The sequence below is a fragment of the Pseudomonas sp. 10C3 genome, assembly GCF_036346185.1.
In the GTDB taxonomy this organism is placed as follows: domain Bacteria; phylum Pseudomonadota; class Gammaproteobacteria; order Pseudomonadales; family Pseudomonadaceae; genus Aquipseudomonas.
Genome location: NZ_JASJVE010000034.1, coordinates 1 through 48,759 on the forward strand (window position 1 = coordinate 1; position 48,759 = coordinate 48,759).

40 protein-coding genes and 1 pseudogene are annotated in these 48,759 nt (G+C 55.3%); 16 read left to right on the forward strand and 25 right to left on the reverse strand.

The features are described from left to right. Positions 1–392 precede the first annotated feature (392 nt). Positions 393–734, reverse strand: a complete 342-nt coding sequence (locus QN399_RS23650) for a c-type cytochrome (RefSeq protein WP_322178907.1) — start codon at positions 732–734, stop codon at positions 393–395. Between the two features lie 308 nt (positions 735–1,042). On the opposite strand from QN399_RS23650, the gene QN399_RS23655 reads away from it, so the two are divergent. The 4 genes from QN399_RS23655 (at position 1,043) to QN399_RS23670 (ending at position 7,504) form a co-directional block, all read left to right on the forward strand. Beyond that, positions 1,043–1,648 (forward strand): Hsp20/alpha crystallin family protein, encoded by a 606-nt coding sequence (locus tag QN399_RS23655; protein ID WP_322178908.1) that lies wholly within the window; start codon positions 1,043–1,045, stop codon positions 1,646–1,648. 118 nt (positions 1,649–1,766) lie between these two features. After that, on the forward strand, positions 1,767–2,726 hold the full coding sequence (locus QN399_RS23660; RefSeq protein ID WP_322178909.1) for a universal stress protein: 960 nt from the start codon (positions 1,767–1,769) through the stop codon (positions 2,724–2,726). A 113-nt stretch (positions 2,727–2,839) separates the two neighbouring features. Continuing rightward, positions 2,840–6,436: a magnesium-translocating P-type ATPase gene (mgtA, locus tag QN399_RS23665; protein ID WP_330201775.1), complete on the forward strand. Its 3,597-nt coding sequence runs from the start codon at positions 2,840–2,842 to the stop codon at positions 6,434–6,436. A gap of 159 nt (positions 6,437–6,595) precedes the next feature. After that, entirely contained in the window at positions 6,596–7,504 is a 909-nt protein-coding gene (locus QN399_RS23670) for a universal stress protein (protein ID WP_322178911.1), read from the forward strand. 19 nt (positions 7,505–7,523) lie between these two features. On the opposite strand, the gene fnr is transcribed toward QN399_RS23670, so the two are convergent. After that, positions 7,524–8,267 (reverse strand): fumarate/nitrate reduction transcriptional regulator Fnr, encoded by a 744-nt coding sequence (gene fnr, locus QN399_RS23675; protein ID WP_322178912.1) that lies wholly within the window; start codon positions 8,265–8,267, stop codon positions 7,524–7,526. A 544-nt stretch (positions 8,268–8,811) separates the two neighbouring features. On the opposite strand from fnr, the gene QN399_RS23680 reads away from it, so the two are divergent. Next, complete coding sequence (locus tag QN399_RS23680; protein WP_322178913.1) at positions 8,812–9,726, forward strand: universal stress protein; 915 nt, start codon at positions 8,812–8,814, stop codon at positions 9,724–9,726. A 202-nt stretch (positions 9,727–9,928) separates the two neighbouring features. Continuing rightward, complete coding sequence (locus QN399_RS23685) at positions 9,929–10,183, forward strand: Lpp/OprI family alanine-zipper lipoprotein (protein ID WP_322178914.1); 255 nt, start codon at positions 9,929–9,931, stop codon at positions 10,181–10,183. Between the two features lie 120 nt (positions 10,184–10,303). On the opposite strand, the gene QN399_RS23690 is transcribed toward QN399_RS23685, so the two are convergent. Further along, positions 10,304–11,500 (reverse strand): MFS transporter, encoded by a 1,197-nt coding sequence (locus QN399_RS23690; protein ID WP_330201776.1) that lies wholly within the window; start codon positions 11,498–11,500, stop codon positions 10,304–10,306. Between the two features lie 84 nt (positions 11,501–11,584). After that, positions 11,585–12,130, reverse strand: coding sequence for a cytochrome b (locus tag QN399_RS23695; RefSeq protein WP_330201777.1), 546 nt, complete (start codon positions 12,128–12,130; stop codon positions 11,585–11,587). 176 nt (positions 12,131–12,306) lie between these two features. Between QN399_RS23695 and QN399_RS23700 the strand changes: the two genes are divergently transcribed. The 5 genes from QN399_RS23700 (at position 12,307) to arsJ (ending at position 16,858) form a co-directional block, all read left to right on the forward strand. Beyond that, positions 12,307–12,663: a metalloregulator ArsR/SmtB family transcription factor gene (locus tag QN399_RS23700; protein WP_322178917.1), complete on the forward strand. Its 357-nt coding sequence runs from the start codon at positions 12,307–12,309 to the stop codon at positions 12,661–12,663. Positions 12,664–12,741: 78 nt separating this feature from the next. Next, positions 12,742–13,815 (forward strand): ACR3 family arsenite efflux transporter, encoded by a 1,074-nt coding sequence (arsB, locus tag QN399_RS23705; protein ID WP_322178918.1) that lies wholly within the window; start codon positions 12,742–12,744, stop codon positions 13,813–13,815. Then, positions 13,808–14,524 carry an arsenical resistance protein ArsH gene (arsH, locus tag QN399_RS23710; RefSeq protein ID WP_330201778.1) on the forward strand — a complete coding sequence of 239 codons (717 nt, stop codon included), beginning with the start codon at positions 13,808–13,810 and terminating at the stop codon, positions 14,522–14,524. The genes arsB and arsH overlap by 8 nt, the downstream gene beginning before the upstream one ends. Positions 14,525–14,614: 90 nt before the next feature. Beyond that, the gene (locus QN399_RS23715) at positions 14,615–15,619 is read left to right on the forward strand and encodes an ArsJ-associated glyceraldehyde-3-phosphate dehydrogenase (protein WP_330201779.1); all 1,005 of its coding nucleotides are present in this window, start codon (positions 14,615–14,617) and stop codon (positions 15,617–15,619) included. A gap of 12 nt (positions 15,620–15,631) precedes the next feature. Next, positions 15,632–16,858 (forward strand): organoarsenical effux MFS transporter ArsJ, encoded by a 1,227-nt coding sequence (gene arsJ, locus QN399_RS23720; protein ID WP_330201780.1) that lies wholly within the window; start codon positions 15,632–15,634, stop codon positions 16,856–16,858. A 21-nt stretch (positions 16,859–16,879) separates the two neighbouring features. Here arsJ and QN399_RS23725 read toward each other — a convergent pair whose 3' ends face one another. The 6 genes from QN399_RS23725 to QN399_RS23750 all read right to left on the reverse strand — a co-directional run bounded on the left by QN399_RS23725 (position 16,880) and on the right by QN399_RS23750 (position 24,095). After that, a complete protein-coding gene (locus QN399_RS23725; protein ID WP_330201781.1) occupies positions 16,880–19,363 on the reverse strand; it encodes an arsenate reductase (azurin) large subunit in 2,484 nt (827 codons plus the stop codon). 13 nt (positions 19,364–19,376) lie between these two features. Then, on the reverse strand, positions 19,377–19,874 hold the full coding sequence (locus QN399_RS23730; protein ID WP_330201782.1) for an arsenate reductase (azurin) small subunit: 498 nt from the start codon (positions 19,872–19,874) through the stop codon (positions 19,377–19,379). A gap of 309 nt (positions 19,875–20,183) precedes the next feature. Further along, positions 20,184–21,545 (reverse strand): hypothetical protein, encoded by a 1,362-nt coding sequence (locus tag QN399_RS23735; RefSeq protein ID WP_330201783.1) that lies wholly within the window; start codon positions 21,543–21,545, stop codon positions 20,184–20,186. A gap of 131 nt (positions 21,546–21,676) precedes the next feature. Beyond that, positions 21,677–21,913 carry a thioredoxin family protein gene (locus QN399_RS23740; RefSeq protein ID WP_330201784.1) on the reverse strand — a complete coding sequence of 79 codons (237 nt, stop codon included), beginning with the start codon at positions 21,911–21,913 and terminating at the stop codon, positions 21,677–21,679. A 20-nt stretch (positions 21,914–21,933) separates the two neighbouring features. Further along, entirely contained in the window at positions 21,934–22,971 is a 1,038-nt protein-coding gene (locus QN399_RS23745; RefSeq protein ID WP_322178926.1) for a permease, read from the reverse strand. A gap of 32 nt (positions 22,972–23,003) precedes the next feature. Continuing rightward, positions 23,004–24,095, reverse strand: coding sequence for an ArsO family NAD(P)H-dependent flavin-containing monooxygenase (locus QN399_RS23750; protein WP_323566336.1), 1,092 nt, complete (start codon positions 24,093–24,095; stop codon positions 23,004–23,006). Between the two features lie 258 nt (positions 24,096–24,353). Here QN399_RS23750 and QN399_RS23755 point away from each other — a divergent pair, with 258 nt between their 5' ends. After that, the gene (locus QN399_RS23755; protein WP_330201785.1) at positions 24,354–25,034 is read left to right on the forward strand and encodes a class I SAM-dependent methyltransferase; all 681 of its coding nucleotides are present in this window, start codon (positions 24,354–24,356) and stop codon (positions 25,032–25,034) included. A gap of 439 nt (positions 25,035–25,473) precedes the next feature. Here QN399_RS23755 and QN399_RS23760 read toward each other — a convergent pair whose 3' ends face one another. The 4 genes from QN399_RS23760 to QN399_RS23775 all read right to left on the reverse strand — a co-directional run bounded on the left by QN399_RS23760 (position 25,474) and on the right by QN399_RS23775 (position 29,946). Next, on the reverse strand, positions 25,474–26,175 hold the full coding sequence (locus QN399_RS23760) for a VIT family protein (protein ID WP_330201786.1): 702 nt from the start codon (positions 26,173–26,175) through the stop codon (positions 25,474–25,476). Positions 26,176–26,254: 79 nt separating this feature from the next. After that, complete coding sequence (locus tag QN399_RS23765) at positions 26,255–27,235, reverse strand: FAD:protein FMN transferase (RefSeq protein ID WP_330201793.1); 981 nt, start codon at positions 27,233–27,235, stop codon at positions 26,255–26,257. Then, positions 27,225–29,450 (reverse strand): PepSY domain-containing protein, encoded by a 2,226-nt coding sequence (locus QN399_RS23770; RefSeq protein ID WP_330201787.1) that lies wholly within the window; start codon positions 29,448–29,450, stop codon positions 27,225–27,227. The genes QN399_RS23765 and QN399_RS23770 overlap by 11 nt, the downstream gene beginning before the upstream one ends. A gap of 25 nt (positions 29,451–29,475) precedes the next feature. Further along, on the reverse strand, positions 29,476–29,946 hold the full coding sequence (locus QN399_RS23775) for a DUF2271 domain-containing protein (RefSeq protein WP_322216654.1): 471 nt from the start codon (positions 29,944–29,946) through the stop codon (positions 29,476–29,478). 275 nt (positions 29,947–30,221) lie between these two features. Here QN399_RS23775 and QN399_RS23780 point away from each other — a divergent pair, with 275 nt between their 5' ends. From QN399_RS23780 to QN399_RS23790, 3 genes are all read left to right on the forward strand, one after another. Then, positions 30,222–30,881 (forward strand): response regulator transcription factor, encoded by a 660-nt coding sequence (locus QN399_RS23780; protein WP_322178933.1) that lies wholly within the window; start codon positions 30,222–30,224, stop codon positions 30,879–30,881. After that, positions 30,878–32,212, forward strand: a complete 1,335-nt coding sequence (locus QN399_RS23785; protein WP_322178934.1) for a HAMP domain-containing sensor histidine kinase — start codon at positions 30,878–30,880, stop codon at positions 32,210–32,212. Before QN399_RS23780 ends, QN399_RS23785 begins: the two co-directional genes overlap by 4 nt. A gap of 526 nt (positions 32,213–32,738) precedes the next feature. Then, positions 32,739–34,364 carry a sensor domain-containing diguanylate cyclase gene (locus tag QN399_RS23790; protein ID WP_330201788.1) on the forward strand — a complete coding sequence of 542 codons (1,626 nt, stop codon included), beginning with the start codon at positions 32,739–32,741 and terminating at the stop codon, positions 34,362–34,364. Between the two features lie 27 nt (positions 34,365–34,391). Here QN399_RS23790 and QN399_RS23795 read toward each other — a convergent pair whose 3' ends face one another. The 6 genes from QN399_RS23795 to QN399_RS23820 form a co-directional block, all read right to left on the reverse strand. Continuing rightward, on the reverse strand, positions 34,392–35,516 hold the full coding sequence (locus tag QN399_RS23795; protein ID WP_330201789.1) for an HDOD domain-containing protein: 1,125 nt from the start codon (positions 35,514–35,516) through the stop codon (positions 34,392–34,394). A gap of 123 nt (positions 35,517–35,639) precedes the next feature. Beyond that, on the reverse strand, positions 35,640–36,065 hold the full coding sequence (locus QN399_RS23800; protein ID WP_322178937.1) for a potassium channel family protein: 426 nt from the start codon (positions 36,063–36,065) through the stop codon (positions 35,640–35,642). A gap of 314 nt (positions 36,066–36,379) precedes the next feature. Continuing rightward, positions 36,380–38,083: a class I poly(R)-hydroxyalkanoic acid synthase gene (phaC, locus tag QN399_RS23805; protein ID WP_330201790.1), complete on the reverse strand. Its 1,704-nt coding sequence runs from the start codon at positions 38,081–38,083 to the stop codon at positions 36,380–36,382. An 88-nt stretch (positions 38,084–38,171) separates the two neighbouring features. Beyond that, on the reverse strand, positions 38,172–39,335 hold the full coding sequence (locus QN399_RS23810) for an acetyl-CoA C-acetyltransferase (protein ID WP_330201794.1): 1,164 nt from the start codon (positions 39,333–39,335) through the stop codon (positions 38,172–38,174). 62 nt (positions 39,336–39,397) lie between these two features. Next, positions 39,398–40,144, reverse strand: coding sequence for an acetoacetyl-CoA reductase (gene phbB / locus QN399_RS23815; protein WP_322178938.1), 747 nt, complete (start codon positions 40,142–40,144; stop codon positions 39,398–39,400). 418 nt (positions 40,145–40,562) lie between these two features. Beyond that, entirely contained in the window at positions 40,563–42,971 is a 2,409-nt protein-coding gene (locus QN399_RS23820; RefSeq protein WP_330201791.1) for a DUF3141 domain-containing protein, read from the reverse strand. A 263-nt stretch (positions 42,972–43,234) separates the two neighbouring features. Here QN399_RS23820 and QN399_RS23825 point away from each other — a divergent pair, with 263 nt between their 5' ends. Then, the gene (locus QN399_RS23825; RefSeq protein WP_322178940.1) at positions 43,235–43,795 is read left to right on the forward strand and encodes a phasin family protein; all 561 of its coding nucleotides are present in this window, start codon (positions 43,235–43,237) and stop codon (positions 43,793–43,795) included. 41 nt (positions 43,796–43,836) lie between these two features. Here the strand turns inward: QN399_RS23825 and phaR are convergent, their stop codons facing one another. From phaR to QN399_RS23850, 5 genes and pseudogenes are all read right to left on the reverse strand, one after another. Continuing rightward, a complete protein-coding gene (gene phaR / locus QN399_RS23830; RefSeq protein WP_322178941.1) occupies positions 43,837–44,370 on the reverse strand; it encodes a polyhydroxyalkanoate synthesis repressor PhaR in 534 nt (177 codons plus the stop codon). A 171-nt stretch (positions 44,371–44,541) separates the two neighbouring features. Then, entirely contained in the window at positions 44,542–45,678 is a 1,137-nt protein-coding gene (locus tag QN399_RS23835; RefSeq protein ID WP_330201792.1) for an AraC family transcriptional regulator, read from the reverse strand. A 589-nt stretch (positions 45,679–46,267) separates the two neighbouring features. After that, positions 46,268–47,941, reverse strand: a complete 1,674-nt coding sequence (locus QN399_RS23840; RefSeq protein WP_219059958.1) for a cation acetate symporter — start codon at positions 47,939–47,941, stop codon at positions 46,268–46,270. Further along, a complete protein-coding gene (locus tag QN399_RS23845; RefSeq protein WP_322178944.1) occupies positions 47,941–48,267 on the reverse strand; it encodes a DUF485 domain-containing protein in 327 nt (108 codons plus the stop codon). Before QN399_RS23845 ends, QN399_RS23840 begins: the two co-directional genes overlap by 1 nt. Before the next feature lie 153 nt (positions 48,268–48,420). Further along, positions 48,421–48,759, reverse strand: a pseudogene (locus tag QN399_RS23850) (acyl-CoA synthetase); the annotation flags it as partial.

Consider the following 48,759-nt stretch of genomic DNA (forward strand, 5'->3'; position numbering starts at 1 on the left):
GTCACGAACAGAACTTTTCTTCTGTGGGTCAGGGTAATACTTGGCTGTGAAGTCGGCAGTTGCAGCAGTGGAACGCTGGTCGAAGCGAAGGCCTGTGGAGCGACCTGCTCGCTGGCTGGCGGGTTAAAACGCGCTCCCTTCTGGGGGATGACGGCAACGCCCATAATCTTTTCCTTTCACTATCAAGTCGAGGGAGCATTGATGCACTTTTGTTAATGATGCAAACGCTTGATGGTAAACAGGGCGATCAAAGGGTCTCTGTGTTCGAAAACCGTAACCGTGTGTTTTTTCAATCAAGCAGGATAAAAGAGCGTGCATTGGTTATATCGGTGGTCGGAGAAACGCACCGTTATTCCTATAAATAATTAACAAATAATCTCATCCCTAACACCTCAACGAATGCTCAATACGTAATCGATCAACTGTTCGGCTTCTTCCTGACTAACAGGTGTGCGCGCATTGGCAGAGGGCATTTTTATAGATCCCCAATGGTAGGGAGCAGAGGCGGTGTCCGTGCCGGTTTGGACGACACGAACAAGCATGGGCTTGGCATTTTTAAGCCCATGAAAACGGCGGGAAATATCGCGAAAAGATGGCCCTATCGCTTCAGTCTTCACGCTATGGCAAGCAGTGCATCCCTTGGCGTCTGCCAGCGCCGCCCCTTCAGTAGCATAGGCGGTACCGACCTGGGCGAAAATGATAATCGACGCTATGCACCATGGCTTATTGATCATGATAAATTCCTCTCTCGCGCACTCGCGCTGTGCACTACTCCCGCCTACCACTGTCATGAAAGGAGTACCCAATTGTTGGCAGATTTGCATGGGCCTGTTCTGCGGGTGTTGATCTAGATCAATTAGCGCCCTTTGAATATTGAGACCCGTGAATCGGGGCATGTAGGTGCGCCGTCTCTGACGCGGGGTCAAGATTTTGTCCCCGTGTGGAGGTCATCCAAATTGTCCATGAGCGCCATCTTTGACTTCGATCAAGCGCCGTTGGCGAGTAAGGGCAACAGTACTGACTGTGGCGCGATTGAGCGCCGTTGTTCAGTGTCGAAAAATGTCTTTTCCTATCAGCGCAACAACCGTCAGAAGAGGATTTTGTCATGGCTCATTCCCTAAAAAAAATGCCTGCCCAGGCCAATGAACCGAACCGGGACGTTGCGATCAGTACGAATGCATCGCATCCGTTTGAACAGCTTCGTCGTCAATTCGACCACCTGTTCCAGGACTTCAATAATCTGCCTTCGTTGCTGTCTTCGAGGCGCAGTGGATTTGACCTTGATCCGCTCTTCTCGGGCGATTTCGTCGGGCTGCAATCGCCCGCTGTCGACATTGTTGAAAACGAAAAAGATTTTGAAATCACCGCAGAAGTACCTGGCGTGGACGAAAAAAATCTGACCGTGAAAGTCGTCAACGGCAATTTGCAGATCAAAGGCGAAAAAAGAGAGAACAAGGAAGACAAATCCGGGAGCTACCACCTGACCGAGCGCCGTTACGGTTATTTTGAACGGACCTTCAGCCTGCCCAAAGGGGTGGACGCAGATAAAATTCAGGCACGTTTCAGTAAGGGCGTGTTGACCGTCAATCTGCCGAAGAAACCCGAAGCGATGAAGCCTGAGAAAAACATCAACATTGAGCTGGACTGACGTTTTTGGCGCTTGTCCATGATCTAGCCGGCGGGCGATACCTGTGCTTTTGCGGCATTGAGTATCGTCCAGCCGGTGATCCTCGACGTTAACAGGGCTCCGCCCATTGAGGTGTGAAATGGCACAGCGTCAACGTCTACTGTTGATTGCGCCTTGTAAAATGACTCACAGCCCGGCGTTTGAAAGGGCTGCGGCCTTGGCCGAGGCAATGGATGCATCACTCTCCATCGTCGCTTTTGCCTATTTCGAGACGATGGAAACGTTTAATTTGTTAGACACGCAGGGACGTGAAGCAGCCCGCGAGAGCCGTCTCAAACTATTCCATAACTGGTTGGACAGCGAAACGGCGCAGCTAAGGCACCAAGGGCTGGAGACGTCTTTCGAGGTTGTCTGGGCTCCGCGCTCGGCGCTTGATATATGCCGATACATCAGCGTTTCCAACGTCGATTTCGTACTCAAGGATTTGTATGCCGAGTCAGCGGTCAGGCCCTTGAGTCTTTCAGACCTGGATTGGCAGTTGTTGCGCGGAAGTCCAGCGCCGGTTCTTCTTGTGACGGATGCCAGGCACCCCCATCCTCGGAAAATTCTGGCAGCTGTCGATATTCTTCATGAAGATCCTCATGTTCAACAGTTGAACGACTCGATCATTGAAACTGCGGGACGTCTAGCGCAAGCATGCCACGCATGTTTGCACCTGTTATCCGTGTATGACCGGTCGGTCCAGCCTTTAGCGGACATTGATGAGCCACATGTAGCGACGCCCCCCAGTTACGAGGAAGAGGAAGCGCTGTTCAACGCGCTTGCCGATAAATACGCAATCGACGAGGAACATCGGCATTTCATCGCAGGGGCGGCTGCCAATGTGATCAACACTTATGTCGCTCGGTGCAACTACGACATCTTGGTCATGGGAACGGCGAACCATCGCCCCCTCGACATGCTATTAGGGCGTACGGCTGACATAGTTCTCGATCATCCGCCTTGTAACGTTCTTGTATTAAAGCCTTTTGCCGTGGGGCGACCGAACGACCAGGACGTGTCGGCAACAACGCCCAATACGTTGTCGATGAAAAAATAAGGGCTGCTAAATGAGGCCTCGCAGGCGTTGGCCTGACTTGATTTAAATCAAGCGACAGCGATGGCATTCACTGAGAATTCAGCCAGTTTTCCCAAACTGGCCGGGAGTTCCTTATGTCGTTCGAATCGCCTATCCCGAACGACCCGCTTCAATCTTCGCTCGACATCGACCCGCGAGTGACCTCATCCCTGCTGTGGGTGTCCTGGCTGGTGGGCACTGCGATGCTCGCCGCTGTGATCGCTGTCGCCTTGCACCTGAGCGATGTCGAGGCATTTGGCACGTTGTTGGAGCGGGCAGAACCTCTATGGTTGATTGTGGCCATCGTGTTGCAAGCGCTGACGTACCTGGCTCAAGGGCAGGTCTTCCGGGGCGTGTTAAAAGCAGGGCACGCACAGCTGTCTTTGTGGGATTCAAGCAAGCTCAGTCTGATGAAGTTGTTTGTCGATCAGGCGCTACCCTCTTCGGGTATCAGCGGAGCTTTTGCGGTCATCGCTTTCCTCATTAAAAAAGGGGTCGCCCGGCCATTGGCACTGGCTTGTCTGGTCCTTGACCTTTCCGCCTATTTTTTTGCGTATGTGCTGACCGTCGGGGTCGCACTGTTCATCGTCATGCTGCAAGGACATGCCACGACGTCCCTCATTGCGACCTGCCTGGTATTCGCTGCGGTGAGTCTGGCAGCCGCGATTATTGTACCGCGCCTTTCTGGCCATTCAGAGCTGCAGCGGCGCTTCTCTGTGAAACACCATGCACTGGTAGGTAAAGGACTGGCCTTGTTGACGGGGGCCGACACCCAACTGGTGCGCAACCGTTCTTTGTTGTGGCGCACCACGTTTTTAGAGTTGGTCATCATCCTGCTCGACTGTTTGACGCTGTGGGTGCTGGTGCGTTCGTTGGGGGTGTCCGCACAGCTGCCTGGGTTGTTCGCCGGGTTCATGCTGGCCAGCGTACTTCGCAGTGTTGGAATTGTGCCGGGCGGGCTAGGGGCGTTCGAAGCGGCCGCAGTGGTCACGTTGCATTGGATTGGCATCGAGATTCCGGTTGCGCTGTCTGCCACCTTGTTGTTCCGCGGGCTGACCTTCTGGTTGCCCATGCTGCCGGGCATGTGGCTGGCGCGCAGTGGGCTGGGAACCCCCTCCATCAAGGGGGATGTGCCCATAAGCGAGGTCTGGTGGCAGACGCCTGCTGAAGAGCTGATCCGCTCATTTGGAAGTTCTGTTGAAGGACTGAGCAGTGAGCAGGCAAAAGCGCGTCTGCGACCTGCCGCGCCGGTGGGGCGGAGTCGACCGCATGGTCTGCTCAGGCTGACGATAGAGCAGATGCGTAGCCCGCTGGTCATCATTCTGATCGTGGGTGCTTTGGTGGCGCTGTTAGTCGGGGACTGGATCAACGCGGCCATTGTGTTGTTGATCGTGCTGATCAGCGCCTTGCTGAGTGCCTGGTATGAAAATCGCGCGAGCACGGCAGTCGAGCAGTTACGTCGGAAAATCGCTACGCTCGCCGTCGTTCGTCGTGCAGGCAAGATTCTGCAAGTTCCTGCGTCTGACGTCGTCCCCGGTGATATTTTTTTGCTCAGCGCGGGCAGTCTGATTGCCGCTGACGGCCGAGTGTTGAGTGCGCGCGATTGCTTCATCAGTCAGAGTCTGCTCACCGGCGAGACGTACCCTGTAGAAAAACTGCCGGGAGACGTTCCTGCGGAGGCGTCTCTGATTCAACGCAGCAACTGCGTATTCATGGGCACCTCCGTTCGCAGTGGAACTGCCGAGGTACTTGCCACCCGTTACGGCGATGAGAGCGAGTTCGGTCAGATTGCCAAATCGCTGTCGTTGCGGCCACCGGAAACCGAATTCGAACGTGGTCTGCGGCATTTTGGCGGACTGCTGCTGCGCGTCATGCTGGTCATCACGTTCCTTGTTTTCGGTATCAATATTCTGTTGCATCGACCGACTCTCGACACACTGCTATTTGCCATCGCCTTGTCCGTCGGTTTATCGCCAGAGCTGCTACCTGCCATCCTGAGCCTCACCTTGGCCAAAGGTGCGCAGCGTATGGCCGCCCGTGGCGTCATCGTGCGCCATCTCAGCGCTATCGAAAATCTGGGGGCGATGGACATCTTGTGTACTGACAAGACCGGAACCTTGACGCGCGGTGTGGTTGCGCTGAATGCCGCAGTGAATGTCGAGGGTGAGGAGGAGGTCAATGTTCTGCAATTAGCCCTGTTCAACGCGCATTTCCAGACAGGGATGAGTAACGCGATGGACGATGCCATCACAACCAAGGCGCAGGCCAGTGCTGTCGACGTCGGCCACGTCAGCAAGCTCGATGAGATTCCATACGATTTTGGGCGCAAGCGTCTGAGTGTGGTGGTTGCCGGCAGCGTGGAAGCCCCCATCCTGCTAGTGACCAAAGGAGCGGTCGAAAACGTCCTGGAGGTCTGTACTCATCTTTGTTGCGGTAACGGTACGCAGGTTCTGGATGAAACGGCGTTGGCGGCGATCCGTAAACGGTTTGCTGCGTGGAGTGAGCAAGGATTTCGCGTGCTTGGAATAGCCACTCGTTCGCTGCCTGCACAGGCTCGATACAGCCGTAACGAGGAAGTGGACCTGACCTTCCGCGGCTTTCTGTTGTTTTTCGATCCTCCCGAACCGGGAGTAAAGGCCACGATGGCCGCGCTGGCAAAGCTGGGTGTTCAGGTCAAGATCATCAGTGGTGACAGTCATCTGGTTGCCCGCTATGTCGCCTCTGCCGTAGGGCTCAATGCGCAACGGATCATCACCGGTTCTGAGTTGGCGCTGTTGAAAGACGAGGTGCTGATGCACCTGGCGCCGACAGTTACGCTATTTGCCGAGGTCGATCCCAATCAAAAAGAGCGAATTATTCGTGCCCTGCAGAAGACCGGTCATGTGGTAGGTTTTCTCGGTGATGGAATAAACGACGCACCTGCACTGCAGGCGGCCGACATTGGGATTTCTGTGCAGAACGCTGCTGATGTTGCAAAGCAGGCCGCTGATTTTGTCTTGCTTGAGCATGACCTGAATGTGTTGCGCGAAGGCATTGATGAAGGTCGCCACACGTTTGCCAATACACTGAAGTACATTTTCATCGTGTCCAGTGCGAACTTCGGAAACATGATCAGCATGGCGCTGGCTTCATTGTTCCTGCCCTTTCTACCTCTGCTCGCGAAGCAAATTTTGCTGAACAATTTTCTGTCTGACATTCCAGCGTTGGGCATCGCCAGCGATAACGTCGATCGAGAGTGGGAACAGACGCCTCATCGCTGGAACCTCGCTGAAGTCCGCAACTTCATGGTGGTATTCGGACTCGTCAGCTCACTCTTCGATGTCTTCACCTTTGGTGCGTTGTATTGGCTGGTAGGTATTGCGCCAGATCTGTTTCGCAGCGGCTGGTTTGTCGAATCATTACTGACTCAGTTGTTGACCATTTTCATCGTTCGCACGTACAAACCTTTCCATAAAAGTCATCCGGGTCGAATGCTTCTGGTCAGCGCATCCGTGATCGGGGCTCTGACCGTTTTACTGCCCTACAGCCCCGCTGCCGCGTGGTTTGGACTTGTCCCTTTACCGCTTGGCCTGCTCGCCGTGGTTCTGTCCATCAGCCTGCTTTACGTGGCAGCCGCCGAATGGGTAAAGCGGGGGTTCTATCGAAAGCGACCTATCAAACCGAGGCCACTTCGTCGCCGTGGCGACTCTTGAAGTTGTCCGTTTGTGGCGCGGGCAGAGGCTATTTTCGGTCGGTCAGCGCAGGTGGCATGGTTCAATGTTTCGGGTCCTGATGACGACTTCTGATTTAAGTCAATGCCGCTCATGTCATGACGTTCAACATTGAACCCTGCCCGAATTGCGGAGAACGCTATGGCAAATTTCCAGCATCTACTGTTGATCGCTTCCCCGCAAATGCATCGTACTTCTGCATTTGAGCGCGCGGTGGCATTGGCAAAGGTCAGTAACGCCGCACTCCATATCGTTGCGTTTGATTATATGGAAACGCTCGCAATCGTTGGGGTTTTCAACCAAGGGGCCATGGCGGAACTGCGTGAGGGCTACTTGCAGATGCATCGCCACTGGTTAGAGCAAGAGGCCGAATATGAGAGAAAAAACGGGCTTGAGGTCACCACCCAACTGTTCTGGACGCAGCATGTCGTTGACGAAATTCGGCAATATGTCGACACCCAACAAGCGGAGATGGTGATAAAGGATGTTCACCAGGAATCAACGCTCAAACGCATTTTTTTTACACCGCTGGACTGGCAGCTACTGCGTGATTGCCCTGTGCCAGTCCACGTGGTGATCGATTCGGCAAACCCGTTACCGCACAAAATAGTGGCGGCGGTTAATCTTTTTCGTTCTGCTGATGCAGACCTTCAGCTCAACGACATCATTATCGAAACGGCTTCCCGATTGGCAACACAGTGCGATGGCGTTCTACAGATGCTGTATGTCTTCGATGGGGCCGCTGTCTATGCTTCAGGCTTTACGATCATGGGGGCGATGCCCATCGAAGCAGACTTTGTCGATGCGCTTGGTGATGCGCACCTTGAAGCGTTTGTTGCGCTGGCGGAATACTATGGTATCGCGAAGGAGAACGCTTATTACCTGAAAGGGACTCCGCTCCCGGCCATCAAAAAGTTCGCGGCCGATAACGCGGTTGATGTACTGGTGATGGGCACACGTCCTCATCACAATCTGGACTTGGTGTTGGGCGACACCGCGGAGAATATTCTCCAACACGCCCCCTGCAGTGTTCTTGTGGTCAAGGCATAGATAAGGGCGGGGTCTACTCTCAATCAGCTCGGCGGCACCCTGACACCAGCGAATGTAAGGCTGCTAAATCAAGGATCTCTACGGCTCTGCCCGAAATGCGCACAATCTCAAGTTCACGAAGGCGCGCAATAGCCCGGCAGACTGTTTCCAGGCGCAAACCAAGATAAGACCCGATATCTTCCCGGGTCATTCTCAGGACGAACGCTTTGGATGAATAGCCGCGCGTGACCATTCGATGCGACAAATTCAGCAAAAAAGCGGCTAGACGCTCATCAGCATTGAGGTTTCCCAATAACAAAAGCATTTCATGATCACGGACTATTTCTCGACTCAGCAGCCTGTGCAGGTTGTGTTGAAGCGAAGGCAACTCATGAGACAGTCGTTCCAGTTGCATGAAATGAATCGGGCACGCTTCGCTGTCTTCCAGTGCGATTGCATTACACACATGTCGGTCATTGCTGATGGCGTCTATGCCCAGCATTTCTCCCGCCATTTGAAAGCCTGTCAGCTGTTCGCGGCCATCCTCCGAAATGACGGTCGTCTTGAAAAATCCATACCGGACGGCATACAGCGAACGCAAAGGGTCCCCCGCATGATACAGCGTCTCGCCTTTTTTGATTTTGACCCGTTGCTGAATGAGGGTGGACAGAAGATCGACTTCTGAACTGTTCAGGCCAGCAGATAAACACAGCCCTCGCACACCGCACCCTGAACAGGCAGCCTTTATTTGTTGCACAGGGCTAAGCATTACCGGAAGCGTCATGAGAGATCTCCTGTTATTTTTTCAGCGTAGCCAATGGACCCGCTTCATGACAGAGCGAGTGATCAGTTATAGATGAATGGCGGGCGAAGCAGGGAGGACTTTATTAGCATTTTTTGTTGTATGGAATTCCCTGTCAGGGAATAACTATCGCGCACTCACACTCAAATGAGTGGCCTATTTTATATTTTAAATCAAGGTGGATTGTTTTGCGGGTTGCCAACTAACGGCTTATGGAAAGCGTGCGTAAAATTGTTAAGTAGAAGTTACATCTTGATGGGGATTTCCTTGCGCATGTGCGCAAGCATAACGCCATTTTTTCGCACCATCATTTTTTTGGTTAGAGGGGGTTATTCAATAAAGATTGCGCGGGGCAGGTTTTTTATCGCGCGTTGATCTAACGTATTTGGGTTCTGGCGGGGTGGCTCTGATGTAGATCAATGTGTGGGCCGCTTGATCGTCAAGAATGTGAAACACATAGACCCTGTCGGGAGGAGGTCACCTATTCTCCCCAGCCGTTGACCCTTTCCGTAAGTGGAGGTGTTACATGTCGGACTCTGAGCGTTTATTGTTAGTGGCTTCACCCTTGATGCACCGAACTCCGGCTTTTGACCGAGCGGCAGCACTGGCTAAAGCTAAAGGGGTTCCCTTGCATATCGTGGCCTTTGACTATGTTGAAGGCTTGGCAACGGCTGGCCTGGTCAATGAACAAGCGCTCTCTGAAATGCGCGAGGGTTACTTACTGCGGCATCGTCAGTGGCTTGAAGAGCAAGCTGTTTCCCTGCGCAATCTCAAAATAGTGGTAACAACGGAAGTGGTGTGGGTCCAGCGTCCGCTGGAGGAGATTTTGCGCCACGTCAAAGAGTTAAACCCTTCCATGCTTATCAAAGACCTCGAGCATGAATCTCTGCTGATGCGTACCTTGTTTACACCTCTGGACCTGCGTTTATTGAGGGACTGTTCATCCTCCGTGCACCTTGTTGCGAACGTCCAGCACGCCACGCCGAGAAAAATTCTGGCCGCGGTAGATCCGTTTAAGCCGGAAGAGCAGTTCGAACAGTTTAATGATCAGATTATCCTGGCGGCAGAGAAGTTGGCGGCACAGTGCAATGCTGAACTGCATCTGCTTTACGCGTATGACCTGTCATATATGTATGCGTCGGAGGGCATGGGTTCGACATTGTTTTCAGCGGGCATGGGCGAAGCGGTGTATGAGGCTGAAGGAAAAGCGTTTACTGAATTGGCTGATCGATATCGGGTGCCGCCAGAGTGCCGCCACTTCATCATGGGTGTCCCGGCGAAAGTCATTACTGCTTATGCTGAAGAAGAGAATATTGATGTTGTCGTGCTGGGCACGGTGCACCGTAGAGGGTTGAGCAAACTCTTGGGTAGCACCGCCGAACAAGTGGTTTATCACATGCACAGCAGTCTGTTGGCGATCAAGCCGTCACCGCTTGAGTAGCGACATAGACTGAGTATCTGGGTGAATTTAAAGGCTCAGGATCAAGTCGTTTGTTGCGAGTTTGACGCAGATCAAACTGGGCATGGATATACAATTCACACTGTGCAGGCGGGTGCGAAGCGGGGGGGTGATCCGTACTTCTTCGTGTCGCTAAACAGGTAGTCAATTTTTATTAACGATGCCGTAATGTGAGAGGTTAAAAATGAGAAACCTGACTCTGACTGTTCCACTGATATTGGTCCTGGCCATGGCGGCGGGTTGCAGCAATCAAAAAGCCAAGGAGTTTGACGCGAGATTGACGGGGGCTGAAAACTCGGCAGCCGCAGCCCGGGTCAGGGCTGATGATGCTTACTCCAAAGCGGAGCAAGCGCTTTCAGCCGCTAACCAGGCTCAACAAACTGCCGACAAGGCCAATGAGAGTGCCAGCCGTATGCTCCAAAAAGCCACGCGCAAATAGCAAATAAATACGCTGGGATTAGCGTTGATTGTTTGCCTGAGTCGGCTCGAAAGTGGGGGATACGCTCCGCCCAGAGCCGACACGTTTCGTTGCGATGTCCTGTGTCGCAATACGCGGTGCTTACTTCATGTGATCGTTACCCTGACGCTGCATCAACAGAAGTATGAACGCGACTGCAGAAATAGCAGCACCGGCATAGAAGGTCATTGCTGATCCATAGGTTTGCCACAGCAGACCTGCAAGAGCACTTGCCAGGAGCATGGAGAAACCACTCACCAGATTGAAAACCCCAAAGGCGGTTCCTTTGAGCCCTTCCGGTGTCGTGTCGGCCACAAGAGCGGCCAGCAGCCCCTCACTGAATCCCATATGAAGCCCCCACAATGTAACGCCGAGCATCAGCATTGTGATGGATTCTGCGTTGGCTAGCACGAGATCGGACAGGATAAGCAATATCAGACCCACGCCGAGAAGCGCTTTGCGGCTGACTCGGTCAGAGAGTTTCCCCGCGGGGTAGGCAGAAAGTGTGTAGAACAAAGCCATCACCACCATCACGATGGGTACCCAGGTCGCGGAGAGTCCTGCTTGCTGGCCGCGCAATACCAGAAATGCCTCGCTAAAGCGCGCCAGGGTGAACAGTGCTCCCACAATCACCACCCGCCAATACGCTGGCGAAAAGCTGTAGAGCAGCTGTAGACGTATCGGCGACCGAAAGTGCTGAGTTCGCTGCTCGTGTGCAGGTTCATTGACGCCAACAAAAATCAGGCTGACGGCTACCAGCGCGGGTATCACGGCGATCCATAAGACGAGAGGAATATCTCCACTGAATATAAACATCAGGCCGATGGCCACTGCAGGTCCAAAAAAGGCCCCTACGGTGTCCATGGACTGACGTAAGCCGAAGCACGCGCCACGGATCTCTGGTGGTGATATATCGGCGACCAGAGCATCGCGTGGCGCTCCGCGGATCCCTTTGCCAATCCGGTCCAGAAAGCGTGCGGTAAATACCATTTCTGCGGAATGAGCCAGGGGGAAGAGTGGCTTGGTGAGTGCTGCAAGCCCATAGCCCACCAGCAAGAGGCTCTTGCGTTTACCGAAGTAGTCACTGATCGCGCCGGAAAAAACTTTCACGATCAGGGCCGTAGCTTCCGCAACGCCCTCGATAATACCTAGCGTGATCATGCTGACGCCGAGCGTGCCGACCAAAAATACCGGCAGCAGCGCATGAACCATTTCTGACGACAAGTCCATGAACAGACTGACGAACCCCAGTGCCCAGACCGTACGTGGGATGTTGCGGGTGGTTACCGTCTCGGGCATAGGTCAGATTCCAGGAGGGTCAGCCGATTTCCCGCAGCGCTGATTGTGCATGTCGCTCGACAGCCTGCGGGTACCGGGTAGAGCTTACCGCCCAGGCAACATGCGGGTCAGGGTATTGTCGCGACTTATGTAATGGTGAAACAGGCCGGCCGCTGCGTGCAGGCCTATCAGCCAATAGCCGGTTGTTCCGGCCAGTTCATGCCATTCTTTAATTGATTTAGCCAGCGCCTCATTCGTGCCGATCAGGGGCGGCAGTTCAATTCCGAAGAAGGGAACAGGTTTGCCGGCCGCACTCAGTACCAGCCAACCGGCGAGCGGCGCGCCTATCATTAGCGCATACAGGGCGAGATGCATCAGCTTGGCGGGGATTGCCTGCCACTGCGGGAGGGCGGGTACGACGGTAGGTGTCGGCGCAATCAAGCGGGCCAGAAGACGTAGCCACACCAGTGCGAAGATTGCCAGACCCAGCATGAAGTGCCATTGCTTGAGCAACTCACGAAAGTCGCTGCCTTTGGGGAAGTTCCCTTTTAGTTCAATACTGGCGTAGACGCCGATGATCAAGGCCAGCATCAGCCAATGCAGCCCGATGGAGAGAATGCCATAACGTTGTTTTGTGTTTTTCCAGCCCATAACGATGTCCTTGTTGTGCCGTGGTACTTGGTAAGTGACGATTATTCTGAGGCTCAAAGCTTAAACCAAACTGAACGCGGTGCGTGTTTAACGGAAGGGGATCACGCTGTTTTTCCTTTACTTCACATATGGAAAAACATATATTCGAAAAACCGTATATGAGCTGAAACCCCGTCATGACCGATCCTCTGACACCCACCGCCGTTTTTAAATGCCTGGCTGACGACAATCGAGTGCGCATGATGCTGCTGGTTGCCCATGAGGGTGAACTCTGTGTCTGCGAGCTGACCTGCGCGCTCAACGAGAGTCAGCCCAAGGTATCCCGGCACTTGGCGCAACTGCGCAATTGCGGACTTCTGGCAGATCGTCGGCAAGGTCAATGGGTGTATTACCGCCTGCACCCGAACCTGCCTGATTGGGTGCATGGCGTTCTGACCACCGTATTGGAGGCCAACAAACACTGGTTGAGCCCTGACGCGAAACGTCTTGATGAAATGGGCGACCGCCCGGCGCGCGCCGCAGCCTGCTGCTGATCCAGCCACGTTGAGCGCCGAGCAGCTCAAGGCCGAGCTAGCCCTGGTCGGTACGCTCTGACAACAGGAGATATGAACATGAGCAAAAGCCGCCTTTCCTTTCTGGACCGCTACCTGACCTTGTGGATTTTCTTGGCCATGGCGTTCGGCATCGGGCTGGGAAGCCTGTTCGAAGGCTGGCCGCAGTGGCTCAACAGTCTCTCTGTGGGTAGCACCAACATCCCGATCGCCATCGGTTTGATCGTGATGATGTATCCGCCCCTGGCCAAGGTTCGTTATGAGGAGCTGCCAGAGGTCTTCAAAGACAAGCGCATCCTTGCGTTGTCTCTGATCCAGAACTGGGTCATCGGGCCGATATTGATGTTCGTTTTGGCGATTGTCTTCCTGAGCGACAAGCCGGAATACATGACCGGATTGATCCTCATCGGCCTCGCCCGTTGCATTGCCATGGTGCTGGTCTGGAATCAGATCGCGGGAGGCAATAATCAATATGTCGCCGGGTTGGTAGCGTTCAACAGCATCTTCCAGATATTGTTTTTCAGCCTGTACGCCTGGATTTTCCTGGGGCTATTGCCGCCACTGTTTGGACTGGAAGGCAGCGTTATCGAGACCAGCTTCATCAGCATCGCCGGGTCAGTTCTGATCTACCTGGGTGTGCCATTCATGGCCGGTTTTCTGACCCGAAAGATCCTGATCGCCCGTAAAGGAAACGACTGGTATCAAGAGCGCTTTATCCCAAAAATAAGCCCGCTGACCCTGGTGGCATTGCTATTGACCATCGTCGCCATGTTCAGCCTCAAGGGCGACAAGGTGCTGCAACTGCCATTGGATGTATTGCGCATCGCGATCCCGCTGACGATCTACTTCGTCGTGATGTTCTTCCTTAGTTTCTGCATGGGCAAGCTGCTCAAGGCGGATTATCCGCGTACCACGGCTCTGGCTTTTACTGCTGCGAGCAACAACTTCGAACTCGCGATTGCGGTGGCCATCGCTACCTTCGGCCTGGCGTCCCCGGTCGCTTTCGCCACGGTGATTGGTCCGCTGGTGGAAGTGCCGGTGCTGATTTCTTTAGTGGGTGTAGCGCTGTGGCTTAAACGCCGCTGGTTCGATGAATCCAAGAGCGCAGTTGCGCAGGACAACGACTATGTATGACGACCACATCCCCCAACTCGACGTCGAACTGGTTGAATTACCTTCGGCAGACAAACTGGGGATCGAACTGAAGTCCACCCATAAACCACGCATCCTGCTGCTGTATGGATCGACGCGTGAGCGCTCCTTCAGCCGCTTGCTGGTAGAGGAAGCGGCTCGCCTGCTGCAACGCATGGGCGCCGAAACACGGATTTTCAATCCATCAGGCTTGCCATTGCCCGATGATGTCGCCGATGACCATCCACAGGTACAAGAACTGCGCGAATTGATGCGGTGGTCGGAAGGGCAAGTGTGGTGTTCACCTGAGCGGCACGGCTCGATGAGCGCGGTGTTCAAGGCACAGATCGACTGGGTGCCGTTGGCCATAGGCGCAGTCCGCCCGACCCAGGGTAAAACCCTGGCGGTCATGCAGGTGTGTGGTGGGTCGCAGTCGTTCAACGTGGTCAATCAACTGCGGGTACTCGGGCGCTGGATGCGGATGTTCACCATCCCCAATCAATCGTCCGTACCCAAGGCTTATCTGGAGTTCGACGAGCACGGTCGGATGAAACCCTCTCCCTTCTATGACCGGGTCGTCGATGTGATGGAAGAGTTGGTGAAGTTCACATTGCTGCTGCGCGACCGCCAGGACTATCTGGTCGATCGTTATTCCGAGCGCAAAGAATCGGCGGAAGCACTCATGGACCGGGTTAATCAGCGTTCTATCTGAGGACAGTTTCACCGTGTAATAACCGAAGTTTGGCCTGTCCGGCGCGCGTAGGTCGGACTCCCACTGACAGCAGAGACGAGGAACAAAGACATGGCTATCAAAGTTGGCATCAATGGTTTCGGTCGGATCGGTCGCCTCGCGCTGCGAGCAGCCTGGCGCTGGCCAGAGTTTGAATTCGTGCAGATCAATGACCCGGCCGGTGATGCAGCGACCCATGCGCACCTGCTCAACTTCGACTCCGTGCATGGCCGCTGGCAGTATCAGGCCGACTCCGAAGGCGAGTGCATTGTCATCGACGGCAAGCGGATCAAGGTCAGTGCCAATAGGGCAATCGCCGATACCGACTGGTCGGGCTGCGATCTGGTGATCGAAGCCAGCGGCAAAATGAAGACGGTTGCGGTTCTCCAGGGCTATCTTGACCAAGGCGTGAAGCGCGTTGTGGTCAGCGCTCCGGTGAAGGAGAGAGGGGCGTTGAACATTGTGATGGGGGTCAATCACCACCTGTTCAACTCTGCGCAACATCGCATTGTGACTGCCGCTTCGTGCACCACTAACTGCCTGGCTCCGGTGGTCAAAGTGATCCACGAAAAGCTGAGGATTCGTCATGGTTCGATCACCACCATTCATGACCTGACCAACACCCAGAGCATCCTCGATCAGCCGCACAAGGATCTACGCCGTGCGCGTGCTTCCGGTATGAGCTTGATTCCGACCAGCACCGGCTCGGCCACGGCCATCGCCGAAATTTTCCCGGAATTGCGCGGGCGCCTGAATGGTCACGCCGTGCGTGTTCCGTTGGCCAACGCCTCGCTGACTGACTGTGTGTTTGAAGTTGAACGCGCCACGACTGCAGAGGAAGTTAATCAACTGCTGAAAGACGCTTCCGAGAATGAATTGAAAGACATTCTCGGCTATGAGGAGCGTCCGCTGGTGTCCATCGACTACCGTACCGATCCGCGCTCTTCAATTATCGATGCGTTGTCGACCATGGTCATCAATGGCACTCAGGTAAAAATCTACGCGTGGTACGACAACGAATGGGGCTATGCCAACCGTACGGTCGAACTGGCAAAAATGGTCGGTCTGGCCGTCTGACAGGGAATCATCATGAACGCGTTGTCAGCCCTTGCTCCAGAAGTGCGGCAGTATCTGCTCGTCACGGGTAATTACTGGGCCTTCACCCTCACCGATGGTGCGTTGCGCATGTTGGTGGTACTGCACTTTCACGCATTGGGCTACAGCCCGCTTCAGATTGCGGCGCTGTTTTTGTTTTATGAGTTCTTTGGCGTGGTCACCAACCTCGTGGGTGGCTACCTTGGGGCCCGCTTGGGCCTGAACCGGACCATGAATATTGGTTTGGCCATTCAGGTCGTGGCACTGCTGATGCTGACAGTGCCCTCGGTCTGGCTGACGATTCCTTGGGTAATGGGCGCCCAGGCGTTGTCGGGGATCGCCAAAGATCTGAACAAGATGAGTGCCAAAAGCTCGATCAAGCTGCTGGTGCCCGATGGACAACAAGGCAAGCTGTACCAGTGGATCGCGATCCTAACCGGCTCGAAAAATGCGCTCAAGGGCGTCGGTTTCTTTCTGGGCGGTGCACTGCTGGCTGCCATCGGATTCAAGGGCGCCGTGCTGGCCATGGCCATCGTATTGGGGCTGATCTGGATCAGCAGTCTGATCTTGCTCAAGAAGGACCTGGGCAAAGCCAAAGCCAAACCCAAACCCAAGTTCCGGGAGATCCTTTCCAAGAGCCGTGCGATCAACATCCTGTCGGCAGCACGGATGTTTTTGTTTGGCGCTCGGGATGTCTGGTTTGTCGTCGCATTGCCGGTCTATCTCAGTACAGCCTTTGGCTGGGACGTCTGGAAAGTCGGTGGTTTTCTTGCTGCGTGGGTGATCGGCTACGGCATAGTGCAGTCGTTCGCGCCCAGCATTACGGGCAAGAAAAACGGGCGTGTGCCTGATGGTCGAGCGGCTTTTCTCTGGGCACTTCCGCTGGCGCTTCTGCCAGGGGCTATTGCCTTGGGGTTGAACACTGGGTTGTCCGAGCACGTCGTTCTCTTGGGTGGGCTGATGGTCTTTGGCGTCCTGTTCGCCGTGAACTCATCGCTGCACAGTTACCTGATCGTCTCCTACGCCAAGGAAGACGGCGTCTCACTGGATGTAGGTTTTTACTACATGTCCAACGCGATGGGCCGGTTGATCGGCACCGTGCTCTCCGGATGGATTTACCAGATGTACGGGTTGAGTGCGTGCTTGTGGATATCGAGCGCTTTTGTCTTGCTCGCCGCGCTGATTTCCATTGCTCTGCCCAGACATGCCACGGCGATATGAAGCACTGCTGGACAATCGTCATTACGTCATGAATCTGCGCGACTTGAAGCTGATCGTCTCTTTAAACGCCTCCACTTTCCCGATACGACGGATATTCGCCCATGTCCCTTTGTAATAGGGCACTACATTTCGGTCGGTCCATGCGGTGGTCAAATCGCCCATAACACCGTTGAAGTGGCCGAACTGCATAAAGGTCTGATTCCGCTTTATATCAGGCTCCAGGTAGGCCAGCGCGTAAGACGAGCCGTAGTCGTTAAATACTTCAACCACGTCCCCGGATGCAATCGCCAAGGATTTTGCATCGTCGGGGTTGATTTCCAGATACGCCATGGGTACGCGCGCCTTCACGAACTCGTTGTATTGGTCGTGATAGAGCGTTTGCCACACCTCATTGATACGTCCATTGTTGATCCAGAACTTATATTTCTCCTTCTGCTCCGCGACCGGTTTTGGCAGCCCAGGCCACGTTGCTGGCTTGAACTCGGCTTTACCGTCCGGCGTGTCGAACGTGTAGTCGGTGTAGAGCATTTCGGTGCCGATCAGTTTGCCATCCCGGTACTCTTTGACGGGTAGCTGGACTCCATTGTTACCCATGGCAATCAGTCGCTCGTAGGTGACAAGATTGCCTGTGTTACCGCCCTGACTATCGATAGGGCCGACGCCCGGCTGACCGGCCATACGAAAGCCGTCATTGAAAGCATCTTCCTCTGTTTTCCAGTCGAAGCCCGCAAATCGCTCCGCCATGTCCTGCTTTCCTTCGGCGCTGTACATCTGCCGAAGGGTGTTGGCGATAGCGGCCGCAATCAGGCAATCGGCTTTCGCTGAACCGGGGGGATCCATGAACTTTTGCGACAGACGCATCCTCCGCTCCCCATTCATCGAGGTGAGATTTATCTCGCCCGGATGAGCTGCTGGCAGCATCACATGAGCGGCTTCTGCCAGCTTGGTGGGATAGAGGTTGATATTGGCTAAAAAGAGACCGCCTTTATTTTTCACCGCATCGTAGATCGCGTCCACCCTCTGCGCGGTTGAGCCGCCGCGCACCGTCGCCATGGCCTCCCTGACAATATTGGCGCGCTTCAGAATGACGGTACGGTGTTGCTCTGCATTGAGGGTGGTCTGGAATGGATTGGCCCCCCATGCCGTGTACATCATGCCCTTGCCATTGATGATCTCCTGATCCACATAGATCTTGGTGGTGCCTGGATAAGGGGGGCGCGTGTAACCTTCCTGGTGGCCGCCCATGCGCACCACCCCGGTACCCCGACGTCCTACGTTATGAGTCGCAAGTACCAAGTTGACCAAGGCAGACTGGATCAGGTAGTTGTCATTGCCCCAGATGATTCCTTTTTCGTAGGCGTGCATGGTGTGTGGCCGGTGGCCAGAAGCTTTGGGCTTGTAGGCCCATTCGGCTGCAAGCTTGAGCTTGTCCGCCGAAACACCGGTGATACGGCTGGTTTCCTCAATCGATAACCTATTGGCTTGAAGCGTCTGGTCAAACCCTTTGGTATGGGCCGAGATAAACTCCTGGTCATGCCATTTTTGTTCAACCACGTAGGTCAACAGACCGTTGAACAAAGCGATATCCGTTCCCGGTTCGATATCCAGGTGAAGGACGTTGTCCTTGCCTGCCGCTTGCTCGGCCACAGCGATAGTAGGCGTCCTGCGCGGGTCAACAAAAATCACTTTCGCCGGGGCAACGGTTTCCCCAGGAAAACGCTGTTTGCGTTTGATGACGGTCTGCCCCTGTAAATTGGGGAGCCAGTGGGCCAGGAAGTAGTTGGTTTGGGTCTCGTATGAATTGCAGCCGATGGCCATAATAACGTCAGCCAGCTCGGCGTCTTCATAGCTGTTATTGAGTTCACCAATGCCCATCTCGCGTGTGGCGTGGCACTCGGAGTTATAAGCAGGGCGGTTGTGGATACGTACCAGCGGTGTCTTCAGCGCCGTGAACATCAACTTGCCGGTGCCCCAGGTATTCTCAAATCCTCCTCCGGCGCCTCCGTGGTCGAAGCAGTCAAAGGCGAGGGCGGCTGGCCCGTCATTATCAAGAATCTTCTTGGTAACGCCCGCATAAAGTGCCAGCGCATCATCCCAGCTGGTGTCTAGCCACTGGTCAGCCACATAAATCCGTGGGCTGCGCAGACGCTCCTTGCCCACACCGTCGGAGTTATACATGACCCTGGCCAGTTGACCGCCTCGCGTGGACGAGAGCCCTTTATTAACGTCGCACTGCTTGTCGGGCACAATCATGAGGTTGTAACGCTTGCCGTCTTTGTCAGTGATCGTGTTCTGCATCGCAGGGGTCATGATCACAGCCAGAGGAGGTAGCTGTTTACGAAAGTCGAGCCCTAACGCATTTTCATCGGGTGCCCGTCCACCTTCCAGGTTCTCTGGCCATTTGTAGACGTGGTAGCCACAACCCACGATGCAGAAGTGACAGGCAAGGTTGGTTTTCTGGGCCTCTGGAGGGGGGAGCGCCATCCGATCTTTATTGGTTGCCATTTTAAGCCTCTTATCAAAGGAGGTTGGACTGACGCCCGTAGATCAACCCTTCGACGGCCACTGCACGTACCGAATCGTCATTGGAGTTGTATTCGAGCACTATGCTGGGCAGATTCTCGGTCGCCTGGCCGGAAACCATTTGACCCGTATTTTCAGGATCGAAAATGCTGAAATGGCACGGGCATTTAAACACCCGCGGCCCTGCGTCATAGGTGACCGGGCACCCCATGTGCGTGCATAGCGTGCTGTAGGCAACGATGTCGCGCTCCGGGCCAATGCCACCCGGAACGGGAGCGCCCATCTTGATCAATGCGCAAGGTGAGGAGGCATCGGGATAGAAAAACGAGACAGGGGTGTTGACCTGTAATTTCTGCGCGTTGATGATCGCTTTCATTGGGTAGGGAAGGTTGACCCGCCCTATCACCTGCGGCTCAGGCGTGGTTGCCGCCGCTTGGGTTAAATGGGGTACTCCGATGACTGCGCCCGCAGCAATCCCGCCTCCAACCTTCAAGAAGACTCTTCTGGAAATCGATATCATCTCTGCCTCCGCATGACGCTTGCGATGCAGTTGACTTCGTCTGTGTCGTAAGCGGATTTTTATTTTTGACCCAGTCAGCATAGGATAAAAAAACGATTGTTGCGCTGCCCGTAAAAGCAGCCAATTGACGCTCCTATGTCAACCGATGCGCCCCGATTCATTCAAATCGGCCACAGCCAGAGGGTACAAGACGCTGCATGTGCTGTTCGACGGCGTTCTCGACCACATCGATTTACCGGAGGTGCGTCAATTTTTGACGACCCAATCAAGCGTCTGCGATGCTTAGGCCTCTGGCGCGGGCCCTGGATATACGGGGGCGAAACCGCCGCCCAACGTCCGGAAGTTGGTGGTCTGGCCTTGATACAGGCGCGCCGCCACCCACTGCACCACGCCGTTGTAGGCATAGTCGCGCACGTCAAATTTCAGCACGTGAGCCGGAATCGTGGCCGACAGGGTCCGCAGTCCAGGGAGAACCAGGGCTTGGGCCACGTAATCGGCAGCAAGAATTTCCTGCCACACCCGCTGGGTTAGCTTGTCGCCGCGATAGGCGGCGCGACTCCCGAATCCTGCACAAGGCTTGAAGAACAGCCGTCGACGCTCGCGCCACAGGCGTTCGGCACTTTCCGGGGTCACCACCTCAGTATGTGGAATGCTGGCGAGTAGCAGGTTTTGGGTGGCTTGCGGCAGGCCCGACGCCTGCAACCATTGGGCATCGCAGAGCAAAGCCAGGTTACGTTTGTCCGCGTACAAGGCATGGGCTTGTGGGTGAGGCGTGAGCAGCGTGGCACGTTCAAGGTAAGCTTGACGCAACGTCGCATTGGCGGGCGCATCGAGAGCAAAGTCGGTCAGGCGGTTATAGACAATATCGATGACCAACTCGTTATGCCGAAGTGCACCACCTCTCAGACTTAGCTCGGAGGGATCGACTATCACCGCTTCCAATCCATGGCGCTGGAACAGTTGCTGGAACAGCAAAAATTCGGGGTATAGATACTGCTGCTCGGGAGCATCGTCGACAATCGCAATGCTGCGCAGGGGCCTATCCAGCCCGTGCAGCGCCCACTCATGGCGAAACATCTCGATTATTCCTGCCTCAAGCGTCTCGGCCCTGCCCGAGGGTGGCAGCAATTGCTCTATGGCCGGGCAACACGCGTGTTGCGCTCGCGCCAGCGCTGCATTGAGCATGGCCCCACCTGCATTGGTGTTGATCTCGATCAGGCCGAAACCACCCTCAGTGACATGGAAGTCATAACCGAAGAACACTCCCTTGGCCCCACCAGGATCATGTCGCGCAATAGTGGGCGAACGAGCCAGCACTTCCTCGCGGTAAGCCGGGAGCGCGATGACCGACTCGACAGCCCGCACGACCTGCGCCATGCGCTCCAAATGGGCCGGGTTGATAAAGACTGGATGCCCGGCGAACAGATAAGGGCAACGTTGCTGTACCAGCTCGAACAGGCCGGGTTGACCGAGCGTCGACTCCAACGCTTCACGCAGTGCCTTGGTGTCCAGGCTGATGCAGAAGCACTGACTGTTGAGGGTCTCTATCGAGATTCCGGCCAGGGACGCAGCGGCGGCGGCCGTCGACAGGAAGGACGTATCGTGATCGAACAAGGGCATAACTGGCATGACTGGCTTAGGCATCTTCGTCTCCGCATGGGCCCATGCGCCAATCGAACCGGGTCTCTTACCCTGAGTCGACAGCGCCTGAGAGGTCGAGAGTCAGGCGGCTCGTCGCTGAGATTGGCGGTGTATATCGATGATGTCGTCCCGGTCTAGGCGCTAAGCCACAGCTCGACCTTATCTCGGCTCGGGATGCCACCGGAATGAACGACCTTGCCATCAATGACGACGCTGGGTGTCGACATAACCCCATAGCTCATGATGTCACGCAGCTCTTCCACTTTTTCCAGCTTCACAGGTACGCCTTTAGCGTGAGCGACTTGCTCGATGATGGCTATCGTCGACTTACAGTTGGAACAGCCGGTACCTAGTACTTTGATGTCTTTCATAAAAACCTCAACAGGTGGATTTACAGAGTTAAGTTGAAGACATAGCCAACGATGAGAATGCCAACGGCCACGACACCAATAAATGTGGCTATCAAGCGAACCTTCAACACCTTGCGCAAAATCACCATCTCTGGGAGGGAGAGCGCAATGACACTCATCATGAAGGCCAGGACGGTGCCCAGCGCCGCACCTTTCGCGAGTAGCGCCTGCACAATAGGAATGATCCCCGCCGCATTTGTATACATTGGTATGCCTATCAGCACCGCGAGCGGGACAGACCACCACGCTTCTTTGCCCATGAAGCTGGCCATGAAGTCTTCCGGCACATACCCATGAATACCTGCGCCAATAGCGATACCGGCAAGGATGTAAGGCCATACTTTCCCGACGATTTCGCGCACGCTGCCAAACCCGGCATTTATCCGCTCATGCAGCGGCATGCTCGTGTCCCCAGCGGTTGCGTGGACCTTGGGCATGTCACGAACCCAGTCCTCTAGATAGGCCTCCATTTTCAAGCGCCCAATGACCCAGCCCGCAACAATCGCAATAAACAAACCCAGACTCAGGTACAGCAGTGCAACTTTCCAGCCGAACAAGCCAAGCAGCAAGGTCAACGCGACCTCATTCACCATGGGGGCGGAAATCAAAAATGAGAAGGTCACCCCTAATGGCACGCCTGCCTGAACAAAACCTATAAACAGAGGCACAGCAGAGCAGGAACAAAACGGGGTAAACACACCCAGAGACGCCGCCATGACATTGGCCATGCCCTCGCTTCGACCCGCCAACATTGCGCGGGTGCGTTCAGGTGTGAAGTGGGAGTTGATCATGCCCATCAAAAACACGATGCCGGTCAGCAGCATCAGCACCTTGGGCGTGTCATAGAGAAAAAACTGTAATGCGCCCCCCAAGTGGCTGTCACGATCAACGGGCAGCGCTGCGACCAAAGCCTCCGACACTGGAATCAGGGCCTCATACAAACCGAACCAAACAAGCACTGCCACTACCAGAAAAAGGCGGGGGTTACGCTGCGGCCAGCGCACAATCATTTCATTCATGTGTAAAAATCTCGACTTGATCTGACACACTATCAAAGTCCATCGCCTGCTCCAGGCAATGGACCGTTCAGGAACGTATCAATTTCGCTGACCGTGCTGCGCGCTGTCCGTGTCACCCCAATCAAGGTAGCTGAAGCGGCGCCTGTCCACTCGCCGTAACCCACCAGCCACAACCTGGGCTCTCTGATTGAGTGAGTGCCATCGACATCAACGCGGCCTTCATCGTTGAGGACACCCAGCCGGTCCAGATGATCCAGAGCAGGCTTGAACCCTGTACACCAGATCACTGCGTCTACCTCTGATTCTGAACCATCTGCCCAGATAACACCTTTATGGGTAAATCGTTTGAAGGGCCTTACTGTCCCGAGGACGCCACGCTCGCGGGCCTCGACCACGGGGGGCACCATGACAATATCTCCCAATCCACCGACCGGCTGTTCGATCACTCGACCTTCCTGCTGAGCCTTCCAGCGTTCAGTTGCACGTTCGAAAAGCACCCGGCCATCAACCTCGTCGGCAAGGAAAACAGGCTCCTGTGGTGTCACCCAAACGGTGTCAGCCACTTTAGAAACCTCGGCCAGAATTTGCGCTCCGGAGTTTCCGCCGCCTACGACCAGTACGGTCTTGCCCGCAAAAGGTTGCGCCTCGACATACTGCGCCGAATGCCGTTGCTGACCCGAAAACCGGGACGCACCTGGATAGCTCGGTATGAAAGGGTTGCTCAATGTGCCAGTGGCACTCACGACGACTTTCGCATCCCAATACTGGTCACCTGCGTGCACGCGCAGCCCAGTTTCGCTGCGCTCTACTGCCGTGACTCGGATTGGGCGTTCCACTGGAAATTGGTAGCGCTGCTCGTACTGAGTCAGATAACTGATCACGTGGTCTCGCGTCGGATAACCATCCTCCACGGGAGGCATCATCCAGCCGGCAATGGAACTCCAGGTCGACGGCGAGAAAAGATGAAGCGAATTCCACCCATGATTCCAAGCGCCGCCAGGTGTTTTTTCAGCGTCGAGGATCAGAAATGAACGCTTGGTGCGGCGAAGAAAATAGCCGACTGCCAGTGCTGACTGACCGCCGCCGATGATCAAAACATCTACCGAATTGGAATGGTTGGACATGTTGATACAGGCCTGGGGTCATGAAATTTTTACAAATATATAGGGAGTGAAAAATCTCGTTTTGATCTTGATCAGTCCCCAGTCTGGACAATCAATCTTGACAGCGCTGCGCGTGCGCGGCACGCACGCAACATGACGGCTTTTGGTCGTGGATAAAGCGTTGATATCACAGGGGTCTCACAAATCTTTCACACGTGTTTGACCTCGCTGCGACTAATGCTTAAGTAGCGTACGAATCATGAGCAATTGGAGAGCATCATGAGCGACCCCATCAAACTGAAGTTTTCTGAAAAGTACGATCAGGAGCAGGTGTCGCAGTATTTTTTGAAACATCAGGATGGGCTTGCTCGCAGGCTGTTTCACCTGCGGGATGAGTACTTGGCTCGCAAGGCGCTTTCTCTGGCCGGTGAGCCGGGACTGGTTCTTGATCTCCCTTGCGGAGCAGGGCGGTTCTGGCCTCTGTTGGCGGAAAAGCCTAATCGAGTCATTATCGGCGCGGATCACTCTAAGGACATGATCGAGACCGCCTGCAAGTCGCAGTCGACTGAGGTGGTCAAGCGAGTACGCGCCTTGCAAACGTCAGCGTTTGAGATCGACTTGCCCGACAATTCGGTAGACAGCATTTTCTGCATGCGTTTGCTGCACCATATAGGCGAACCGCAACTCCGGTTGACGATGCTCAAGGAGTTCCATCGGGCCACTCGGGAAACGCTAATCATTTCTTTGTGGGTGGACGGCAACTTCAAATCCTGGAAACGTAAACGTCAAGAGGCATGTCGGCGCGCAGGGGGGGATAAGGGCGATTATCAAAAGCGGTTCGTCATCTCAAGGGAAACTGCCGAGCGCGAGTTCAAAGAGGCGGGGTTTGGTATTCAGAAACGTCTCGACTTTATTCCCTTGTATGACATGTGGAGGGTCTACGTTCTACGCAAGGATTGATAGAGTCATCTAGACAACATCGAACTGCGGGCCAAAGCTCACAATTGCGGTGCATGAATGGTCGATTTGAAAAAAGTTGTGGCCAATTGACATAAATTTCACTCAATCTGAGTTACATTTAGTGGCAATTAAATTATTGCACTCACTCGATAGTTATCGGAGATGTATATGACATCTGCAATTGGAAGTTCGACGAGTACACCAATCATTAGAACTGCTCCTGTGTCCGCTCAACAGGTCAAAACTGTTGCCATGGACAGTGACGGCGATCACGACGGTAGCAAAGCAGGCGAAGTAGAGATGCCTAAAGCAACCTCTGGCAGTGTGGGCACGAGAATCAATACCACGGCCTGATACCTGATTGACAGATTACGACTATCTGGCATATCAGTCGTTTAAGAAAGGGAGCCTAGGCTCCCTTTTTTTGGCGCATGAATTATTAGACAACTGCACCGAATGAGGTGCCCACCAGCGCGGTAATAGCCATGGCAAGTGCCCCCCAAAAGGTCACTCGCCACGCGCCTATTGGAACGCTGGCGCCTCCGGCTTTCGCCGCTATACCGCCGAGCGTTGCCAGAAATAGAAGTGACATCCCTGATATCCACGGGATAACGCTTTGAGCGGGTGCAATAAACGTAACGATCAGTGGCAAGGCTGCGCCGACAAAAAAACTGGCCGCCGATGCCAATGCTGCCTGCAGTGGTTTTGCGCTGAGCGCGTCAGAAATCCCGAGCTCGTCGCGCGCGTGTGAACCCAGGGCGTCGTGTGCCATTAATTGCGTCGCCACTGTCCTGGCGAGATCAGGTTCAATACCACGAGCCATGTAAATGGACGCCAACTCAGAATGTTCAGCAAGCGGATCCTTTTCAAGCTCGGTTTGCTCGCGCACTAGATCCGCTCGCTCGGTATCGGCCTGAGAGTGCACAGAAACATATTCTCCAGCGGCCATGGACATGGCGCCTGCGACCAGTCCTGCAATACCGGTCACCAGTAAAGTACTGTGTGTGGCGTGGGCCGCGGCCACCCCGATTAAAAGACTGGCGGTCGACACAATACCGTCGTTGGCACCCAATACGGCCGCGCGAAGCCAACCAATTCGGTCACTTCTATGGGCCTCGGAATGTTTGCGCATGAACTTCATTTATGAATTACGCTCGCAGAGAAGGCGTCAATGCTGGAGATAACGTAGCGCATAAAGAGCGTGAAGGGGCTATGTTTTATTAGCGAGTTTCAAGGATCGTCTGAATACGCCCGGCAACAATGGATATTTCCCTGAATGCTTCCCCTTCGCGCAATACAAATAATGCGTCCATGCCCCGTGCTTGGGCCAGTTCAGGACCTGCCTCTTCGCCGAGTACCATCAGAGCAGTGGCCCATGCATCGGCGAGCATGCAACTTGATGCAACCACGGTCACTGCAGCTAGTTTATTGGTCAGTGGTGTTCCACGCGAAGGGTGCATGGTATGCGAGTACAGCTGTCCATCAACTTCGACCCAGTGTCGGTAGTCCCCGGAGGTAGCAATGGCCGCATCGCTGAGTTCCATGATGCCCATGACTTCACGAGTTCCCCGGCGGGGGCGTTCAATCGCAACCACCCAGGGCTGTCCATCAGGTTTGAGCCCGCGTGAGCGCATTTCGCCGTCAATCCCCACCAGATAGTTTGTTATTCCCCAGCTGTCGAGGCAGCGTGCCAGTTCATCCACGGCAAAGCCTTTGGCAATGCCTGAGAGATCAAGCGTCGTCGCTGCACGTTTACGGGCCTGGCCACGAAGCGCATCTATTTCGAGTGCTTGCGTTGCAGGCAGTCGCACCCGGTGTTTTAGCGCGCTGATCTGTTGTGCAGTGGGTTGATGCTCGCCGGGACCAAAGCCCCAGGCATTCACCAGATCGCCCACTGCGATATCAAATGCACCGTTGGATTGTTGGCTGATACGTAAAGCTGTTGTCAGTACGGTGGTCAGCTCTTTGGGCAGGGCACACCATTCATTCTCGGGTGCAGCGTTTAGCAGGTTGAGGTCAGACTCCGGCTTCCACGTCGACATCTGCCTGTCCACGTTGTCGACAGCCTCGAACAGACCTTTGCCAATGGCAGTCTCGTCCACCTCTGGCTTGGCATAGAACAGCGCTGTGTAGCGCGTGCCCATGGTCTCTCCGCTGAGACTGTGTCGGTCGGCAGGGGAGGGCTGATAGTCAGTAGACATCTTCACGGTAGCGTCCTTGTGCCTTGAGTGTCAGCACGGTCAGGTTAAGCGGTGCCAGGACTTCATCGAGCGCGCGCATCACGCTTTTCGCCATTTCCCGACTGCCGCATACCAACACCTGAGCGCCTTTTTCAATCAAACGGCGCATCTGCAGGGCGTCGCCGATGATCCGGTCTTGTACATAGCTGCGGTCGTGTACCTGTGAAAAAGCCGCTTGCAACTTGGTGAGTCGCTGGTCCGCCAGGTAGCCATTGAGCTGTGGCTCATAGAGGAAGTCCGATGCCGGGTGGCGGCCACCCCAATATAGGTGCATCGGGTGTCTGGCGGTGTTGTTACGGATGAAGCCTGCTAAAGGACCGATACCGGTGCCGGCACCAATGAGAATCACCGGAGCGCTCCCGGAGGCAGGGCGGAAGTCTGGGTTGGGCTGTATGAATGCTTCAATTTGCGAGCCAATTGGTAAGTCATGGAGGAGGCTGGAACACACGCCGTCAGGATGCTTGCGCACGCAGATTTCCAGAATGCCATCGGTTGACCCACTGGCCAGTGAGTAGAACCGCGGCAGCACGCTTCCAGGCGGCAGAATCCCGACCAGATCACCGGCTTCGAAATGAGGCAGCCCATCCCCCTTGCGCAGGCGCGCCGGCCAACCCGGTGCGAGCAAGGGCGCTACGGCTTTGAAACGCAGGATGTGCGTGGGTGCCTTGACCTGTTCGCCGTACTCCACGCGTTCCACCAGGTGCAAGGTGCGGGTTTTCGGCTGAACGGGCGTGTGCACCAGCGTCAGATCATGGCCGATCAATTGGCCGACGGCATGCCCCCAACGTGTGAACTCCTGGCTTGATTGTCGATTGATGGTTTCAAGTTCAAGCAGTTGCTGCCAGCCGTGTGAAAGCATGGCGGCTTGCGTATCCTTGGCGAACTGACAAAAGCTCGGAAACTGCTTGTCGCCAAAGCCTAGTACGGCAAAGCCAAGGCCCGGTTTTACAGGTGCGTTCGCCAGTCGTTTGAAAAACTGTCTGGCGGAGGCTGGTGCGTCGCCGTCACCGGTAGTCGCTGTCAGAATAAACAGGCGCTCGGCACTGCGGTACTCAGTCGCCAGTTGGTTCATGGTAGCGGTATGTACACGGTGACCCGCTTGGCTCAAGGCCTCATGTAACGTTTTCGCAAATCCCCAGGTGCTGTTGTTTTCGCTGCCCACCAAAATCACCGTGTCAGCGGACTGTGCGCCACTGTTGTGACTGATGTGTGGCATCGACTGACGGCGGCGCCACCAGAGCAGGGCGCCTGTGACGCTCATCAACGGCACGCTCAACGCGCAAATGCCAAGTAACAGGCCAAGCCACCAGAAGCCTTCGCCGGTATGCAACTGGTAGATGAATTCATAGGCATCACGGGCGTTGTCATGAGCCTGGTAAGACAGCAGCGCGCCACTGGCTTGATCAACAAAACCGTCGCCCTGGGCAGTGTGCAGCGAGAACACATCAGTCGGGTTGCCGGGACTGGGGTAGTTTAGCTCGCGCAGATCATTAAGGTCGGTCGCCAGCAGCGCAGGCAACGTCTCGACAGGTGCTGCCCGACCGCCACTCATGGTGCTCGGGAAAGCCGGCTCCTGCTGGGTTCCGTCAGGGATGAACTCGAACATCACCGCTGACATATACATACCCGTCAACGCGGATAGCAGCAGACCGAGGATCGCGAAACGCCCGACTTCAGCGTGCCAGCGTTGGCTGAAACTGCCCTGCAGCGGGCGCAGGATCTGTCTCCAGCCGCCCAGTCGTCTTGCCAGCAATGCAGCGCCGGAGGCTGACAGGATCAGTATCACCAAGGCTCCAATACCTGACATCGCATGGCCGGGCGTGCCCAGCAGCAATGACCTGTGCAAGTCTTTCACCCAGCGTGAGAAGGCTGACGGTGCATAGGGCGCAATGCCTTGTCCGGTCATGGGGTCGACAAGCTCGGCGCCCGCCTGACCGTCCTGGTTGTAGTAAACGATGATCGAGCCAGAAGCGCTGCGCCGAATTTGTTCAACCGCTGGATAGGTATGCGCCACCCGGCCCGCCAACTCGGCAACGTTCAATTGGCCGACTGCGGGCACAGTTGCGTTCATTCGTTCTATGGCTGGATCAATTGACAGGATCGCGCCGCTGATGGCCAACACCATAACCAGCAGGGCAGCGATAAGGCCGGGCAGTGAATGAAACTGGCGAAGCATGTTCAGCCTCCAATAGGTGCCGAAGTCACATGTCGTAGGTAAAGGTTTCTACATAACCGTTGCCGGTTGCAGGCTTGCCCGCACCTTTAGTCGTCAGCGGTACGACAACGTCAGCGCGAACCTCGCGTTTGTTCTCGACAGCGCTGTCGATGCGGATCTGATAGCCCGCATCAATCAGGGTGTCAGCCAGTTCTACACTGACTTTCAGGGTGCGCCCGCTACCGACGCTGGCACCACTGACCCCGTCAAACTCACTGGACTTCAACCCGCTGCCGCGAGCCCAGTCAGGAAGGTGTTTGTAATACTTGGCTTTCCTTCCGGCGACCCAGAGGGTTTTCTGATAGTTGCCATTGGCATCGGTGACATAAAACGCCAGATAAGCATCGTTGCCGTTGTAGTTTTTTAACTGGGTGGTCAAGGTCACTTCGCGCGCCTGGGCTAACCCTGGCAGGGCGACGGCACCGGCGAGACACATTGCAGCAGCAATCTTTTTCATGGTGGGGTTTCCTGTTAGAGCGTTGTGGCGGAATACTGGCCTTGCTAGCTGAATGCAACCTGAAGGCGTGAAAAAAGTTGATCAGGTAGTTTTCAGCTGCGGGGCAAGGACGCTTGAGTGACTGAACATGATTTCTCTCCCGCTTGAGTCTCTGTGGCATACCCTAGCGGGAGTCCCTGACAGCAACCTGAATCGTGCTCGAAGCGGTACTTCAGGTTTTATTCAGGTGCAGCCGCTAACGTGCAGCGCTGGGAACGAACACAGAAGGGGTTGATATGCGGGTTTTGTTGGTTGAGGACGCGGTGGGGCTTGGGGACGCAGTGCGTGAGCAAATTGCCGATGACGGCCATGCGGTGGACTGGGTGCAACGGCTTGACCACGCCGAGGCGAGCGTACGCACGACAGCCTATGACCTGATTTTGCTGGATCTGATGCTCCCGGACGGGCGCGGGCTGGACTTTCTGCGCAAGCGGCGGTCGGCTGGCGATGTAACGCCCGTGATCATCCTCACGGCTCAAGACCAGATATCCGAGCGCATCGCCGGTTTGAATGCGGGGGCCGACGACTACCTGGTAAAACCCTTCGATCTGTTTGAATTGTCTGCCCGAGTCGCCGCCGTCGCACGGCGGTACAGTGGTAATCCCAATCCACAGCTGAAAGTGGGAGAGCTGGTCATCGACATGACTGCTCGCACCGTTCAGCGTGTCGGTACTATTGTGGATTTGACTGCTCGCGAATGGGCTCTGCTGGAAGCATTCGTTCAGCGCCCGAGTGCGCTGCTGTCGAAATCGCAGCTCGAAGAGCGTCTGTATGCGTTCGGTGCCGAGATCGAAAGCAACACTATCGAGGTGTACATCAGTCGTTTGCGCAAGAAATTGGGGCGCGATTTGATTGAAACCGTCCGTGGTATGGGTTACCGGTTGATGCCCCTATGAAGACTACTTTCAGTTTGCAAAAACGTCTGGGGCTTGGGCTGACGCTGGGGATGACATTGCTTTGGCTCGGGGGCACGGCGGGCGCTTGGCTGGTCGTACAACATGAGCTGAATGAGGCCTTCGACAGTGCTCTGGAAGAAACGGCTCAACGGATTTTGCCCTTGGCCGTACTCGAAATCAGTAATCGTGGCGAGTCTCGCGAGTCGAAACATATCGAGGGGCTGAGAGAGCATAAGGAATACCTCACCTATCTGGTGCGGGATGCCAAGGGCAATACGTTGTTGCAGTCTCACGATGCCGACCCGAGTGTATTCAATGCCCAGCCGATTGAGGGCTTTGCCACCACTGGCAAGTACCGTCTGTATGCCGTTAGCGCCCTGCGCGAAGCAGTGTTTATCGAAGTCGCGGAGCCATTGGCGCATCGCCGCGAAGCTGCACAGGAAGCGTTACTCGCCTTGCTCTTGCCATTGCTGATACTCATCCCGATCAGCCTGTTGGGAACCTGGCTATTGGTTCACTTCAGTCTGCGCAGCGTCCTGGCTTACCGTCGCGCAATCGAGACCCGCGGGGTAGGCGATCTATCCCCCATTAAGGTGTCTCAATTGCCCGCAGAAATTGATCCGCTGGCCGAAGCGGTCAATCATCTGATGGAGCGGCTTCGTCGGGCGCTGGAGGCTGAGCGCAGCTTTACTGCCAATAGCGCCCATGAGCTACGCACCCCGTTGGCGGCGGCATTGGCGCAGATGCAGCGGTTACGTCGCGAGGCGCCTGACGGACCATTGCAGGTGCGCGCGGCAAAGATCGAGACTTCGCTTCGTGAGTTGGCACGGCTCTCGGAAAAGCTCATGCAACTGGCCAAGGCCGAAGGGGGCGGGCTTCTATCTGAAGCCCCGCAAGACCTTATCCCGCTGCTGGCCCATGTAGCGGAAGAGTTGAACGCTACTGCCGGGCAGCGGATTCATTTAACCCTGCCTGCGGAGGGGGACGTGTTATCAACGATTGACCCGGATGCCTTTGCCATCCTTTTACGCAATCTGATCGAGAACGCGTTGAAGCATGGCGCGCCGGATCAGCCGGTAGAGGTGAGCTTGTCGAGTCAGGCGCTTCTAACAGTCGTGAATGCGGGCTCGACAGTGCCTGCGCAGGTTCTGGAGCGGCTCACCGAGCGCTTCGTGCGAGGTAACAGCGAGGCCAACGGCTCCGGTCTTGGGCTGGCAATCGCACAAACGATTGTTCGAGGCGTTGAGGCGACAATGAGCCTCGCATCCCCCGCAACAGACAAACAGGATGGCTTTGAAGTTAGGGTGCAGTTTGTGCTTGCGCGGCCATGAAGAAGTCTGACCTTACCGGGCGTTCTCTGATAACGTTAATAAAATAAAGAGGGGGCTTAAACGTTTCATTGGAGGCGGGTTTGATACTTAGTCGGGTGACAAGTTGCCACACTCGTATAACTTCCGTGAATAGCACTTGGTTCGCTGAATGCATATTGATTGCGGCGGCGAGACGGAATTGGATCCGATTATTGCGTCTTAATCATTGGCGTCAAAATGCAGTCGGCGGGGCATGTGTAATGATGATATGTGAAGTATGAAATAGGTATAACCCGGCGCAGTATAGTGATATCGTAAAGCCATCCCAAGGAACGCTGGCTACAATTATTTATACGCGCTAACCACGTGCTACACGCGTAAAAAGTTACGACTAAAGTGCTATTCAAGAACCGCTTCGGCGGCGGCGAGTATCAACAGCTCTGATGTGCTCAGTCGGGACCAATACACAGTGGAAGATGAGTGTTTTCTGTCGTAAATAATTTGAGGGTGCAACGTTTAAACGGGGTGCCCGCTCGAGCGCTGGCGTATGTCAATCAAGCACCTTTTTCGCATTAACTTAAGACGACTGATTCTCTTTCTGGCGTTTTTCAGTGCCATTCTCACGCTCACCAACAGTCTGTATGCAAGCTATTGTGTACAGCGCCAGTTGCTCATTGATAGCACGCTGGAATCCAACCGTGTGTATGCAGCCAAGCTGGCCAATAGCACCGAAGTGTTTCTTACTACCGTGACGCAGCAGTTGGCCTACAGCGCCGGGTTATTGAGTGAGCAGCTTGATAATCCGCAAGCGTTGCAAAGCGAGGCCACCCGGTTACGGCTACAAACCAATAGTTTCAACTCGATAGCGATTACGGATGCAGAGGGTTGGTTACGTGCGGTCTCGCCCGAAACATTGCCAATCAAAGGGCGAAGGCTGAACACACCCGGTGCTGTCGAGGCGTTGAGTAAGCGCCGTCCACTCATCAGCCAACCTTACATCTCCGTTGCGGGTAATCTGGTGGTGTTCATTTCTCATCCGATCATTGATCGTGAAGGTCATTACCTGGGTTACATCGGCGGTACAATTTATCTCAAACACAAGAGCATTTTGGACGATTTGCTGGGCGAGCAGTATTATCACGATGGCTCTTATATTTACGTGGTAGATCAGAACCAGCGACTGCTGTATCACCCTGATCAGATGCGGGTGGGTCAAGTGGTGCGTGACAACCCGGCTATTGAGACCGTGATCCGTGGAGAAAGCGGGAAGCAACGTCTTATTAATAGTCAGGGCATTGACGTACTCGCCGGTTATGCGAACGTACCCTCAGCGCATTGGGGCATTGTGGCGCAACAGCAGACGGATACAACACTGACCGCACTTAATAATCTAATGTTGGATGTGCTTCTCAATACGCTGCCGCTCAGCGTGCTGGGCTTTCTCGTCATTTGGTGGCTCGCGCGCCTGATTTCCCGCCCCCTGTTGCAACTGGCCGACAGTGCCCAAGAGATGGAAACGCCCGGTGCGGCAGAGCGCATTGCGCGCGTGAAGTCGTGGTACTACGAATCGACACAACTCAAGCACGTGATGCTCGTCGGAATTCGGCTATTACATGCAAAGATCGGCAAACTTACTAGCGATGCACAAACAGACTCGCTCACCGGGCTGCATAACCGTCGCGTGCTCGATATTGCATTAGAGCGATTGGAGCGCGAACGTCGTCCTTTCGCGGTCGTGGCACTCGATATCGATCACTTCAAGCGAGTCAATGATAGTTATGGCCATGATGCAGGTGATGAAGTACTCAGGCGGTTGGGGGCGTTGATGCGTGTCAATACTCGAGAGGGTGATGTGCTCTGCCGAGTCGGTGGTGAGGAATTTCTTATTCTCTTGCCGGCTACTTCACCTGAGGTAGCTCACCGAGTGTCAGAGCGTCTGCGACAGCAAGTAGAAGATGCACGGATGGACCCGGTTGGGCCTATCACTATCTCTCTGGGTGTTGCGCACTGGCCGCTAAGCTCTGGCAGCGTCGACGACGTTTTGAAGATGGCAGACAACATGCTTTACACGGCAAAACAAACGGGTCGTAATCGGGTCGTTTTAGCCGGTGCGCTGCATCCGCCGGAACAGGCCCTCGCTGCGCTATCAAACGCGTTATCTGCCGATCAGTGAGGGTCGAAGACGAGCCCGTGAGTTGTTTCAGGCAAGACCGGCAAGGCGGCGCAGGCGCTCCAGGCTGCGCGGCTCCTCGCCATTGATTTCTGCTGCGGCCAAACGCATAAGCACTTTCTCTCGACGAAATTGCGCTGGCGGCAGAACGTAGACTGCGCCAATAAGGTCCCGCAGAGCCATGGGCAGCCCCCAGTGAGCTTTAAGGCTGATAGCAAAGGGGTTGCTGAATTCGCGCATGGCTTGCGTCAGTGCGCTCTCGCTGAGGCTGTGCCCTTTGTGCTCCCAGGCTTGAGCCTGATAGATCACGCAGAGTTCTCCTATGCGGTGCAACAAGGCTGCGCACTGAAGCGGCGCGGGATCAACCCCGCATTCCCGCGCCAAGCGCGTGACTCGATTACTGAGAGCTTCTGCGTCGTTCAGATGAGCTTGGGCCAGCGTCTGCACCAAAGGACTGCTCTGCTCGTTAGCTTGACGCAATGCCAGACACAAGGCCATGTTGAGGCTGGTCGGTCCGCCCAGCCGCTGCAAAGCCTCGGGCAGGCTCATATAGGGGTGGCCAACGCCGATATAGGCGCTGCTATTGGATGCGGCGACCAGATGGGCGCTCAAGGCCGGGTCATACTGCCAGCTCTCTACAAGTTCGCGCAGATCCAGTTCTTCACCTTTGAGGATCAGCTGAAGTGTGTCTTTGACGTTGCTCAGCAGTGGTATATCCAGTTCCGCGGCGGACAGGCGACCAAGGAAGGCAATGAAGTCTTGCTCCGTTAGCGGTTCGAGTGAGCGTTCTGCACTGTCGGGTAACAGCTTTTTCAGGCGAGCCACCACACTCGGTACCTGGAAGGGCTTACTAATAAAGGTACTGATCCCCAGCGAGCGCGCAGACAGCACATTCTCACGATCGGCGCGGCCGGTAACCACAACCAGGGGGGCGGGGCGATTATTTTTTAGAAGGGTGTGAAGCAGGCGGACACCGGTCGAATCGGAGAGGTTCCAGTCTGCGAGTACTAATTGATAAGACGTTCGCTTGCACGCTTCGTCGGCAGCCAGTACCTCGTGAAAGATGTCTATTGCCGCGTCCGGGCAAAGATTCAAGACAATCTGCTTAAGCATGTCAGCGATCCAGGGGGCATCTTCCAGAATCATCACTTGCATGTTGCGTCCTTCGGGGTGGCGGTGCATGAAGGAATGACGACTGAAGAGATCATGATGTGCCGGATTTCATTAAGGAGTTTGCCCTGCCGTGTGGAAAATAACGACACCGAACTTATGTTCGGACTACGCGGTCTTCCAGTACTTCTGCATCTCGATAAAAAGAAAGGAGGCCGTCCATGTAATCAGCACCAAGCCGGTCAGCGCTTCAAGTCCCGTCAGAAACTTAAGAACCCCTTGGGGTTCGATGTCACCAAAGCCGAGCGTGGTGAAGGTGGTGAACGAGAAATAAACACAGTCCATCAGGCTACCATCAAAATCTCCCCTTAACGTACCCCAATGACCTGACTCGATCATAAAGTAATAGGCCAGGGCGAAAATCCACACTTCGACGGCGTGCGCTGTGAGTGCGCCCAGTACGCCAAAGACTATCCTGAAACGGTGCCAGACCTTCAGCCTCGGCATGAGAGAGTTGAGGCGAAGCAGCAGTTCATAGTGGATGAAGACGGACACCATGACGATAAAGGTGTTCAGCGCTGTAAGGGCTATCATCGTCATCTCTGCATTTAAAACGCCTATTTGAACAGGGCTGCTGTTAAATTGCCATACGGCAGGCCTGAAGTTGTCGGGCGTTTAGACAGCGGTTCTCCAGTCGTGCGGACAATTCAATTGTCGGGCGCGGTTTGGATATCAGGAATGCGGGTGCAATCCGAGCCCCCTGTTTTGAAGAGTTCGCTGTTGGGTCAGGGTCTTGTCGAGGCGTGAGGTTGTGGCTTGATGCGCCCTGATAGAGGCGGAACCGGGCTCCACCTCTTGTTGTGCAATATCGATTCAGGCAGCGTGGTCCCGGTTGCCAGAGCAATCTGTTATTGCATTACATAACGGCCTGGTGCCGGTTCCAGTGGCGGGTGTTGCGCATTGCCCATGTCTGCCACTGCAGTCTGGCGTTCGCCGGCGTGTTTGGCCAGCCAGACGAACCAGTCATTCCACCAACTTCCCGATTGCTGTTCGGCGCCTTTGAACCAGGTGTCGGGGTTTTTAGTGACTCGGCTGTTTGTCCAATAATGGCGTTTCTGTTTTGCGGGTGGATTGATGACGCCAGCGATGTGCCCGGAGGCGCCCAGTACAAAGCGTTTGGTTCCGGAAAGCACGGCGGTACTGGCGTAGGCGCTCCTCCATGGCACGATATGATCATCATGGGTTGCAAGAATGTAGGCGGGTGCATCGACGGCCTGCAAGTCGAGTTTGACTCCGCAACACTCCAGTTCGCCTGACTTCAGGTCATTCTGCAGATAGGTGTGGCGCAGGTACCAACAGTACATTGGGCCGGGGAGGTTGGTGCTGTCGTTATTCCAGAACAGCAAATCCAGTGGGACAGGCTTGTTGCCTTTGAGGTATTTGTCGACGTTGTAGTTCCACCACAGGTCGTTGGGGCGAAGCATGGAGAAAGTGTTGCCCATGTCCTTGCCATGAAACACTCCGAATGGACCGTCCATGCCGCCGATAGTGCGCTCGCGGTAGGCCACCAGCTTTTCGTCGACGAACACACTGATCGGTCCGGTATCGAGGTAGTCGAGGAACGTCGTCAAGAGGCTCACGCTGCCGATGTCGTGATCACCACGCGCCGCGAGTACTGCCAGGGCGGTACTCAGCAATGTGCCGCCTATGCAGAAGCCCACGCAGTTGGGCCGCTGCTCTCCGCTGATCTCTCGCGTCAACTGCAAGGCCTTGAGCACGCCATGCTCGATCAGGTCGTCCCAGGTTATTTCCGCGTGTTCCAGACCGAAGTTGCGCCAGGACATCATGAACACTGGATGCCCTTGTTCCAATAGATGCTTAACGACAGAGTTGTCTGGGCGCAGGTCGAGGATGTAGTACTTGTTAATGGATGGCGGCACGATGAAAACAGGACGCGAGTACTGCGTTTCACTCTGCGGGTAGTACTGAATGAGCTGGAAAATCTCATTCTCGAAGATAACTTCGCCTGGGGTGGTGGCGAGGTCGACACCGACCGTGAAGGCACCACTGTCACACTGGCGCATCTTGCCTTCCTGCAGATCGCTGGCCAAGTGCATCATGCCTGTGAACAGGCTGGCACCCTGGGTTTCAACTACACGCTGGAGAGCATCAGGGTTGCTGGTCAGGAAATTGCTGGGCGCATTGGCGGCAATGGCTTGTTCTACCAGGTAGCGTAGGCGTTGGCGCGGTTTTTCTTCTTCGATCGGAAGCCTGTCGAGCAGCCTCAAGAGAAAGTTGGAATTGAGTAAATAAAAGGCGGCAAGGGAACCGAACAGTGGCTCGTTCCAGTTTCCGCTGGAGAAGCGGCGATCATCAAAGTTGAAGGGTTGGCCGGTCAGCAGTTGTTGGCCTAGTTGCCCCCATTGACGCTGGTAGTCCATCTGAAGGTTGTCCAGTGTTTCACGAGGCACCTCGAACCAGGGAGTGTGGTCGTGCCCGGAAAACCAGTCATTGCTGCTGACCCACTGGCGTAATTGTTGCATCGCAAAATAGGCGATAAAGGGAACTTGTCCAGACCAATAGGTGTTGAACGCATGCGAATTATTGTTCATAGAGCTCCTTGCCCAGGGCGGTGAATCGGGCAGAAAGTAAACCGGACTCTGCCTGAGTCCGGTGCAGCAACAGGAGTGGGAGTGCGGGCTAGCGCTCGATGGCCAGGCCGACGCCTTGACCTCCGCCGATGCATAAGGTGGCCAGGCCTTTCTTGCCGTCGCGGCGGATCAGTTCGTGTACCAGCGATACCAGTATCCGAGCTCCAGACGCGCCAATCGGGTGGCCGAGCGCAATAGCCCCGCCGTTAACGTTGACTTTGCTGGTGTCCCAGCCCAACTCTTGACCCACTGCCAGCGACTGGGCTGCAAAGGCTTCATTGGCCTCGATCAGATCAAGGTCGTCCACGCTCCAGCCGGCTTTTTCCAGTGTGCGACGTGTGGCCGGCACGGGACCGATACCCATGATTGCCGGGTCCACGCCCGCGCTGGCATAGGCTTTGATCCGTGCCAGGATCGGTAGACCCAGGGCCTGCGCTTTAGCGGCACTGGCCAGTAACAAAACGGCAGCGCCATCGTTGAGGGTCGAGGAGTTGCCAGCGGTCACAGAGCCTTCTTTCAGGAAGGCGGGTTTGAGTGTTGCCAGGGCTTGTGCGGTGCTATCGACGCGCGGCTGTTCGTCGGTATCGAAGATGAGCGGGTTGCCCTTGCGCTGGGGAATCAGAATCGGGGTGATTTCGCTCTTGAAGCGCCCGGACTCAATGGCCGCTGCCGCCTTCTGTTGTGAGGCTGCGGCGAAGGCATCCTGTTTCTCACGTCCAATGCTGTACTTTAGCGCCAGGTTTTCGGCGGTAATACCCATGTGATAGTCGTTGAAGGCATCCCATAGGCCATCCTGGATCATGCTGTCGAGTAGTTGCGCATGACCCATGCGCAGGCCTGTGCGTGCCTTGGGCAGGACGTAAGGAGCCAGACTCATATTTTCCTGACCGCCAGCGATCACCAGTTCCGCGTCACCGCAACGGATCGCCTGGACGGCAAGTTGGACAGCCTTGAGGCCGGAGCCGCAGACCTTGTTCAAGGTCAGGGCGGGCGTGGTGTGTGGCAAGCCTGCCTTGATTGCCGTCTGGCGTGCCGGGTTTTGTCCGGCGCCAGCACTGAGCACCTGTCCGAGGATTACCTCATCTATCTGGGCCGCATTAACACCGGTCTGTTCTAGCAGGTGGCGAATCACGGCGGCACCCAGTTCGGTGGCGGGAATTCCGGCAAGAGCACCCTGGAAGCTGCCTATAGCGGTACGAGTGGCAGCAACAATTACGACTCATTGGTAAGGCAAAATTCGTCGAGCAGGATCAGCGCATCCATGCGCTGACGGGACTACTGCATATTCATGCCGCCGTTTACCGAGAAGTCGGCACCGGTGCTGTAAGCGGACTCTTCGGAGGCCAGCCAGGCAACGATTGATGCGATTTCTGCGGGCAGGCCAAGGCGGCCGACTGGGGTTGCCGCGATCATGGCGTCGAGAATGTCCGGGCGTATCGCCGCCGTCATATTGGTCTGGATGTAGCCTGGGGATACGGTGTTGACCGTCACACCCTTGCCTGAGACTTCACGGGCCAACGCCATGGTGAAACCATGGGTTCCGGCCTTGGCTGCGGAGTAGTTGGTCTGGCCGAATTGGCCGCGCTGGCCGTTGATGGAGGAGATGTTGATGACCCGGCCCCAGCCCTTCGCCAACATCCCTTCAATAACCTGTTTGGTGGTATTGAATAGTCCGCTCAGGTTCGTCCCGATAACGGCGTTCCAGTCTTCGGGAGTGAGCTTGCGAAAGGATGCGTCGCGCGTAATGCCCGCATTATTGACCAGTACGTCGATCGGGCCGCACATCTCGCGCACCAGTTCGAACGTTTTGCGGGTTGATTCCCAGTCGGTGATGTCTGTGTCAACGCAGTCGAAGTGATAACCGCCTTCGAGTTGACTTGCTATCCAATCATTTTTTCGGCTGGAATTAGGGCTGCAGCCAACAATGACCCTAAATCCATCCTGGTACAGACGCTGACTGATAGCTGTACCAATACCGCCCATCCCACCTGTTACTACTGCAATACGGCTACGTGATTCCATACAAGAACTTCCTTCTCTATTTTTGCGCTGCAATACGTGAATTGTTCTGTATTGACAGGGCATGAGGAAGTGTTTGGCGGTGACTGCTTAGTGTCCAACGGTGCCAAACTGGCGTTTGGGTCATTTGGTTGAGATTGCGTGGTATCTGTGTTTGAAGTTTGATGAATAATGACTATCATTTTCAATAATAACTGGTAATTATTCCGTGCTTGTTTTGGATCCAAAGATCATTCATGGCGCTATAGATGGTGCAAGTTCCGGCTGTGCCGAGCGCTGATAAGTTTGTTCTTGTGCTACACGATAATGTCCGGCTTTAAGCTGGAGAAGGCGCTCTCACGTTGGGCTTGTTTCACTCCGCAGGGTCGGTCTGATGCAAGACCGACGCGGCGCATGAGTTGCCTCTGTCAATAACCCCGGGTTATTCCGGCTTGGTCCGTTTTGTTACTCCCCTTCCTGGTTTGCGCGCTGGACTTGCATCCGTGGTAGCGAGTGTCGGCGCCGGCTGTGTCGCTACAGGAGGGGCTACCAGCTTGACTGCATCTGCTTCACTTGGCTGCGGGGCCAGACTAGGGCCTGGCAGGGGGATGTCGAGTAGCGAGTGCAGTTCACACCAGAGTTTTCCTTCAGCACCGATAGTCGTTAGCAACTCAGGTACTAATAGCGCCACGGCCGCCAGGATCTGCTGGCGTGCTTCGGTTTCCGGGAGCAGCAAGGGCAGGCTGCGCAAGCTTTCTTCCGGGTGAACAAAGACCAGCAGGTTCTGCAGTCGTATGGTTTCGCGCAGAACAATGGGGTCGATGTAGTGCTCGACTGGAACAGGGCCCTGCTGGATCAGTTGCTCGACGCGGCGCTTGTCGATTTTCTTGCTGTCACGGCCGATCAGGAAAAGTATTCGTACCAGCGCTTCCAGTCTACCTCCGAGGGCTAGAGCCTCATGCAGACGCTCGATCAGGACCTTGTCTTGCTGCTCGGCATGCTCCTGAAGATTCCGCGCAGGCTGCTTGTCAACAAGGGCGCTTAACCCTCCATACACACTGTAGAAACACAGTTCAAGGGATGCGTCACGCACATCACGATAAGCATTCAGGACGTCCTGCATCTGGTTGGAGAACAGGTCCTGCCACGCCAGCAGTGGGTTGTCTTTGCGGGCGGGGCGGCGATCGCTGTGCACTTGAGCGGCGGTGCCAGCGAGCCACCACAGTGCCGGATTCAGACTGCTCCATACCACCTGTTGTTGATGGAACGGGTGCGCCTTGCGCAACAGTTCTGCGATGGGCTCATTGATCATCTGGCGCATCCAGGGGCGTACGAACCCGTCGTAAAGCGAGCTATTGATTTCGGAGGCGCGCTCTACCAGCGCGAATTCGCGATCGTCATCACGCGCCGGCTCGCCTTCATCATGGATATCGGCGATTCGCCTGGGTTCGAAACGTACGCGATAGCGTGCATCATCGCTGCCCGATGGGTCAGGGATATCCTCGATCAGCATTTCATACAGCCCCGAGGGCAGCGCATTGATTGCGTCGACAGCCCCGAGCAGTTCACGGTGTTCGCGCCGGGCGACCTTGCCGGATACGAAGATGCCCAGATGGCCGATACTGGCGTGCTGCAGGTAGACGATGGTGCGTCCAGCACACTGCAAAGCGAGATCGCTGGGATAGACATCGGTTATCCAGTTCAGTGCTTGTTGTGGGGATGTGATGTTGTCTCCGTACGAGCAGAACACCACCACCGGTGCTTCGATCTGTTTCAGGTCAAGCCCGAGGGTCTTGCGTCCGAGCCCTCCAGACAGATGGTTGCCGATGAAAAGGTTGTCGACAATCATTTCGATTTCTTCGCTATTCAGCAGGCTCGGGCTGCCCCACCAGCGTTCGAAATCGAGAAAGCGCGGAGCCTCGCTGTCGACTTGACTGAACAGCTGGTAGTACTTGTTCCAATAGGTATTGGCGGGGTCCAGGTTCTCGAAGTTGCTGACCAGCCAGGTGCCGTCGAAACGGTCGTTGCCCAAATCGCTGGCCAGGCGAGTCGTCCAGCCCCCGCCCAGCAGGCCGCCGGTATAACGCATTGGATTGCGTCCATTGACACCGGCCCAGTACGACAAAGGAGCACCGTTGATGATGATCAATCCCGGCAGCTCCGGGTGTGTTGCAGCCAACCCCATTAACGCCCAGCCGGCTTGGCAGTTGCCGACCACAACAGGTTTGCTGCCGTCAGGATGGAGGGCGCTGACGGCTTCGATGAAATGGGCTTCGGCTTCGACGATATCCATCAGCGTTTGCCCTGGCATGGGCGCGTGACTGAAGGCGATGAAGTAGGTGGGATGGCCCGCTCTGAGGCTCTCGCCTATTACCGAATCTTGTTTGAAGCCGCCAATGCCCGAGCCATGACCACCGCGCGGATCAATGATGATTACTGGCTGGCTGCTGCTGTCGATGTTTTGCTCTGCTCCAGGGAGGATTCGTAATAGCGAGTAGTTGACGGGGCGGGGGAGATCCGAGCCAGCGATCAGCGTTTCATGATTGAACTTGAGCAGCAACGGATACCCGGCGCGCTGGTGGACCAGTGTGTTGTCGCCGCGCTGGCGCAGGGTGTCCCAGAACAGCAGGCTGCGTTGACTGAGGTCGGCGAAGTACTCCTGCCAGTCATCAAGGGTGGGTTGCGTTAGCTGGCCCTGGATGAGTGGTGTAAACGTTTTTTCCTGACGCTGGCGCGAGGCGTCGAGGACGTTCGAGGTATTCATGTGTTGCAGTCGACTTAGATTTTCGAGTACATCATGTTTTACGAAAAGCCCTTTATCCTGCGACGCAACAATATAGTCATTATCCATGATGCTCTCCTGGCCGTATGCATGAGAAGCGGCTTGCCTCAGCCTTCATTGCTCAGGAAGGGATTTGGTTTGGCCGATCTATTCTGTTTATGGAGGAGTTATAACGAATAGCTGCAGAAGGGGCAAAGCTTTTTTGCGGTGCACAAAAAAAGGTTGCCAAATAAAATTGTGCACTGCAATATTAAGCCTAACGCGATGACTCAGCAGGATCGCTATCGCGTCCTCAGGCCCATGTCGGCCTTCCAGTACTAGGAGATTCAAGCATGTCTTTGTTTAATACTGAAAAATTGCAAAACGCTCAGAAAGCTAACCTCGACCTCCTGCAGCAAATCAGCGGCAAAGTTTTCGCGAGTGTTGAGCAGCTTAGCCAACTGCAGTTCAAGACTCTGCGTGCTTCCACCGAGGAATACTTCGATGGTTTTCGCAAGCTGCTGGCGGTACGTGATCCTCAAGGCTTTGCGGAGCTGCAAGCATCCTTTATCCAGCCGCATGTACAGGCCGAACGCCTTGCTGAGTTCAATCGTCAAATGCAAGAATTGATTGTCGGCACACAGTCGGAAATCGCCAAGTTGACTGAGGGTCAAGTCGAGGCGGGCACTCAACAAGTGCAAGAATTCATTGAAGTGATGAGCAAAAATGCGCCGGCTGGCTCTGAGCCTGTCGTGGCCGCGTTCAAATCGACGCTGGCGAATGCCGGTAGCGTTTATGAAAACGCACAGAAAGCTGCCAAGCAGGCTGCTGACATTGCCCAGAGCGGCTTCGCCGCAGCGACCACCGCAGCTGGCAAAGCCGCACCGGGCAAGGCAGCGGGCGGTAGCAAGTAAGTCAAATCAAAGCTGGAACAGCTTTGCGGATGGCGACGGGTTCACTCCCCGTCGCCATTTTTTTTTCGTCCGGCGCTTGGTCCAGTCTGGCCTGGCGGTGTGCCGCCGAACAAACCGAAGAGGTTTTGAGTGTTTAGGTAGAGCGCCTTCGATTGGTCGACATATTGGCGCATCAAATCCTGCATGACCGGTGCCTGCTGGTGCATGAACTCGCTCCACGCCTCAGAGGACTGCGCACCCGTTTGCGACTGGATGTCGATAACTGTCTGGATGCTTTTATCCAGGTAGCTGCCGAGGACGCCCTGGAAGGGGCCGTAGAACTGGATAATCCCCATGAGCATCTCGCTGGAGAAGATCGGTTCACCGCCACTTTCGGCTTCTAGAATCACCTGAAGCAAGATGCTTCGAGTCAGATCCTCGCCAGTCTTGGCGTCGACCACCTGGAACGGGATTTTATCGACGACCAGTTGGCGTATATCCGCAAGCGTCAAATGACTGCTGGTGTACGTGTCATACAGGCGGCGATTGGGGTATTTCTTGATCAGGCGGGTGTTGCTCCGACTGTTATCTGTCATGCGGGGCTTCTCATTGCGAGCCTAGTTCGCAAGCATCTTATCCTACTATGGCTACTGCCGCGGATCGGAGTGGTGCCAAGGGTTAAACCCTAAGGTACTGAGGCCTGCGTACGGAGCGGGTTCACCTGCCTTGATGAGCTTGATCCATTCAGTACGGATTAAACGCAGTGTTTACTTATCGAGAAGCCCGGTGAAGGTAGAGCGCTGCACTGCATAATCACCCCCCATCAGGAACCCTGGCCACGCGTACGCACTCTCTTGCCTGTCGGGTTCTCGTGCTTTCTCTAATGTCCTGCCAGAGGGGCGCTTTTCTTCCTCGACCTTGAGCGGCGATCCATCGGTCCGGTACTGGCCAGGCGGCATGTGGAACCAGCGACAGCACGCTTTATGGAAGCTGCTGTGGTCGTGGAAGCCAAGGAGATAGGCCACATGCTTCATATTGTAATGAGAGTGGCGCAGATAGAAGTCAGCCATTTGCCTGCGCAGATCGCTCAAGACATCCTTGTATTGCACGCCATCCTTCTCAAGCGCTCGTTGAAGTGTTCGTTTGCTGATGTGGAGCGCTGCAGCCATTGACTCCATGTCGAAGAATCCAGGTCCCAGCCCTTGGCTCAAGCGCTGAGTGATCATCGCGCGAACCCGGCCAAGAATAGAGAAACCGAACAACAGGTCCAGCTGAGCCTCGGCAAAACTGTCATGGAGAGTGGCTAATGCCTCATTCGCCATACTCAAGGGACGCAGCAGTTCCTGCCCATCGAACACGATGCTGTCATAAGCCGCCCCGAAAATTAACGGACAAGCAAAGAGTTGCTGATGTTCCAGGATGCTCTCGGGCTCTGGATAGGAGAACTCTATACTCAGGGGTTGCGGAAGATGTCCACCCGTAAGCCAGCGGCAAAAACCGAGCAGCGAAGCAAGTCCTGCATCGGTGTACTGCCGGGGTTTAACCGAGTCGGGTTGCTGGAGGTCAAGCCCGGACAGGCGATAATTCTGCCCTTCCTGAACAAAGAACAGGCTGAATCCAGTACCAATCAACGCGCTGAAACGAACTAAACGCTCCAGGGCGCGTTTCAGGTTCAGGCTGGACATCATCGTGTAACCCACGATCTGGAAACTGCCCGGGTGTACGTGTCCGTAGGCTTTCAGGCCGATATCTGGATTGCCCGAGACCTGCGTCGCCAGGTCCCATAGACGGTACATAATGCTTCGCCGACAAAAGGTAGCCGGCTGCCCCAAGATTTCCATGTCCAGCCCGGCTTCCTGGCACAGGTTGGCGACATCCAAACCTTGGGCCGAAAGTGTATTCACCAACACACTGGCATAGCCCGTACTCACTCTATACATGACGGCCTCGTCTATCCGTGGAATTGAACATCCTTTGTGGTGAGCTTGGAGGGCCCGTTAGCTCCAGCGGGCCAGCCGTACGACGAAATTTTTCTCCTTGAATCATTCCGTATGAGGAATGGGAACTTGTTTAACGTTAGCATCATATGATTCAAGATATTACACAGATATGAACAAAGTTGAACATTTTTAGCCGGTTTTACGACGGCAGGTTTTGTCTTCTCCGCGCGTCCTTTTCGCGCCGTTCGACGAGAGGTTGGGTGTGCGGAAAATAATTGAGAGATTGAGGAAATGAGGAGATGGCTGGGCTGTATTGCCAAGGCGGCCCAGCAATTAGGGTGGGGATTAAGATTCATGTGATGCCGGAGAATAACTCCGGCATTTTTTTGCGTGCCAGGACTTCTCGGTTTTGCTGGCGAAGTCGCCAATCTTTACGAAGTGCGCCAGGCGCGCATTCGCTTTTCAGTGGCTACCCAGGTGCTACCGACAACACGTGCTTCAGGTTCACGGAACGGTTGGCACGGCCACGCTTGAGCGCGCCGTGCCCCGTCTATCAATGGCTGGACGCGCTGGCGGCTCCGAGGCCGGTCTGTGCACGCACGAACTGGTCGGCGTAGGCGTTCCGTTCATTGTCTGCCCGGACACTGCGGTCGAGTTTGGAAACCACGACGATCACTAGGAAGGCCAGCGGCATAGAGAACAGTGCCGGGTGGTCGTAGGGGAAGATCGCCTTGGCGTGGCCGAGTACGGTTACCCATACTGCTGGCGACAGGATCACCAGCACCAGCGCGCAGATCAGACCGGCAAAGCCACCGAGGATTGCGCCTTTAGTTGTCAGGCCTTTCCAGTACATGGCCATGATCAGGACAGGGAAGTTGGTCGAAGCGGCAATGCCGAAGGTCAGACCGACCAGGAAAGCGACGTTCATCTTCTCGAACAGAATGCCCAGCAGAATGGCGATGATGCCGAGGCCGACAGTGGCCATGCGGGTCACGCGCATTTCTTGCTTCTCTGTGGCCTTGCCTTTCTTCAGTACGGTGGCATAGAGGTCGTGGGAAATGGCTGAAGCACCGGCCAGGGCCAGACCGGAAACCACTGCGAGGATGGTGGCGAAGGCCACGGCCGAGAGGAAGCCGAAGAACAGGTTGCCGCCCACTGCTTTAGCCAAATGCATTGCGACCATGTTGCCGCCGCCGATCAACGTACCGCCTACCTGGCCATTGACGTAGTACTGCGGGTCGGTGCCAATGATCACCATCGCGGCAAAGCCCAGGGTACAGACCACAAGGAAGAAGAAACCGATGAAACCGGTAGCGTAGAACACCGATTTGCGTGCTTCCTTAGCGTTCGGCACGGTGAAGAAACGCATCAGGATGTGTGGCAGACCGGCGATGCCGAATACCAGGCCGAGAGACATGGAGGCCGTATTGATCGGATCGGCGAGCATGGCGCCGGGGCCCATGATGTTCCAGCCGCTGGCATGGGCTTCGATGGCTTTGGTCGCCAACATCTCATAGCTGAAATCAAACTGGGACATAGCCATCACCGCGAGCGTGGTGCCACCCGCGAGCAATAGCACGGCTTTGATGATCTGCACCCAAGTGGTCGCGATCATGCCGCCAAAGATGACGTAGACCAACATCAGTGCGCCGACGATCACTACCGCCACCGGGTAGTCGAGGCCGAATAACAGCTTGATTAACTGACCCGCGCCGACCATTTGCACGATCAGGTAGCAGCACACCACCGTCAACGAACCAAAGGCGGCGAAGATGCGTACCTTGTTTTGGTCAAGGCGATACGAAACGATGTCGGCGAAGGTATAGCGCCCCAGGTTGCGTAGGCGCTCGGCCATCAGGAAGGTGATGATCGGCCAGCCCACGAAGAAGCCAATGGTATAGATGAAGCCATCGTAGCCTTTGGCGAACACCAGGCTCGAAAGGCCCAGCAGGGTTGCCGCAGACATGTAGTCGCCGGCAATTGCCAGACCGTTCTGGAACCCTGTGATGCCACCGCCAGCGGTGTAGAAATCGGAGGTGGAGTGAGTTTGTCGCGCTGCCCACCAGGTAATGAGGAGAGTGCCCAGGACGAAAACGAAAAACATGCCGATGGCATGCAGATTGAGTGGCTGTTTTTCCACTGCGCCGGCCAGCGAGGGCCCTGCGAGTACAAGGGAAGCAGGCAGAAGGCCGAGGCCAGCAAGGATCACATTACGCAGAGTAGTCATCACTTGCTCTCCTCGAGAACTTCAGCGCCCAAGGTGTCAAAGCGGGTGTTGGCTTTGTAGACATACCAGCCGGTGAGCAGCCAGGAGAAGATGATGATCGCTGCGCCCACGGGCATGCCCACGGTCATCATGCGATTCTCGGCCAGTGGTGCATGCAGCCACTGAGGGGCAAAAGCCACCACCAGCATGAACGAGTAGTAAGTGCCCAGTACGGCAGCGCTCAGCGACCACGCCAGGCGCGAACGGCTCTGCACTAATTTGATGAATTTCGGATTGGCCCGAATGCGTTCGCAGCGCTGGGTATCGGTTGCATGGATATTGCTCATTTTTTGCTCCCTGTATTATTTTTTTTGTCGGTGCTGTCGGTGCTTGAAGTTGCGGTATGGCTATCAGGTCGATTTCGGCGTGCACAATCCCGAAGCGACAGGTCAGGCCTGTCGCTTGTTTGGGGCTTTGTCGAGGGTTAAAGGGGCGAAGGACTAAAGGTTCTTGGCCATGTCCCGCAGGAGGAACTTCTGAATCTTCCCGGTAGAAGTCTTCGGCAGCAGTGTGAACACCACGGTGCGCGGCACCTTGAACCCTGCCAGATGCTCGCGGCAAAAGCTGATAATGTCGGCTTCGCGAACGTTCTGGTGGTCGGCCTTGAGGGTGATGAACGCGCAAGGCGTTTCTCCCCACTTCTCATCGGGGCGTGCAACCACGGCCGCTTCCAGCACACCCGAGTGGCGGTAGAGCACGCCTTCAAGCTCGATGGTGGAGATGTTCTCGCCACCCGAGATGATGATGTCTTTGAGCCGGTCCTTGATCTCTACATAACC

Coding starts and splice junctions, on each gene's coding strand:
- QN399_RS23650 (WP_322178907.1), bottom strand. CDS start 734: ATGATCAATAAGCCATGGTGCATAGCGTCGATTATCATTTTCGCCCAG.
- QN399_RS23660 (WP_322178909.1), top strand. CDS start 1,767: ATGGCACAGCGTCAACGTCTACTGTTGATTGCGCCTTGTAAAATGACT.
- mgtA (WP_330201775.1), top strand. CDS start 2,840: ATGTCGTTCGAATCGCCTATCCCGAACGACCCGCTTCAATCTTCGCTC.
- QN399_RS23670 (WP_322178911.1), top strand. CDS start 6,596: ATGGCAAATTTCCAGCATCTACTGTTGATCGCTTCCCCGCAAATGCAT.
- fnr (WP_322178912.1), bottom strand. CDS start 8,267: ATGACGCTTCCGGTAATGCTTAGCCCTGTGCAACAAATAAAGGCTGCC.
- QN399_RS23680 (WP_322178913.1), top strand. CDS start 8,812: ATGTCGGACTCTGAGCGTTTATTGTTAGTGGCTTCACCCTTGATGCAC.
- QN399_RS23685 (WP_322178914.1), top strand. CDS start 9,929: ATGAGAAACCTGACTCTGACTGTTCCACTGATATTGGTCCTGGCCATG.
- QN399_RS23690 (WP_330201776.1), bottom strand. CDS start 11,500: ATGCCCGAGACGGTAACCACCCGCAACATCCCACGTACGGTCTGGGCA.
- QN399_RS23695 (WP_330201777.1), bottom strand. CDS start 12,130: ATGGGCTGGAAAAACACAAAACAACGTTATGGCATTCTCTCCATCGGG.
- QN399_RS23700 (WP_322178917.1), top strand. CDS start 12,307: ATGACCGATCCTCTGACACCCACCGCCGTTTTTAAATGCCTGGCTGAC.
- arsB (WP_322178918.1), top strand. CDS start 12,742: ATGAGCAAAAGCCGCCTTTCCTTTCTGGACCGCTACCTGACCTTGTGG.
- arsH (WP_330201778.1), top strand. CDS start 13,808: ATGTATGACGACCACATCCCCCAACTCGACGTCGAACTGGTTGAATTA.
- QN399_RS23715 (WP_330201779.1), top strand. CDS start 14,615: ATGGCTATCAAAGTTGGCATCAATGGTTTCGGTCGGATCGGTCGCCTC.
- arsJ (WP_330201780.1), top strand. CDS start 15,632: ATGAACGCGTTGTCAGCCCTTGCTCCAGAAGTGCGGCAGTATCTGCTC.
- QN399_RS23725 (WP_330201781.1), bottom strand. CDS start 19,363: ATGGCAACCAATAAAGATCGGATGGCGCTCCCCCCTCCAGAGGCCCAG.
- QN399_RS23735 (WP_330201783.1), bottom strand. CDS start 21,545: ATGCCTAAGCCAGTCATGCCAGTTATGCCCTTGTTCGATCACGATACG.
- QN399_RS23740 (WP_330201784.1), bottom strand. CDS start 21,913: ATGAAAGACATCAAAGTACTAGGTACCGGCTGTTCCAACTGTAAGTCG.
- QN399_RS23745 (WP_322178926.1), bottom strand. CDS start 22,971: ATGAATGAAATGATTGTGCGCTGGCCGCAGCGTAACCCCCGCCTTTTT.
- QN399_RS23750 (WP_323566336.1), bottom strand. CDS start 24,095: ATGTCCAACCATTCCAATTCGGTAGATGTTTTGATCATCGGCGGCGGT.
- QN399_RS23755 (WP_330201785.1), top strand. CDS start 24,354: ATGAGCGACCCCATCAAACTGAAGTTTTCTGAAAAGTACGATCAGGAG.
- QN399_RS23760 (WP_330201786.1), bottom strand. CDS start 26,175: ATGAAGTTCATGCGCAAACATTCCGAGGCCCATAGAAGTGACCGAATT.
- QN399_RS23765 (WP_330201793.1), bottom strand. CDS start 27,235: ATGTCTACTGACTATCAGCCCTCCCCTGCCGACCGACACAGTCTCAGC.
- QN399_RS23770 (WP_330201787.1), bottom strand. CDS start 29,450: ATGCTTCGCCAGTTTCATTCACTGCCCGGCCTTATCGCTGCCCTGCTG.
- QN399_RS23775 (WP_322216654.1), bottom strand. CDS start 29,946: ATGAAAAAGATTGCTGCTGCAATGTGTCTCGCCGGTGCCGTCGCCCTG.
- QN399_RS23780 (WP_322178933.1), top strand. CDS start 30,222: ATGCGGGTTTTGTTGGTTGAGGACGCGGTGGGGCTTGGGGACGCAGTG.
- QN399_RS23785 (WP_322178934.1), top strand. CDS start 30,878: ATGAAGACTACTTTCAGTTTGCAAAAACGTCTGGGGCTTGGGCTGACG.
- QN399_RS23790 (WP_330201788.1), top strand. CDS start 32,739: ATGTCAATCAAGCACCTTTTTCGCATTAACTTAAGACGACTGATTCTC.
- QN399_RS23795 (WP_330201789.1), bottom strand. CDS start 35,516: ATGCAAGTGATGATTCTGGAAGATGCCCCCTGGATCGCTGACATGCTT.
- QN399_RS23800 (WP_322178937.1), bottom strand. CDS start 36,065: ATGATAGCCCTTACAGCGCTGAACACCTTTATCGTCATGGTGTCCGTC.
- phaC (WP_330201790.1), bottom strand. CDS start 38,083: ATGAACAATAATTCGCATGCGTTCAACACCTATTGGTCTGGACAAGTT.
- phbB (WP_322178938.1), bottom strand. CDS start 40,144: ATGGAATCACGTAGCCGTATTGCAGTAGTAACAGGTGGGATGGGCGGT.
- QN399_RS23820 (WP_330201791.1), bottom strand. CDS start 42,971: ATGGATAATGACTATATTGTTGCGTCGCAGGATAAAGGGCTTTTCGTA.
- QN399_RS23825 (WP_322178940.1), top strand. CDS start 43,235: ATGTCTTTGTTTAATACTGAAAAATTGCAAAACGCTCAGAAAGCTAAC.
- phaR (WP_322178941.1), bottom strand. CDS start 44,370: ATGACAGATAACAGTCGGAGCAACACCCGCCTGATCAAGAAATACCCC.
- QN399_RS23840 (WP_219059958.1), bottom strand. CDS start 47,941: ATGACTACTCTGCGTAATGTGATCCTTGCTGGCCTCGGCCTTCTGCCT.
- QN399_RS23845 (WP_322178944.1), bottom strand. CDS start 48,267: ATGAGCAATATCCATGCAACCGATACCCAGCGCTGCGAACGCATTCGG.